This is a genomic window from Bradyrhizobium sp. LTSP857 (assembly GCF_000938285.1).
Lineage (GTDB): Bacteria > Pseudomonadota > Alphaproteobacteria > Rhizobiales > Xanthobacteraceae > Bradyrhizobium.
In genome coordinates this window covers 115344-173014 of sequence record NZ_JYMS01000010.1, presented here as the reverse complement: position 1 = coordinate 173014, position 57671 = coordinate 115344, and the positions used below count along the sequence as shown (strand labels likewise).

48 protein-coding genes (2 of these 48 cut by a window edge) are annotated in these 57671 nt (G+C 63.7%); 34 read left to right on the top strand and 14 right to left on the bottom strand.

What is annotated here, in order from left to right:
- On the top strand, positions 1–85 hold the 3' end of the coding sequence (locus tag UP06_RS06510) for a hypothetical protein (RefSeq protein ID WP_156162811.1). The gene continues 989 nt to the left of window position 1, outside the view; the window shows 85 of its 1074 coding nt (coding positions 990–1074); its start codon lies beyond the left edge, outside the window; the stop codon is at positions 83–85.
- 102 nt (positions 86–187) lie between these two features.
- On the opposite strand, the gene UP06_RS06505 is transcribed toward UP06_RS06510, so the two are convergent.
- Both UP06_RS06505 and UP06_RS06500 read right to left on the bottom strand, forming a co-directional pair.
- Entirely contained in the window at positions 188–1645 is a 1458-nt protein-coding gene (locus UP06_RS06505) for a DUF6056 family protein (RefSeq protein WP_050031563.1), read from the bottom strand.
- 184 nt (positions 1646–1829) lie between these two features.
- Positions 1830–3470 (bottom strand): carbamoyltransferase family protein, encoded by a 1641-nt coding sequence (locus UP06_RS06500; RefSeq protein ID WP_045001468.1) that lies wholly within the window; start codon positions 3468–3470, stop codon positions 1830–1832.
- 256 nt (positions 3471–3726) lie between these two features.
- On the opposite strand from UP06_RS06500, the gene UP06_RS06495 reads away from it, so the two are divergent.
- Genes UP06_RS06495 through UP06_RS06465 form a run of 7 tightly spaced genes read left to right on the top strand, consistent with a single transcriptional unit; the run spans position 3727 to position 10948 of the window.
- Positions 3727–5103: a GHMP family kinase ATP-binding protein gene (locus UP06_RS06495; protein WP_050031566.1), complete on the top strand. Its 1377-nt coding sequence runs from the start codon at positions 3727–3729 to the stop codon at positions 5101–5103.
- A gap of 22 nt (positions 5104–5125) precedes the next feature.
- Positions 5126–7045 carry an N-acetylneuraminate synthase family protein gene (locus UP06_RS06490; RefSeq protein WP_245305422.1) on the top strand — a complete coding sequence of 640 codons (1920 nt, stop codon included), beginning with the start codon at positions 5126–5128 and terminating at the stop codon, positions 7043–7045.
- Positions 7045–7734 carry an acylneuraminate cytidylyltransferase family protein gene (locus UP06_RS06485; RefSeq protein ID WP_045001464.1) on the top strand — a complete coding sequence of 230 codons (690 nt, stop codon included), beginning with the start codon at positions 7045–7047 and terminating at the stop codon, positions 7732–7734. The genes UP06_RS06490 and UP06_RS06485 overlap by 1 nt, the downstream gene beginning before the upstream one ends.
- Complete coding sequence (locus UP06_RS06480; RefSeq protein WP_045001462.1) at positions 7727–8491, top strand: SDR family oxidoreductase; 765 nt, start codon at positions 7727–7729, stop codon at positions 8489–8491. The genes UP06_RS06485 and UP06_RS06480 overlap by 8 nt, the downstream gene beginning before the upstream one ends.
- Positions 8488–9336 (top strand): sugar phosphate isomerase/epimerase family protein, encoded by an 849-nt coding sequence (locus UP06_RS06475; protein ID WP_045001460.1) that lies wholly within the window; start codon positions 8488–8490, stop codon positions 9334–9336. Before UP06_RS06480 ends, UP06_RS06475 begins: the two co-directional genes overlap by 4 nt.
- Positions 9333–10094: an SDR family NAD(P)-dependent oxidoreductase gene (locus UP06_RS06470; RefSeq protein ID WP_045001458.1), complete on the top strand. Its 762-nt coding sequence runs from the start codon at positions 9333–9335 to the stop codon at positions 10092–10094. The genes UP06_RS06475 and UP06_RS06470 overlap by 4 nt, the downstream gene beginning before the upstream one ends.
- A gap of 14 nt (positions 10095–10108) precedes the next feature.
- Positions 10109–10948: an SDR family oxidoreductase gene (locus UP06_RS06465; protein ID WP_045001457.1), complete on the top strand. Its 840-nt coding sequence runs from the start codon at positions 10109–10111 to the stop codon at positions 10946–10948.
- Between the two features lie 22 nt (positions 10949–10970).
- Here UP06_RS06465 and UP06_RS06460 read toward each other — a convergent pair whose 3' ends face one another.
- The 4 genes from UP06_RS06460 to rfbF are packed head-to-tail and all read right to left on the bottom strand — an operon-like array spanning position 10971 to position 15032.
- A complete protein-coding gene (locus tag UP06_RS06460) occupies positions 10971–11918 on the bottom strand; it encodes a Gfo/Idh/MocA family oxidoreductase (protein WP_045001455.1) in 948 nt (315 codons plus the stop codon).
- Positions 11911–13161: a class I SAM-dependent methyltransferase gene (locus tag UP06_RS06455; protein ID WP_045001453.1), complete on the bottom strand. Its 1251-nt coding sequence runs from the start codon at positions 13159–13161 to the stop codon at positions 11911–11913. Before UP06_RS06455 ends, UP06_RS06460 begins: the two co-directional genes overlap by 8 nt.
- Before the next feature lie 42 nt (positions 13162–13203).
- The gene (rfbG, locus tag UP06_RS06450; RefSeq protein WP_045001452.1) at positions 13204–14265 is read right to left on the bottom strand and encodes a CDP-glucose 4,6-dehydratase; all 1062 of its coding nucleotides are present in this window, start codon (positions 14263–14265) and stop codon (positions 13204–13206) included.
- Complete coding sequence (gene rfbF, locus UP06_RS06445; RefSeq protein WP_045001450.1) at positions 14262–15032, bottom strand: glucose-1-phosphate cytidylyltransferase; 771 nt, start codon at positions 15030–15032, stop codon at positions 14262–14264. The genes rfbG and rfbF overlap by 4 nt, the downstream gene beginning before the upstream one ends.
- Positions 15033–15271: 239 nt before the next feature.
- Here rfbF and UP06_RS06440 point away from each other — a divergent pair, with 239 nt between their 5' ends.
- Together UP06_RS06440 and UP06_RS06430 are read left to right on the top strand one after the other, a co-directional pair.
- Positions 15272–16210 carry a glycosyltransferase family 2 protein gene (locus tag UP06_RS06440; protein ID WP_045001448.1) on the top strand — a complete coding sequence of 313 codons (939 nt, stop codon included), beginning with the start codon at positions 15272–15274 and terminating at the stop codon, positions 16208–16210.
- A gap of 33 nt (positions 16211–16243) precedes the next feature.
- Positions 16244–17938: a hypothetical protein gene (locus UP06_RS06430; RefSeq protein ID WP_156162809.1), complete on the top strand. Its 1695-nt coding sequence runs from the start codon at positions 16244–16246 to the stop codon at positions 17936–17938.
- A gap of 26 nt (positions 17939–17964) precedes the next feature.
- Here the strand turns inward: UP06_RS06430 and UP06_RS06425 are convergent, their stop codons facing one another.
- The 3 genes from UP06_RS06425 to UP06_RS06415 all read right to left on the bottom strand — a co-directional run bounded on the left by UP06_RS06425 (position 17965) and on the right by UP06_RS06415 (position 20868).
- Positions 17965–19110 carry a hypothetical protein gene (locus UP06_RS06425; RefSeq protein WP_197087129.1) on the bottom strand — a complete coding sequence of 382 codons (1146 nt, stop codon included), beginning with the start codon at positions 19108–19110 and terminating at the stop codon, positions 17965–17967.
- An 82-nt stretch (positions 19111–19192) separates the two neighbouring features.
- Positions 19193–20068, bottom strand: coding sequence for a hypothetical protein (locus tag UP06_RS06420; RefSeq protein ID WP_045001442.1), 876 nt, complete (start codon positions 20066–20068; stop codon positions 19193–19195).
- Between the two features lie 59 nt (positions 20069–20127).
- Positions 20128–20868, bottom strand: a complete 741-nt coding sequence (locus UP06_RS06415; protein WP_045001569.1) for a hypothetical protein — start codon at positions 20866–20868, stop codon at positions 20128–20130.
- Between the two features lie 288 nt (positions 20869–21156).
- Here UP06_RS06415 and UP06_RS06410 point away from each other — a divergent pair, with 288 nt between their 5' ends.
- The 6 genes from UP06_RS06410 to neuB all read left to right on the top strand — a co-directional run bounded on the left by UP06_RS06410 (position 21157) and on the right by neuB (position 29574).
- On the top strand, positions 21157–23652 hold the full coding sequence (locus tag UP06_RS06410) for a hypothetical protein (RefSeq protein ID WP_245305421.1): 2496 nt from the start codon (positions 21157–21159) through the stop codon (positions 23650–23652).
- Positions 23653–23775: 123 nt separating this feature from the next.
- Positions 23776–24978: an HAD-IIIA family hydrolase gene (locus tag UP06_RS06405; RefSeq protein WP_045001568.1), complete on the top strand. Its 1203-nt coding sequence runs from the start codon at positions 23776–23778 to the stop codon at positions 24976–24978.
- 134 nt (positions 24979–25112) lie between these two features.
- Positions 25113–26132, top strand: a complete 1020-nt coding sequence (locus UP06_RS06400; protein ID WP_045001438.1) for an NAD-dependent 4,6-dehydratase LegB — start codon at positions 25113–25115, stop codon at positions 26130–26132.
- Positions 26133–26151: 19 nt separating this feature from the next.
- Positions 26152–27336, top strand: coding sequence for a LegC family aminotransferase (locus tag UP06_RS06395; protein WP_245305420.1), 1185 nt, complete (start codon positions 26152–26154; stop codon positions 27334–27336).
- A complete protein-coding gene (neuC, locus tag UP06_RS06390; protein WP_045001435.1) occupies positions 27329–28507 on the top strand; it encodes a UDP-N-acetylglucosamine 2-epimerase in 1179 nt (392 codons plus the stop codon). The genes UP06_RS06395 and neuC overlap by 8 nt, the downstream gene beginning before the upstream one ends.
- Complete coding sequence (gene neuB / locus UP06_RS06385; RefSeq protein ID WP_045001433.1) at positions 28504–29574, top strand: N-acetylneuraminate synthase; 1071 nt, start codon at positions 28504–28506, stop codon at positions 29572–29574. The genes neuC and neuB overlap by 4 nt, the downstream gene beginning before the upstream one ends.
- Here neuB and UP06_RS06380 read toward each other — a convergent pair.
- Positions 29571–30182 carry an acetyltransferase gene (locus UP06_RS06380; protein ID WP_045001432.1) on the bottom strand — a complete coding sequence of 204 codons (612 nt, stop codon included), beginning with the start codon at positions 30180–30182 and terminating at the stop codon, positions 29571–29573. The two genes, neuB and UP06_RS06380, sit on opposite strands and share 4 nt — an antisense overlap.
- 163 nt (positions 30183–30345) lie before the next feature.
- Between UP06_RS06380 and UP06_RS06375 the strand changes: the two genes are divergently transcribed.
- From UP06_RS06375 to UP06_RS06285, 17 genes are all read left to right on the top strand, one after another.
- Positions 30346–31395 (top strand): nucleotidyltransferase family protein, encoded by a 1050-nt coding sequence (locus UP06_RS06375; RefSeq protein WP_045001431.1) that lies wholly within the window; start codon positions 30346–30348, stop codon positions 31393–31395.
- Positions 31392–32300 carry a Gfo/Idh/MocA family protein gene (locus UP06_RS06370; protein WP_045001430.1) on the top strand — a complete coding sequence of 303 codons (909 nt, stop codon included), beginning with the start codon at positions 31392–31394 and terminating at the stop codon, positions 32298–32300. Before UP06_RS06375 ends, UP06_RS06370 begins: the two co-directional genes overlap by 4 nt.
- The gene (locus UP06_RS06365) at positions 32297–32998 is read left to right on the top strand and encodes an acylneuraminate cytidylyltransferase family protein (RefSeq protein WP_045001429.1); all 702 of its coding nucleotides are present in this window, start codon (positions 32297–32299) and stop codon (positions 32996–32998) included. The genes UP06_RS06370 and UP06_RS06365 overlap by 4 nt, the downstream gene beginning before the upstream one ends.
- A 10-nt stretch (positions 32999–33008) precedes the next feature.
- The gene (locus tag UP06_RS06360) at positions 33009–33830 is read left to right on the top strand and encodes an SDR family oxidoreductase (RefSeq protein ID WP_045001428.1); all 822 of its coding nucleotides are present in this window, start codon (positions 33009–33011) and stop codon (positions 33828–33830) included.
- A gap of 10 nt (positions 33831–33840) precedes the next feature.
- Entirely contained in the window at positions 33841–35364 is a 1524-nt protein-coding gene (locus UP06_RS06355; RefSeq protein WP_045001427.1) for an oligosaccharide flippase family protein, read from the top strand.
- Positions 35365–36255, top strand: a complete 891-nt coding sequence (locus UP06_RS06350) for a class I SAM-dependent methyltransferase (protein ID WP_045001425.1) — start codon at positions 35365–35367, stop codon at positions 36253–36255.
- A gap of 959 nt (positions 36256–37214) precedes the next feature.
- Entirely contained in the window at positions 37215–38603 is a 1389-nt protein-coding gene (locus tag UP06_RS06335) for a surface carbohydrate biosynthesis protein (protein WP_082081275.1), read from the top strand.
- A gap of 4 nt (positions 38604–38607) precedes the next feature.
- Positions 38608–40011, top strand: coding sequence for a capsular polysaccharide export protein, LipB/KpsS family (locus UP06_RS06330; RefSeq protein WP_045001419.1), 1404 nt, complete (start codon positions 38608–38610; stop codon positions 40009–40011).
- Between the two features lie 12 nt (positions 40012–40023).
- The gene (locus UP06_RS06325; RefSeq protein WP_045001418.1) at positions 40024–40773 is read left to right on the top strand and encodes a glycosyltransferase family 2 protein; all 750 of its coding nucleotides are present in this window, start codon (positions 40024–40026) and stop codon (positions 40771–40773) included.
- A 163-nt stretch (positions 40774–40936) separates the two neighbouring features.
- Entirely contained in the window at positions 40937–41899 is a 963-nt protein-coding gene (locus UP06_RS06320; RefSeq protein ID WP_045001416.1) for a UDP-glucuronic acid decarboxylase family protein, read from the top strand.
- 39 nt (positions 41900–41938) lie between these two features.
- Complete coding sequence (locus UP06_RS06315) at positions 41939–43243, top strand: hypothetical protein (RefSeq protein WP_045001415.1); 1305 nt, start codon at positions 41939–41941, stop codon at positions 43241–43243.
- A gap of 4 nt (positions 43244–43247) precedes the next feature.
- Positions 43248–44426, top strand: coding sequence for a CgeB family protein (locus UP06_RS06310; RefSeq protein ID WP_045001414.1), 1179 nt, complete (start codon positions 43248–43250; stop codon positions 44424–44426).
- 126 nt (positions 44427–44552) lie between these two features.
- A complete protein-coding gene (locus tag UP06_RS06305) occupies positions 44553–44999 on the top strand; it encodes a cupin domain-containing protein (protein WP_045001413.1) in 447 nt (148 codons plus the stop codon).
- Entirely contained in the window at positions 44996–46129 is a 1134-nt protein-coding gene (locus UP06_RS06300; RefSeq protein ID WP_245305419.1) for a DegT/DnrJ/EryC1/StrS family aminotransferase, read from the top strand. Before UP06_RS06305 ends, UP06_RS06300 begins: the two co-directional genes overlap by 4 nt.
- Positions 46126–46893, top strand: a complete 768-nt coding sequence (locus tag UP06_RS06295; RefSeq protein ID WP_045001412.1) for a class I SAM-dependent DNA methyltransferase — start codon at positions 46126–46128, stop codon at positions 46891–46893. The genes UP06_RS06300 and UP06_RS06295 overlap by 4 nt, the downstream gene beginning before the upstream one ends.
- Entirely contained in the window at positions 46890–48098 is a 1209-nt protein-coding gene (locus UP06_RS06290) for a glycosyltransferase family 4 protein (RefSeq protein WP_045001410.1), read from the top strand. The genes UP06_RS06295 and UP06_RS06290 overlap by 4 nt, the downstream gene beginning before the upstream one ends.
- An 86-nt stretch (positions 48099–48184) precedes the next feature.
- Positions 48185–49819 (top strand): tetratricopeptide repeat-containing glycosyltransferase family protein, encoded by a 1635-nt coding sequence (locus tag UP06_RS06285; RefSeq protein WP_082081273.1) that lies wholly within the window; start codon positions 48185–48187, stop codon positions 49817–49819.
- Here the strand turns inward: UP06_RS06285 and UP06_RS06280 are convergent.
- Both UP06_RS06280 and UP06_RS06275 read right to left on the bottom strand, forming a co-directional pair.
- Entirely contained in the window at positions 49816–51396 is a 1581-nt protein-coding gene (locus UP06_RS06280; RefSeq protein ID WP_045001409.1) for a lipopolysaccharide biosynthesis protein, read from the bottom strand. The two genes, UP06_RS06285 and UP06_RS06280, sit on opposite strands and share 4 nt — an antisense overlap.
- A 176-nt stretch (positions 51397–51572) precedes the next feature.
- Positions 51573–52271 (bottom strand): hypothetical protein, encoded by a 699-nt coding sequence (locus UP06_RS06275; RefSeq protein WP_045001408.1) that lies wholly within the window; start codon positions 52269–52271, stop codon positions 51573–51575.
- A 276-nt stretch (positions 52272–52547) separates the two neighbouring features.
- Here UP06_RS06275 and UP06_RS06270 point away from each other — a divergent pair, with 276 nt between their 5' ends.
- Positions 52548–56153, top strand: a complete 3606-nt coding sequence (locus UP06_RS06270) for an autotransporter outer membrane beta-barrel domain-containing protein (RefSeq protein WP_156162805.1) — start codon at positions 52548–52550, stop codon at positions 56151–56153.
- A 16-nt stretch (positions 56154–56169) separates the two neighbouring features.
- Here the strand turns inward: UP06_RS06270 and gspM are convergent, their stop codons facing one another.
- Together gspM and UP06_RS06260 are read right to left on the bottom strand one after the other, a co-directional pair.
- Positions 56170–56763 carry a type II secretion system protein GspM gene (gene gspM, locus UP06_RS06265; protein ID WP_245305418.1) on the bottom strand — a complete coding sequence of 198 codons (594 nt, stop codon included), beginning with the start codon at positions 56761–56763 and terminating at the stop codon, positions 56170–56172.
- Positions 56760–57671, bottom strand: the 3' portion of a protein-coding gene (locus UP06_RS06260) for a PilN domain-containing protein (protein ID WP_045001406.1). It continues 126 nt past the right edge of the window; the window shows 912 of its 1038 coding nt (coding positions 127–1038); its start codon lies beyond the right edge, outside the window; its stop codon occupies positions 56760–56762. Before UP06_RS06260 ends, gspM begins: the two co-directional genes overlap by 4 nt.

Below are 57671 nucleotides of genomic sequence, written 5' to 3'. Positions count from 1 at the left end.
TTTGAACGCAGCGAGTGCCGAGCGATGGTCGGAAGCCTTTCTGCGCGCGGCAACGCCGACGCTCGATCGGTGCCTCGGAAAGTGACGTTCCGGCTGGCGCCAAATCGCCCGGCAAACTAATCGACTATGTTGAGGCTGGTGTAGTGTTACGAAGGGAAATCGAAAGATCACGGCCACTCCCGTGATTTCACGATCTGGGCGCCGGTACTTCAATTGCGGATTTACCGAAATACTTGGCGATACACTCCGTGTTCACCATCACGTCCGCGCTGAGAAGGATAGAGGGCTTCCACTTGTGCTCCGGCACCACAACGATCTGATTGGGTGATGTCAACAGCAGCTTGTGTCGAGCAACCGTTTCTCGCCAGTACGGATAGAGGCTTTTTGCCTCCGAATAAAGGACACGGGAAGTGTTGCTCACGGCAAGACATGCTAGCGCCAGCCCGCCCAATACGAGCGGCAGAGCGCTCGAAGTGAATGACAATAACGCACGATCCGGCAACAGCTGACAAATGTTCTGCCGATACGCGCGAACCAGCAGCGAAACCGCAAGCCCCGAGGTGAAGAGAAGCAGAATGAGGGCTTGGTTCTGTGCTCGCTCAACCAAGCGAATACCGGTCGAGAATTCATGCGCGAAGTATTCGAAATAGCAACAGCCAAGCGAGAAAATGGCGAGCGCAGGCGCCAAGCCAGTCATACGCGAGTGAGCGGGCCTTTGCGATTCAGGAACTGCCAAGGTCACCGCGGCGATCGTGATGAGCCATCCGATGACAGTCGGCTCGCCAAGAAATTGGCCGAGGCCGACCAGAGCGAAACGGAAGGCCTCCAACAGAGAATGAAACAGGTTTCCACTGCTGTGAAACTGCGACATGCGAACAGTATTGCCAGGTGCTTTGATCACCACGATCCACCCGATGAGAACGACGACCGCGATCGTCACATGATGGCCGATTTGCAGATCCTGATCGAGCACGCGACGCGCCAGCACGGAGCCCGCCAGAAGGGCGACAAGCCAGACCGCAGTAAATTCATTGCACGTGGCAGAGATGAAGCCGCCAACCGCCATGTTGAATGTTGCTAGCCCCGAAAACCGGCCGCCGGTGTCCAACGCGCGGAAACACTCCCCAACGATGACGACCGTAACAACGGCAGCTGGGACGTAGCACGCGGCACCCGGCAGCCAATAAAGAAGGTCTCGGACGCTCGTCGAGGTGCCGATGACGGCTGCGCAGAACGTTACGATGACGAAGATCAAAGGAACCCCGCGAAGAGCCGGCCAGGCGCGAACGATCGCTAGAGCAGACCCCATGACGAATGCCACAAAACCGGCTGCCATGGTGAGGGCGTATGCTGTTAGTAGGTCGAGACCCGTCGCCTGGGCGATCGCAGCGGGCAGCTCGATCAAGAGGTACGGCACGATACGGCCGCCCAATCCTCCGTAGAACGCGTCGGTCGCTCCGATGAATCCTTGTTCCGCGTATTGATAGGAGAAACAGAAATCGTCGTGTTGAGGATCCGAGAAGGCAGTGAGGGCAAAAAAGAACAGCAGAAACAGGACAGGACATATGCAGGAAATGACCCACCACCCGCGATTTTGTCGGCCACGAAGGCTCGCCCCGACGAATGGCATTGTCTGGTCATTCATGCACGAAAGCTCCGGATCGAGATAAGATATCGCATTGCCTCGCGAGCCCAACGGGAAGTGAATGGCGGATTGAAACTGCGGTCAAGGCCGGTCGCACCGCGCACCAAGGAAATTGTCAAAGACGATCGTGACAGCAAAACCGCAGCGAGGCCAGATGGACATTGTCTGCCTAGGTCAGCCCTTGTTAGCCGCCCGCTTTCGACAGCCGATAGTTGCCGAGATACAACACGTCCAGACCCGAGCAGAAGTACGTATGCAGTGCCTCCAGCGGCGCATTCACCGTCGGCTGCTCATTGATGTTCAGGCTGGTATTGATCAGAACCGGCAACGAGGTCGCTTCCGCGAACTCGCCGATCAGGCGGCTATATAGCGGATTGCTGTCCGCGTGGACGCTCTGGATGCGCGCGGTGTTGTCGACATGGACCACCGCAGGCATCGTCTCGGCGACTTTCTGGTTGACCGGGAACGTCACCACCATGAAGGGCGCGTCGAACGTGTCCTCGAAATACTCGGCCTGGCGCTCGTACAGCACCGACGGGCAAAACGGGCGGAACTCCTCACGATATTTGATCGTGAGGTTGATGCGATCCTTCATGCTGGCGTGGCTTGGATCGGCCAGGATCGAGCGGTTGCCGAGCGCGCGCGGACCATACTCCATCCGCCCCTGGAACCAGCCCACGGTCTTCTGCTCCGCGAGATCAGTGACGCAGCGCGACACGGGATCATCTAGCAGCTCGAACCGCGCGCCGATCTTGTCCAGTGTCTCCCGGATCGTGTCGTTGGAATATTCCGGACCCCAATAGGCGTGCGTCAGCGGCGCGATCGCATGGCCCGCCTCCGCGCATTTCATCATCGCGGCGCCCAGCGCCACACCGGCATCGTGCGGCACCGGCGGAACGTAGAGACGCTTCACGGACGGCTCGGCTGCGATCTCCATGTTCATCTTGCAGTTCAGCCCGACGCCGCCGGCGATGCAGACATCGCCGCAGCCGGTCTCCCGGATCGCGGACCGGATCACCTCGGTGGTGACGATCTCGAGTTGCTTCTGGCCGCTTGCGGCGATGTTGGTCAGGCGCTGGTCGAGCGGCTCGCCGCGCAGCCGGCGCGGCCCCAAAATCTCCTCCATCTTCTCGGTGAAGATGCGTTCCTGCCGCGTCGAGAAATCGCTGGTGTAGATGTCCGCGTCGCGCCGGCGCTTGTCGAGCTCGGGATCGAGCTCGTAGCTGATGCCGTTGGGACGCAGCAGCTTGGCGAACTTATCGAGATAATCGGGACTGCCATAGGACGACAGGCCCATGACCTTGTATTCGTCGTTGGTCATCTGATAGCCAAGATACTGCGTCAGCATCCCGTAATACAGCCCGAGACTGTTGTGGCGGCCAAACCGCGTCAGCACGCGGAAGTCGTTGCCGCGCGCATGCGCGACGAAGCCGGAGCTGGAATCGCCCGAGAAGTCGAAGCAGGCAACCGTCGCCTCCGAGAAGCCGGATCCGTAAAACGAGCTCGCGGCGTGACAAAGATGATGGTCGTAGAGCTCGATCTTCGGGCTGTGCCCGAACTGGTACTTGAAATACTCGGTGAGGCGTTGCGTGTAATTCGTGTAGGTCTTCAGCGGCGAGCAGATCCAATCAACGTCGCGCATGGTGATGCCGGCCTGCTTCAGGCAGAAACCGATCGCGCCGCGTGGAAGTTCGCCGCGCGCGTGCTTGGCCAGCGTGAAACGCTCCTCCTCGGCCGCAGCGATCAACTCACCGTCTCGAAGCAGGACGGCTGCGCCGTCATGATGACCGTGCTTGATACCGGAGCTGATCCCAATCACATACATTCGTGCATACCTCCGGGGAGGCCTTCTATAGGAACTGAAAGCAATGTAAATCGCGCTTCACCCGCTGTTTCGCCGCCAAACCGGCATCCCGGCCAGCCCGCTTTTCCGCCCGGACGCGACACCCCCGGGCCGACGCCTAAATCGGCGCCACCGGAACCTTGCATCGCCCCAACGCCTCCCGTATTACCGGACGGTCAGCGAACCGGGCATGCGCCTTCTGTGGCCGGGAGAATTCGGCCTTCCCTGGACCAAAAACGTGCTTGAGCGAACCCTCGTCACCATCGCCGAGACTGAGACGATTGAGGAAGCCTTCCGGCGCCTCAACGCCAACAAGCTCGGCATCCTCTTTGCGCAGGATACCAGCGGGCGAATCGTCGGCGCTGTGACCGATGGCGATATCCGCCGCCGGATGCTGACGGGCATCACCATCCACGACCAGGTCGCAGCCTGCGTCAACCGCAGCTTCGTCTGGGCGCATGCCGGCGGACCGCGAGAGCAGATCCTCAAGCTGCTCGACCAGCGCGTTCACGTCGTACCGATCCTCGATGGCGACGGCCGGCTGGTCGACGTGTTCAGCCGCGAGCTGTTCAACCTGTCGGAAGAGAGCGAGGTGTTCGCGCGCGCCCGCTCGCCGGTGCGGATTAGCTTCTCGGGCGGCGGCACCGACCTGACACATTACTTCGTGGCGAATGACGGCGGCGCGGTGATCAACGCGACGATCAAGATGTATGCTCATGCTACGTTACGGCGCCGGAGCGATGCCCGAATCCGGATCTATTCGCACGATTTCCGCTGCACGATCGAGGCCGACAATCTCGCCGGACTCGGCACCGGCGGCGATCTCGCGCTGATCAAGTCGGTGGTGCGCCTGATCAAGCCGACCTACGGCTTCGAGCTCGAGGTCTCCGCCGACTTTCCGGTCGGCTCCGGCCTCGGCGGCTCGGCGGTCGTCTCATCGGCCATCATCGGCTGCTTCAACGAATTCCGTTCAGACCAGTGGGATCGCCACGAGATCGCCGAGATGGCATTCCAGGCTGAACGGCTGATGCTGAACATTCCCGGCGGCTGGCAGGACCAATACGCCACCGTGTTCGGCGGCTTCAATCACATGGAGTTCTCCTCCGACCAGAACACCATCGTGCCGCTGCGCCTCGACGCCAACATCATCGCCGAGCTCGAGGAGAGCCTGGTGCTCTGCTACACCGGTTCGGGTCATGATTCCGGCGCGATCCATCGCGATCAGAAGGCGCAGCATGAGACGACCGACGCAGTGGCCGCCGCTGCCAAGCAGAAGGAAGTGACGCGCGAGATCCGCAGGCATCTCCTGCGCGGCCGGCTGCTGGAATGCGGACGTCTCATCGACGAAGCCTGGCACGCCAAGCGCAAACTAAGCTCCAAAATTTCCTCCGACGATCTCGACGCCATCTACGATTTCGCCAAATCGCACGGCGCGGTCGGCGGCAAGCTGCTCGGCGCCGGCGGCGGCGGCTATTTCATGTTCTTCGTGCGTCCGTTCGAGCGCTACCCGCTGATCTCTGCGCTGGAGCAGCGAGGACATAGCTGCGCGCGCATCATGTTCGAGGAGAATGGATTGCGGACGTGGAAATCGCGCTTCCCCGCGCGCGCCGGCTGACGCATTTGAGACGAGAGTGTTGATGATATCCCCCAAACAACCAGCGTCAGTCCGCATCGGCAACCGCCTTCTGGGAGACGGCCAGCCCTGCTACGTCATCGCCGAGATCGGCAACAACCACAATGGCGATTTCGATCGCGCCATCGCGCTGGTCGATGCGGCGGTCGCGGCCGGCGCGGATTGTGCCAAATTCCAGATGCGCAAGCTCGACGAGGTCTACCGCGCTTCCTCGCTCTCCGGAAAGGACGACGACCTCGCTGTCGAGTATACGCTCGACCTGCTGCGCCGCTTCGAGCTCACGACGGAGCAGCAGAAGAAGATCGCCGACTATTGTGCCTCGAAGGGCATTCAATATCTCTGCACGCCCTGGGACGCGAAGAGCGTCGCGGTGCTCGAAGGCTTCGGCGTTGCCGCCTACAAAGTCGCCTCCGCCGACCTCACCAACCTTCCCCTGCTCGCAAAACTCGCCGCGACCGGCAAGACGCTGATCGTCTCGACCGGCATGAGCACGACCGCCGAGATCAGAACCGCGGCCAAATTCCTCGACGAGCGCAATTCGAGCTATGTGATCCTGCACTGCCAGAGCACCTATCCCGCCGCGCTTCACAATATCCATCTGCGCTTCATGGAGACGCTGCGGGAGATCCACCCGCTGGTCGGCTATTCCGGCCATGAGCGCGGCACCGCGGTGTCCACGGCCGCCGTAGCGCTCGGCGCCGTCGTCATCGAGCGACACATCACGCTCGACCGCGAGATGGAAGGCCCCGACCATGCTGCGAGCCTGGAGCCGGAAGAGTTCAAGGCGCTCGTCTCGGGCATCCGCGAGGTCGAAGCGGCGCGCGGCGAGAAGCTCGCCGAGCGCGCACTTAGCCAGGGCGAGCTGATCAACCGCGAGAATCTCGCGAAAAGCCTCGTCGCCGCGCGCGACATCGAAGCCGGCACTGTCATCTCCGACGACGACATCGCCGTGAAGAGCCCGGGCCAGGGCCTGTCGCCCCTGAAGATGCCGGCGCTGATCGGCAAGACTCTCAAGCGCAGGATGGCGGCGGACGATTACTTCTTCCAGAGCGACCTCGACGAGGGCGCCGCCAAAGCTCGGCGCTACCGCTTCGACCGGCCCTGGGGCGTCCCGGTGCGCTATCACGACACCGCACGCTTTCTCGAAATCTGCGAGCCCGACATCATCGAGTTCCATCTCAGCTACAGCGACATGGAGCGCGACCCGGCGGCTTATCTGTCCGGCACCTACGATCTCGGCTTCGTCGTGCACGCGCCGGAGTTGTTTGCCGGCTCCAAGCTGATGGATCTCGCCACGCCCGACGAGGCGCTGCGGCGCTACTCGCTGGAGCAGACCCAGGCGGTGATCGACATCACCCGCGGCCTGAAGAAGTTCTTCCCCAAGACGAAGCGCCCGCCGATCGTCGCCAATATCGGCGGCTTCACCATGGACGAGCCGTTGCCGGCGGACGAGAAGGCCGAACGCTATCGCATCTTCGCGCAGAGCCTGAAGGAGCTCGACATGGACGGCGTCGAGCTGACGCCGCAGACCATGGCGCCGTTCCCCTGGCACTTTGGCGGGCAGCGCCACCAGAACATCTTCATCTTCCCAGAAGAGTCGGCCGCGTTCTGCGCCAAGCATGATCTGCGCATGTGCGTCGACATCTCTCACACAAAACTGGCTGCCAACCATTTCGGCTTCGATTTCGCGCAAGGCCTCGCCCAGCTCGGACCGCACACTGCGCATCTGCATTTCGGCGACGCCAAGGGGCTCGATGGCGAAGGCCTCCAGGTCGGCGAAGGCGAGATCGATTTCGACGAGATCGGGAAGGTGCTGCGCAAGCATGCGCCGACCGCATCCTTCATTCCGGAGATATGGCAGGGCCACAAGAACATGGGCGAAGGCTTCTGGACCGCGCTCGAACGTCTCGAGGGGCACATCTAATGCCGCGCAAGACGCTCGCCGTAATCGCCGCACGTGGCGGCTCGAAGGGAATTCCGCAAAAGAACCTGCTCGATCTCTGCGGCAAGCCGCTGATCGCGTGGACGGTCGAACAGGCGCGCGCAGCGCGTGGCGTCGATGTGGTGGCCGTGTCCTCCGACAGCGACCAGATCCTCGCCGCGGCCGAAGCCGCCGGCGCGGTGGGCGTGCGGCGCCCCGACGACATTTCCGGTGACCTCGCCTCCTCCGAATCCGCCTGGCTGCACGCGCTCGACGCCATCGACGAGCGGATGGGACGGTTCGAGCGCATCGTCGCGCTCCAGGCGACCTCGCCGATCCGCGAGCCCGGCGATCTCGAACAGGCGCTCGACATCTTCGATCGCGAGCATCTCGACAGCCTGCTCTCGGTCTGCGAGGTCGAGGACTATTTCAACTGGCGCATCGGCGCGAGCGGGCCGGAGCCGATCAACTACGACTATCGCAATCGCCGCATGCGGCAGCAGATCGAGAAACGCTATCTGGAGAACGGCTCGTTCTACGTCCTGATCCCTTCACTCCTGCGCGAACAGAACAATCGTCTCGGCGGCAAGATCGGCTTTCACGTGATGGAGCGTCACAAGATGTTCCAGATCGACCGCCCGGAAGACGTCAAGCTCTGTGCCGCCATCATGCGCAGTTACGGTTATGCCTGACCTCAACGCCTTCTCTCTCGCAGGAAAAATCGCCGTCGTGACCGGCGCGTCGCGCGGTATCGGTGCTGCAATTGCGGCCGGCCTGAAGGAGGCCGGCGCCACGGTGTTCGGTCTCAGCCGTTCCGGCACCGCGCCGCAGGGCGTGACGGCCATTGCCTGCGATCTCTCGGAGGATGCGGCGATCGAGCGTGCTTTCGGCGCCATCGCCGCGCAAGGCGGACGCGTCGACGCTCTGGTGAACGCAGCCGGCATCAGCCTTCCGGTCCAGAGCGCTGAAAGCGAGCTGGCGCGCTTCCGCGCCACGGTCGCGACCGACCTCACCGGCGTCTACGCCACCATTCTTGCCGCCTACCCGCTTCTGAAGAACGCGGGCTCGGCTGCGATCATCAACGTCACGAGCATCAACTCGATCCGCGGCTTTCCCGGCAATCCCGGCTACGTCGCGGCGAAAGCGGGACTCGCCGGACTGACGCGGGCGCTTGCCGCCGACTATGGGCCCGACGGCATCCGCGTTAACGCGCTGGCGCCCGGCTATGTCGCGACCGAGATGACCGCAAAGAGTTTTGCCGATCCCGCGATGCATGAGGACCGGCGCCGCCACACCATGCTCGGCCGCTGGGGCCAGCCTGCCGACATGGTGGGAGCCGCCGTCTTCCTGGCGTCGGAAGCGTCGGCCTATGTGACCGGCCAGGAACTCTTTGTGGACGGCGGCTGGACCGCCAAGGGCCTCGCCATCAGCTCGGATAGCAAATCGTGACTGCAATACTGCAACGCATCGGCTTCATGCAGGGACGCCTGTCGGCCCTGGTCGACGGCAAGATCCAGGCGTTCCCCTGGACCGAGTGGCGCGACGAGTTTCCGCGCGCGAAAGCGCTCGGCCTGACGCGGATGGAATGGACCATCGACCAGGAGCGGCTACGGGAAAATCCGCTCACGACCGAAGCCGGCCAGAACGAGATCGCGACACTGGCGCGCGAGAATGGCCTGCGCATTCCAAGCCTGACCGGCGATTGCTTCATGCAGGCGCCGTTCTGGAAGGTCGACGCCGCCGCACATGACGCGCTCGTCGCCGACCTCGATCTCATGATTGCCGCCTGCAGCCGGATCGGCATCGAATTCGTCGTAATCCCGCTTGTCGACAACGGCAAGATCGAGCGCGAGAGCGAAAGCGATACATTGAAGCGGGTGCTGATCGCGCGCCGCGAGCAATTGGCAAGGCGGAACGTCAAGATCGTCTTCGAATCCGACCTGCCGCCGCATGGTCTTGCCCGGTTCATGGAAGCCTTTCCGGCCGATGTGTTCGGCATCAATTACGACAGCGGCAACAGCGCCTCGCTCGGCTACGACAGCACCGAGGAGATCGAGGCCTATGCGCCACGGATCCTCAACGTGCACATCAAGGACCGCATTCTCGGCGGCACCACGGTGCCGCTCGGCACCGGCAACGCAGATCTCGCCAAGACGATCCGGCTGATCGAGCGATCCGGCTACAAGGGACAATACATCCTGCAAACCGCGCGCGCCACGGACGGTGACCACGCGGGCGCGCTGGCAAAGTATCGTGACATGACGGTCAGCTGGATCGAGGACGCGGCGCGATGAAGCTCGAGCTTGACGATCGTGTCGCCCTCATCACCGGCGCGAGCCGTGGCATTGGCCTTGCCATTGCCACCACGCTCGCCGCGGAGGGTGCCAAGGTCGCGCTCGCGGCACGCGGCGCCGATGCTCTGAACGCAGCGCGCGCGGCGGTCGGCGCACTCAGCTCGGTTCACATGGCCGACGTCACCGATCCGGCCGCCGCAGCGGCACTGGCGTCTGACGTCGAAAAGCAGTGGGGCCGGCTCGACATCCTCGTCTGCAATGTCGGCAGCGGGGCGTCCGTGCCGCCGGGCCAGGAAACTGCGGCAGAATGGTCTCGGATGATGGACCTGAACTTCCTCGCCACGACCAACATGATCGGGTCTGCCCGCCCGCTGATGGCGCGCGGCAGCGGCGACCGCTCCATCATCTGCATCTCCTCGATCGCAGGCATGGCAGCGCTCGGCGCGCCCGTCACTTACTACGCCGCGAAGGCGGCCCTGAACGCGACCGTGCGCGGACTGGCGCGGCCGCTGGCGCTCGAGGGTATCCGCATCAACGCGGTCGCGCCGGGCAATATTCTGGCCACCGATGGCACCTGGGCACGCAAGCTCGCCGAGAACCCGACTGCGGTCGAGGAGATGCTTGTGCGCGAGGTGGCGCTGCGCCGGCTGGGCAAGCCGGAAGAGGTCGCCGACCTCGTCGCGTTCCTCGCCTCGCCCCGTGCGGCATTCATCACCGGCTGCGTCATGGTTGCCGACGGCGGCCAGTTGCGCAGCTGAACAGGAGCCTTCCGATGGCAAGCCCGTCCTCCCGCTACGACCTGACTGGACGCACCGCGCTCGTGACCGGCGCCGGCGGCCTGCTCGGGCGTCAGCATGTCGCAGCGCTTTCCGAGGCAGGCGCGCGCGTCGTCGTCACCGACGTCAGCCTTGCGCAGGCCGAAGCGGCTGTCGCCGCGCTGAGGCAGAACGCGCCCTCCGCCGATCTGGTCGCACTCGCGATCGACGTTACCTCGCAGGAATCGGTGCGCGCCGCGAACGAGCAGCTCGCGGGCCGCGGCATCAGCATCGATATCCTCGTCAACAACGCCGCCATCGATCCAAAGGTGACCTCGACCCCCGGCGTCATGCACTCCTCGCGCTTCGAAGCGTTCCCGGTGCCGCAATGGCAGACCGAGATCGCCGTCGGCCTGACCGGCGCGATGCTGTGCGCGCAGGAGTTCGGCGGCCAGATGGCCAGGCGCGGCCGCGGCGTGGTCCTCAACATCGCGTCCGATCTCGGCGTGATCGCGCCGGACCAGCGGCTCTACCGGCAGCCGCATGTGACACGCGAAGAGGAACAGCCGGTCAAGCCCGTGACCTACTCGGTGATCAAGCACGGACTGATCGGGCTGACGAAATATCTGGCGACCTACTGGGCCGACCACGGCGTGCGCGTCAACGCGATCTCGCCGGGCGGCGTCTTCAACAACCAGGATCCCGCCTTCGTCGAACGGCTGACGCGCCTGATCCCGATGGGGCGCATGGCCGAGGTCGACGAATATCGCGCCGCAGTCCAGTTCCTGTGCTCCGATGCATCGAGCTACATGACGGGCCAGAACCTGGTGATGGATGGTGGTAGAAGCGTTTGGTGACGCGTCACGGCGCCGGCACTACTCATGACGATGAGGCCGAGCTCCGGCGGGACGTGGCTTCGATCCGTGCCCAGAGCGCGATGATGTCACGCTGACGTTGCGCATGGCCTGCGTCGGCGTCATCGAGCGAGCGGCAAAGCTGCGCCAGGACGTCGACCCGGGAATCGCGGACGTTCACCGAGGCCTGCGACACCGATGAAAAGGGATCGAGCTGATCGGCGATGACGGGATCGCTCTCGCGGCGCTGGGCCGCCGTTATCCTGAAGCAGGTCTGCGCCGCGTGGCTGTCGACGCGCAGCGCAAACGGCGGCAGCGCTTCTGCGGTGAACACCGCCTCCCATGACGCCGCCTCCGCATCCGACGGACCACAGATGACCGACGACGACACATCGTCGTAGCCAAGCTCCGCAAGCAGCGCAACGAGGTGAATGCCGTAGAAGCGGAGTGCGCCGCCGCCGCTGGCGTCGAATCTCTTCCAGTTAGCGAGATTGGCGCGGTAGTGATGCGCCATGAAGCTCCAGTCCAGCGACAGGGCGTCGGCGCCCTTACCGAGCACCGCGCGGAGCCGTTCCGCCCACGGCATGAAGCGAAAGGTGTAGCCGACGCGATAGCGCTTGCCGGTGCGCTCGAAAGCCTCCAGGAGCTGCATCGCAACCTCCGGCGTGGGCGCGACCGGCTTCTCCAGGATCAGCTGGCGAATCTCGGGCATCTCGGCCAGCCGCGCCATCCAGTCGGCTTGATCGGCCGGACGAAGCGCAACCACAGCGCCGTTCGACCGCGCCAGTGCATCGTCCCGGTCGGCGCACCAGATCACCTCGGGCACATATTCGACGAGTTCGCTACGTCCACCGACCACCGCACGATAGCGCTCCGGCAGCGCCACTTTCATCCCGCACTCAATCAGCGCGGGCAGATATCCATACATCCCGAAGCCCGATCCGAGGATCGTGAAGACGGGTGCTTCAGGCATGGAAATCGCCGGCGCCAAGCACGTCGATCACCGGGCCCTTGTATCCGTTATCGGAAAGGTACTGGCGGATCTCGGGCGAAATGTGCCAGGCGAGATTGAGCAGCGGCTTGCCCTGGTCGCCACGCGCGAACAACTCGTCGTCGGACACGATCGGAATGCGGGTGCCCGGCACGTAATGTCCGATCTTGATCGAGCCCGGCTTTTCGTGGACCGCGACGATTTCCTTTTCAGTCAGACCGAGCAGCTTGACCAAGATGGCAGCGCGTCCCGGAAACGCCTTGGCGCGAATGGGGCCGTGGGCCGCGATTATCGTCTTCAGCTCTTCGCCTTTGCGCGCCTTCCAGAGATCGACGTCGCGCGCCAGCTGGGCAAACTCGGTCTGGAAATTGTTTTCGCGCGCGACAACGTCAGCCGCGACGGCATCACCCGCCTTCGATGCCGCCCCACCCAGGATGACCCGGATGTTGCCACCATAGCGCGCGGGAAACTCGACATTGGCGATGTCGAGGCCGAGCGACCTGGCGATGAAGCTGAACGATTTGTACGAATAGGTGCGAGGATGCTCGTGATAGAAGGTGTCGAACTGGTGCCGGTCCAGCACCGCGCCGAGATAGTGGTTCTCGATCACGATCACCGTGTCGTGCCCGAGCAGTGCCTTCAGCGCCGCCAGCACACCCTTGAGGTCCTCGATGTGCGCGAACACGTTGGTGAAGGTGATGATGTCGGGCGTACCCACGCCGCGACGGATCTCAGCCGCAGTTTCGGTGCTGAGATAGTTCTGCACCACGAAATGGCCCTTGGCGGCAGCGTCCTGCGCCGCGCCTGTCGGCTCGATACCCGCCGTCTTTGCGCCGGCCTCGCGAAAGAAATCGAGCAGGCTGCCGTCGTTGCAGCCGATGTCGAGCACGACCTTGCCGGTCAGTGACCCCATCCGCTCGGCGCATGTGGCGACGAGACTCTTCATCCCCGACAGCACGTCGGCGGTGAAGCGCGAGCGATAGTGATAATCCCTCGGGAAGAGATCTTCTTTCGGAACCTGGAAGCGCTGGTGGCCAGTGGCGCAGGTCGGACAGAAATCGATCAGAATCGGATATTCGCGGCATTGGCGCGAATCGCCGACCGTCACCAGATCGTCGCACAACGGGTGCAGGCCGAGGTCGAGCACCGGCACGAGCTTGTCGTTGCCGCAGACTTCGCAGCCCTTGATCTCGGTGAGCGGTCTCGTCGACGTGGTCGCCATCATATTGGATCCGGTTTGCGGCCCGCTGGGGCCGGAGAAATTGAGCTAGTCGCGTTTTGTGTTCATGAAAGCGTCGATCTGGTCAACCATCACCGGCCTGACCGCGGCGCCCTGCTCGAACGCCTTGTACCATTCCACGACGGCGCATGCGGCACGATCGAGATCCCAGCGCGGCGCCCAGCCGAGCCGGGTCCGCGCCTTGGAGCTGTCCAGCGACAACAGCCGCGCCTCGTGCGGATGCTGCCCCGGCTGCGGCATCTGCTGCGGCGGAACACCCCACAGCACAGCCAAGCGGTCGACCAGCCAGCGCACGGTGCGCACACTGTCGGCATCGGGACCGAAATTCCATTCGCTGGAGAAGGCGGCCGGGTCCCGCCACAGATGCTCGGCAAGGAGAATATAGCCCGACAACGGCTCGAGCACATGCTGCCATGGCCGCACCGCCTCGGGATTCCGGACCGGCACCGGCTGGCGGTTGCGAATGGCCGCGATCACGTCGGGGACCAGGCGGTCCTGTGCCCAGTCGCCGCCGCCGATCACATTCCCGGCTCGGGCGCTGGCGAGCCCGATTCGGCTGGCTCCCCTGAAAAACGACGACCTGTACGCCGAGGTGACGAGTTCCGCGCAGGCCTTGCTATTGGAATAGGGATCCTTGCCGCCAAGCGGATCGATCTCGCGGTAGCCCCAGTCCCATTCCTTGTTGTCATAGCATTTGTCGCTGGTGATGTTGACCAGCACGCGCACGCCCGACGTCCGCACCGCCTCGAACACATGCACGGTGCCCATCACGTTGGTCGCGTAGGTACCGACAGGGTCCTCATAGGACGCGCGCACGATGGCCTGCGCCGCCATGTGAAACACGATCTCGGGCTGGAACCGGTCGAACGCCGTCTTGACGGCAGCGGGATCGCGGATGTCGGCGAAGACCGACACCATGTCCTGCCCGGTCTGCGCCAGATCGAACAAACTGGGGGTGGTCGCTGGCGGCAGCGCAAGGCCCGCGACCTCGGCGCCGAGATGGCGGAGCCAGGCGACCAACCAGCCGCCCTTGAAGCCGGTGTGGCCGGTGACAAGAACGCGCTTTCCTGTCCAGAAACTGGCGTTCATGTCCAACGCTTCCAGGGCGCCCGCCCGCTGTCCCAGAGCTGCTCCAGATGCAGCTTGTCGCGCAGCGTGTCCATCGCCTCCCAGAAGCCGGCGTGACGGTAGGCCGCCAGCTGGCCGTCCTGCGACAAGCGCTTGAGCGGCTCCTGCTCCCAGATCGTGGCGTCGTCGCCGAGATAGTCGAAGATCGCGGGCTCCAGCACGAAGAAGCCGCCGTTGATCCAGCGGCCGTCGCCGCGCGGCTTCTCCTCGAAATGCTGGACGACATCGTCGTCGATGTCGAGCGCGCCGAAACGGGCCGGCGGCTGGATGGCGGTGACCGTAGCATGACGCCCATGGGCGTGATGAAAAGCCTGAAGCGCCCCGATATCGACGTCCGCAAGGCCGTCGCCATAGGTCATGCAAAAGGTCTCATTGCCGACGTAATCCTTGACGCGCTTGAGCCGGCCGCCGGTCATGGTGTTGAGGCCGGTGTCGACCAGCGTCACCTTCCAGTGCTCGGCGAACTTGTGGTGCACTTCCATCGTATTGTTGGCAAGATCGAAGGTCACGTCGGCCATGTGCAGGAAGTAGTTCGCGAAGTATTCCTTGATGACATAGGATTTGTAGCCGCAGCAGATGATGAACTCGTCAATGCCATGCGACGAGAAGATCTTCATGATGTGCCACAGGATCGGCTTGCCACCGATCTCGATCATGGGTTTCGGCTTGACGTGGCTCTCTTCGGTGATGCGAGTGCCGAACCCACCCGCCAAAATCACGGCCTTCATGCTCACACCCGTCCAGCAGAAAACATCACATCAGAACGATTAGCCCAGTCTTGTCAACAAGATCGGACATCTGTTACCCCGCTTCGGGAGCGGTTGAAGTTGTCGGCTTACCTGCTAAAGAAACGATTGAAAGATGGCAACCCCACCACCGGTGCGCCAACCGCCCCCGGGCGGCTGCCATCCGCCTGATTCCGACCCGCGGGTGACTGATCTCCCTCGATGGACGTCCTGGAGGATTGATGCCGAAGAAGATCAGCCTTGTGACCCCCTGCTACAACGAGGAGGCGGGGATCCGTGAGTGCTACGCAGCGGTCAAGGACATCTTCGATCGGGAGCTGCCGGGCTATGAGCGCGAACACATCTTCTGCGACAACGCCTCGACTGACCGGACTGCGGAGATCCTGAAGGAGCTCGCGGCCCAGGACCCGTCGGTCAAGGTCATCGTGAACGCCCGGAATTTCGGCGTGCTGAGGAATACCTATAACGGCGTGCTCGCCTCGACCGGCGACGCCACAGTGCTGTTCATGCCGGCCGATCTGCAGGACCCGCCGGCCCTGATCCCGACCTTCGTCAAGCATTGGGAGCAAGGCTACGAGATCGTGTTCGGCATCCGGGCGCGGCGGGAGGAACCTTTCCTGAACCGCACGGCGCGGCATCTGTACTACAAGATGATCAGCCGCATGTCCTATGTCGACTATCCCGCCGATGTCGGTGACTACCAGCTGGTCGACCGCAAGGTGCTCGACGCCATGAAGCAATTCGAGGACGTCCAGCCGTTCATGCGGATGATGCCGTTCGAATGCGGCTTCCGCTCCATCGGCGTGCCCTACACCTGGCTCGCGCGAAAGCACGGCATATCGCGCAACCGGTTGTCGAGCCTGATCGACCAGGGGTTGCTGGGCGCCATCAGCTTCTCGACCGTACCGCTGCGGACCGCGTTCTTCTTCGGGCTAATCATCTCATCGCTGAGCTTTGCCTATGCGTTCATCGTGTTCCTGCTCAAAATCGCGGGCTTCGATATCGGCCCGCGGGGCATTCCCACGATCGTCATCGGCCTGTTCTTCTTCGGCGGCGTGCAGCTCTTCTTCCTCGGCGTTCTCGGCGAATATATCGTTGCGATCTTCAACCAAGTCCGGCGACGGCCGATCGTCGTCGAGCGCGAACGGATCAATTTTTGACTGAGCAGATGTTTGGCGGCGTCCGGATTTTCGATGTCGGTCGATCAGCGATTCACTAAGCCTTCATCGAATGTGCTTGGCGCGGCCGGCCATGACACCTCTCGCGTTGCCGCCATACTCGTAGTATGCGCGCTCCTGGTCGTCCATGCGCCGTTGACCGTCAATGACGGTCTTTACGGCGAGGACTGGCTGCTTTTCGAAATCAAGCCAGGTTTCCCGGTGCAAATGGACTTCCTGCTCCACGGCGCCGGTCATCCGTTTCTCTGGCTCTACGGCACGTTGGCCAATCTGTCGGGCCATCCGATCGGCGTCATGAAATTGCTGGCGCTGGCGGGTATCGCGGTCGGCGCAATCAGCCTGCTCGGCTTCACGCTCCGGCTGCGGATATTCTCCACCTTCGAAGCGGCCGTATTTACGTTCCTGGTCTGGAGCTACGCCGAATTCCACAATTGGGCGACCAAGCTGACGGCCACCTATCTCTTCAGCCTCGCCTTGCTCTGCCTGGGTCTCAACCTGCTCGCGATCGTCCTGAGCTCTGACAAACCCCGCCTGGAGCTGCGCATCGCCAGCCTGCTGGCGATCTTCTGCAGCTTCTCGCTCAACTCGCTGATCGTCGCCTACTATGTTGGCCTCGGCGTCGCCCTGCTGCTGATTTCCGGGGCCAGCGGCGACGCAGACGGCTGGAAGGCCTGGCTCCGACGGTCGAGAATCGGTCGCGTCGCCGACTTCATTGCCATCCCGGTCGTCTACTGGTTCTCAACCAACTACTTCTTCCCGAAGATTGGGCCATACACGGGCTACTATCACATCAGACTGCCTCGCCTCGAAGACATGATTGCGGGCCTGACCAGCTTCTGGCGCCTCGGATTTGCGCGTATTCCGGGCGAGGCCAGAATTTTTGCCAAGGAAGCGATGTGGCCGGCTCTTCTCGCGCTCGTCATTGCAGCGGCGCTTGTGGCGGTCCTCGCGAGACAGGACCGTGACAATGCGGCTCCCCCTTCCGCGCGCACAATAATATGGCCGTTCCTTGCAGCAGCCGTCGCCTTCGCGGGTTTCGCGTCCCCCTATCTCGTATCGGGGATCAGCCCGACCGATCATTTTTACGAGTGTCGGCATCTGGTTTTGTTCGGCATTCCACTCGGCCTCGGCGCAATCGGAGTCTGTCGCGCCTCCCGCGCGATCTTTCACACCGACAGGGCCGCCTGGCTCGCAGCCGCGCTGATCCTCGCAGTGAACCTGTGCTCGCTATGGAGCGGCTATTTCCTTCAGCAGGCGCGCTGGCTGCGGCAGGAGGCGATGATCGACGAGCTGCAAGTCGCCTATCAAGAGCCCCCGGCGGCTGTCTTCAATCTTGCCGACGGTTTTCTTGGAACAACGGACCATACCTATTATGGCATGACCGAGATGACGGGCGCCCTTCATGCGGCCTGGGATGCGCGGCCACTCTTCGCCTTCACCGGCCAACACGAAGGCCCGACCATTCTCCAGGACATCGACGCCGCGCTGAAGACCGAGGGCAGTGCATTCCGCAACATGGATCCAAGAGGGGTGCAGGCAACGATAGCGCTGGTGCCCAAGCCGCCAATCCTGAGCAGCACGCGCCTCGCCATGAGCTACTACTACCATTGCCTCATCTCGTCTTGCGACAGGCAGGCAATGCTTCGCTCGCTGGCAGATACGACGGTGATGGTCGGCCCGATCCCGCATCTGTCGACGAAATGGCAATAGGTGCGATGCAGCCGGAGTGAGGCGTCCTATGCAGCCGTCTCGTTCCGCTCAGCCTCGCCCGTTTCCAACAGCTTTCCAAGCGCTTCGCTCGCGACGAAACCAAGCGCCGCCAGCGCAGGTACAATCAGCCGCGTCTCGGAAAAATCAGCAATCACAAACACGATCCCCACATGGACGAGAGCGGCCGGAACGACGACGGCGATCGTCCGTGTCAACGCAAACGTCCTCACGATCACGATTGCGAGGACGGGACTGGCGATGGCCACGGCGAGCTTCATGGTCAGAAGATTGACGACGAGCTTGGAGAAGTAATCGCCATGCGTGATCAGGAATGACTTGAAATCCGTTCCGGGGTGCATCCAGATCAACATCTTCGGCACAGCTACTGAAATGCCGACCAGCACGCCGAACAAGCCCCATTCCTTCGGCGTTGGCCATCGCCGCTCGAAGGCCGCGAGGCTCAGAAGCGCGAACGCCGAAGCGAACACGACGTCGGTGCGCCCGAAACTGATGATCAGCCCGGAAATGATCGCGGCTGGATACTGACGCGATACCAGCAGAAAGAGCTGCCAGAACAATCCGCCCGCGATAAAGACAGGGCCCATGCGCCCCGGATAGATTGCGATCTGCGTGTAGAACGCAAAGGTCAGCAGGCACAGCCATGCCGAGGTGGGCGAAAGCAGCAGCGTCGCCAGCGCGAAGACTGCAAGGAACGACAGCGAGTCGAACATGTAGTTGACGACGATGTGGGTGTGGAACGTGGAGCCGCCCCGGGTGTGGTCGTCGCCAAGGATCTGGACGTAAGCCTCGGTGATCCTGGCGATCAACGGCCGCATGACGCCTTCGACCGCATCGATATGGGCAAACTCGCGCTCGTGATCGAGACTGAATTGCAGCCGCTCGCGCAGCAGATTGGCTTCGTGGGCGGTGATGGACAGCGCAAGACAACAACTGACGAGCAGCCCCAGCACGACCGGATTGAAGAAACTCCTTCGGACCTTGAACAGGAGCACGAGCGGAACGAGCGCGGCGCCCACGAAGAAGGCTATTCCGGCATATCGCAGCACGCCAGGCAGAAACCTGTCGGATATGTCGGCCCACCACCATGCGACGACCAGAACGTTCGAAATGACCCAGAACCCCAGCACGAGGCCGAGGGATGGGGTCTTCATACGCTCGTCGAAGTTCAGCAATCGGCCGGGACCGCCGAGCGATGATAGCATTAACCCACGCTCTGACAATCGATTGTCCAAATCAGTGTTGCAAAATACCGGCGAGATTCATGTGCGCGGGGCGCGAGTGCTCGATGCCCAACAGCGTCCGCCGGTTATCATTCGTGCGCTGCAAATGCAGGCTCGCGAGCGTGACCCCGGTGCAGGTGGTGACCGTGCTTCCGCGACCGCCGAACGGCCTGAGGAAGTCGAACACACGACTGCCAAACATATCCACGACCGACATCTCGCGTGCCCCGAGCGGCGGAATTTCGCCGAAGTCCGCCTCGAGTTCCTCGCCATCCTCCCGGATCAGCCTCGTCGTCGGACGCGCTGCATGGGAATAAGCGGGGTCAGAGGAGTGATTGATCAGCATCAGGCTGCTAACGATGTCGCTGGACGCAATGATCTTCGGATTGATCCCGGTGAATCCGACATGCGCCTTCAGCCTGCCTTCATTCAGCGGCCGGGCAAATGCGCCGGTGCGGTAGATCGCGACGTTGTCCTGATCGATATAGGTCATCGAAAAGCTGGCAGGCGAGGATCGAAATCCGTCCATGCGTCCGCGCGACATGACGGCGATGACCAGATAGTCGTCTTGGGGCAGCTTGAGCGACGCGAAAAGGCGCGACAGCTCGACCTCGACGGTGGCCCCCGGCGCATAGTTCTCCGGGAACTCGTAGGTCGCCCGGTAGTCGCCCTGGCGCGACAGGATGTGCAGTTTGAATCTGAGCTTCTTGCTGAAGCCCGAGGCGACCAGGCTGGCGAGCTCGGGAACGAGGTCCTTGACCGTCTCGCGAAAGTTCTTGCGCAGGCTGCCGGCGATGAGACTGCGGAGATACCGGATGTCGACCGGACGATACCAAGCGGGAATCGAGAACCCCATGCGCGACTCGATCCCCGCAAAAGTCGGGAACATGAACCTGGGCTCATGAGGCTTCCAAGGACTGGACGAGAAACGTGTCACGGAGGCGGCCTCTAAAAATGATGCAAGCTGAACTTGCCGTTGGCAAATTCATAATAGCTGAACGGGCTGGCGATGTTGGTACCCTTGAATTCCAGGGCAAACCCCTCGTTCGCACCCACCAATTTCCCTGCCTCTGGGAACAGATCCAGCGTGCTGATGCGGACCGCACCCATCGGCGCGATTTCCGGAAGTGCACGCTCGCCCAAAGCGGTGCCGTCCAGAGCCATGAGCCGGGCCGTCCCCACCGACGCGCCTTCGGGCGCCATGCAGGAGTTCACGAGCACCACGCCGGATTCCTTCAGGAAGCGGGTGAGATAGGACTGCATCCAGGCGGAGGTCGGAAACGGCGCTGCCGCGACGGGCTCGCGCTCGTGCGACAACGTTATCGCACCGTGCTGCGAGAAATATTGTGCGTAATAGCCGGTGGTCACCTTTCGTCCAGGACGAAGCTTGGTCTCGTGTTTCGGTACCAGCGCCATCGCCACCGTTCCCGAAACGCGTGGGCACAGCTGCGATGTCTGCAACTGCAATTGCCCGTTGATGCCGAGTTCCCTGTGGCAATATCCAGCCTGCTTGCCCGCCCCGTCGAAGCACCAGACATGGGCATCCACTTCCGGATTATCCTTCAAGAAGATCGAGAAGTAGTTGAATGCGCAGACTTCCGTCGTAACGATCTCGTCGTTGCGCAGGTAGAGCACGGCGGGCGGATAGCCCCTTGCGACGGCTTCGCTAATCTGCAATTCACCGGGCATGCGGCGAAACTCGGCGGGAAGCAACGATCAGGCCGGATTGGCCGGCGGACAGCGAAGATTGCGCCCGGATATTCTCGCCCGCATGCTAAAAATCCTGCACAATTCGACGGATGTTTACGCTTAGCCGTATGTGGAATCAACTATGAATGGAGCTGCGCCGCGCCTTCGGAAAAGCCGGCACAATGCCGCGCCCCGAAATGACCGGCGGCCATTCGCCGCGGCGAGGCCGGCCTGTCTCACGCGTCTGCCTGGCTCAGCTGGACGAACTTTAGAGATGTTGCGATGTGGATGAATACATTGCTCTTGACGTTCGTATTCTTCCTGATTCAACTCGGCACCGGCCTCTCCATTCTGGCGATTGTGCCGCTGGAGTTGATCAGGACGAGCCGGCTGACGAAGATCCAGTTCGTCGTACTGGGATATGCGATCGGCGCCTCCGCCGTGGGGATTATTCTCGGGCTCTGCTCTGTTCTGGTTGGCGACATCCGGCTTCATCTGGCGATCATGATTGCGCTGTCCGCCTTCGGACTGGCATGGACCTGGCCGGCCTGGCGCCCGCGCACCGGCGACGCCGGACAGATCGTGCTGTGGTGTCTGTTGTCTCTACCGATCGCGCTCGCGACGTGGTGGTGGACGTTCGGCGCGTTTTCCCATTTCCCTTACTCGGACCTCGGCGCTGACGTTCACTGGATGAAGACGGCGCAGGAATACGCCGATAGCGGCGTCATCAATCCCTACGCGTCGCAATCCTACATCGACCTTCGCTCGGCATTGGCGGGCGTGCTGTCGGGAACCTTCGGCCTCGATCTCCTGCAATTTGGCTGGATCTACCGCTACGTCTCGATCCTGTTCTTCCTTGTGGCCTTCTATGCCTTCGCGCAGGGCCTCTACGCGGAACCGATGCGGAAATGGATCACCTTCTTCTTCGCCGCGGCGGGTAATAGCGTCGGGCTGCTGACGAATGGCAGCCTGGCGCTTGCCGGAAGCGTGGTCTTTCTGGGTGTCCTGCTCGGCAATGCCGGGCGGAATGTGAAGGAGGATATCCCCACGGGCGCGATCGTGTTGTTGATCCTGAGTGCAGCGACCTCGCTTCTCATTGCCTTCATGCTCAACAACAACGCGCTGGTGCTTGTGCTCCTGGCAGCCGGGCTGTTGCTGCTCAGAATTCTGGGCAAGGCCAATCGGCGCGAAAGCATCCTTTTCGTGGGTTGCGTATGGCCCGCGACGTTGCTGCTCGCGCACCGTGGGTCGTATCTGTTCATCCCGGCTGTCTTTGCCGCCTGGCTGGGCTATCTGCTCATCCTGTACGAGACGTCACGCCGGCCGGCGCGGAGCCTCGGGATTCTACGCTCCCTGTCCATCGCGCTGCCCCTGATCATATGCGGAATCGTCGCCTCTATCGTGGCGATGCGCCTCGGCTACTTACCGTCGGCGAACGCCAACTTCGTATTTTCTCACATCACAGAGCTGGTGCTGGGGAAAAAGATCGAAAGTGGCGAGGAGCTGTTCCTTGGCACCGGCCCGGAGGTCGCAGTGATCGAACTAGGCCGGGCCATGGGCCCGCTGTTTGCTGTTTGCATCGCAATGGCGATGGCCTGGTGGTGGATCGATCGCTCGACCACTGCATCGGAGACGGCCTCCAGCCCTGTCCAAACCGTACGCGTGTCGAGACTACTGTGGTCGTGGACGATCGGCTGTAGTCTCACGATTGCCGTGCTGTCAGGTTTTCCGTTCCTGTATCGCGCCACCATGATCGTCCTGGCTCTGCTCACGGTCACCGCGACCGAAGCGTTTTGCCAGTTGCTCGTTGACTCCTCTCGCGCCTCCTTCCGTCGGCGGGCTTCCGCGGCAATCACGGTTACTCTGCTCGCTGTCGGCCTTGTACTGGCGGTCTATGCTTTCACCTGGCGGCCCGACCTTCCCTCCGCGCGGTACCAGGATTTCCTCCGGCCGACCGAGATCGCGGGAGCGGTTCTCCTCATGGCGCTCGTGCCGGTGACGCTCATCCGGTCGAGATGGATTCATGTCTGCGCGCTTGCGACCCTCGTGGGATTGGGCATTGCCCTCGACCGCGCCGGCGTCGCCGGCATGTCCAAGAGCTACAGCTACGGGGCCATTCCGAGCGGCGCCACATCCATCACGCATTACAATGCCAGCGACCTCGACGCCGCCCTTTGGCTGCATGGCAATCTGAATAAGGGCATCCTGCTGTCCGATCCCTACACGCTCGGCCTGATTCAGTCCCTGACGGGTGCGCCTGCCGCCTATGTCTTCTCGAATCTGGATACCGTGAACGAAACCGTCGCCAGGCCGGTGCGCACGATTATTTCCGCGATCGTCGAACCGAACGGCGGAGCTCCGCGGCTTGTCGAAGCCTGCACCAACGTCCGGTCGCTCCTGCAGGAAATCAATCAGGAGACGTATTTTCAGATGGGCAGGGCCGACGCCCTGGGTGGAATCTTGCGGCCTGTCCGCCCCACGAAGGCGCCGGAGACGACCGAGCCACCGGCAACGGCTTCGCAAACTCCGGATGGGACGGAAGAAGCGGATCGGAACGTGATCCAGAATGTGCTGGGGACCGGCCAGGATTCCTGGCAGCTCGTCGCCGTGATCAATCCGCGTACCATCGGATGGATTCGTCTCGAGGCAGGTCAGCGGCTCAGCTATTTTCCGCCAACGGAGCCGCTCGATTCCGGGTTCGTCAAATCGCTCCGCGCAGGCCCGTTTCAAACATTGTTTGTGAACAAGCAGACCGCAATCGTTCGCATTCCATGCGAGCGCTGACCTGCGGCGTTCTCCGTCACGACGAAAGCGCATCTGGCGCAGAGATCAGTGACGCGGTAAGGACACTGGTATGACACTTGCCCTTCACCCGCAGCTCGATCGATGTCGCAAAACACCTCGCCCATGTTGAGACAGGCCGTCATCCTCATTGGCGGCCTCGGCACCCGGCTCGGCGAGCGCACCAGACTGATTCCGAAGCCGATGCTCGACATCGGCGGGCGGCCGTTTCTCGACACGCTGATCGACGAACTCGTCCGCTATGACGTCTTCGAGGAAATTCTCCTGCTTGCCGGCCACAAGGCCGAGATCGTCGAGACACATTATGCCGGCGCTAGCCGGGGCCGCGCCCGCATCGTCGTATCGCGCGAAGCCGAGCCGCTCGGCACTGCCGGCGCGCTGGTACACGCAAGCGGCCTTCTGCACGACCGCTTCCTGCTGCTCAACGGCGACTCCCTGTTCGACTTCAACCTGCTCGACCTGATCGCAGGCGCGACGTCCGGCCGCGTCCACATGGCGTTGCGCGCCGGCGTCGAAGGCGACCGCTACGGGCGCGTCGTCATGGACGGCGATATGGTGCGCGCATTCGTCGCGCCCGGCGCGGGCTCGACCGGACCGGTGAACGCCGGCGTATACGTGGTCGACAAATCTATCGTCGCCGGCATCGCAAAGCTTCCCGCCTCGCTCGAACAAGACGCATTCCCCGGCCTCGCGGCGTGCGGCGAGCTGCGCGGTACGGCCTATTGCGGCTATTTCATCGATATCGGCGTGCCCGATGATTTCGCACGCGCCGACCGCGAGCTGCGCGAGAAGCTGCGGCGTCCTGCCGTGTTCTTCGATCGCGACGGCGTGCTCAACCACGATTCAGGCTACACGTTCGAGGCACACAAGCTCGAATGGATCGAAGGCGCGCACGCAGCGGTGAAGGCGGTGAACGACGCCGGCTACTTCGCTTTCGTCATCACCAATCAATCCGGCGTCGCACGCGGCTACTACGAGGAGCACCACGTCGTCGCCCTGCACCGCTGGATGGCGGACCGGATGGCGGAGGTCGGCGCACATATCGACGCCTTCGAATATTGCCCCGATCATCCCGATGGCACCGTGGCGCGCTATTGCCGCACCAGTGACCGTCGCAAGCCCTCGCCCGGTATGATCACCGACCTCGCCGAGCGCTTCCCAGTCGACCTGACGCGCAGCATGGTGATCGGGGACAAGCCCAGCGATATCGAGGCGGCGCAGGCCGCCGGCCTCCCCGGCCATTTGTTCGAAGGCGGCAACCTGGAGGCATTCCTGAAGCAGCGCCTAAACCCGGCCGACAAGGTCTAGGCGCACGTCACAAAAACTGCTGCATCCGCGGGCATTTGGCGGGTATTCAACGCCGCTCTGTTGCGCGCAACCGCCAATGTGCTATAGCGCCATCCTGTTGCGAATACTGGCTTAATCGCCTTTTGGGGTCCGGCATGGCAGATCTGAAGGACGCCCGCGTCCTCGTTACCGGCAGCGACGGCTTTATCGGTTCGCATGTCGTCGAGGAGCTGGTGAAAGCCGGGGCCAAGGTCAAGGCGATCGTCTACTACAATTCCTTCAATTCCTGGGGCTGGCTGGACACGGTTCCCGCCGACATCCTGAAATCCGTGGAGGTGGTGGCCGGCGACATTCGCGATCCGCATTTCATGATCGCAGCCGCCAGCGGCTGCACCGACGTGCTGCATTTGGCGGCGCTGATCGCGATTCCCTTCTCCTATGCCGCGCCCGATTCCTACGTTGAGACCAATGTGCGCGGCACGGTCAACGTGCTCCAGGCCGCGCGCCTGGCCGGCGTGCGGCGCTTCGTGCAGACCTCGACCAGCGAGGTCTACGGCACAGCGCAGACCGTGCCGATCAAGGAGAACCATCCGCTGGTCGGACAATCACCCTACTCCGCCTCGAAGATCGCCTCCGACCAGATGGCGCTGTCGTTCCAGGCCTCCTTCGACATGCCGGTCGTCGTCATCAGGCCGTTCAACACCTACGGGCCGCGGCAATCGGCGCGCGCGGTGATCCCGACCATCATCAGCCAGATCGCGACCGGCAAGCGGAATATCCGCCTCGGCGCCGTCAGCCCGACGCGCGATTTTTCATTCGTCACCGACACCGCACGCGGCCTGATCGCGGGCCTGACCGCGCCGGCCGAGCAGAGCGTCGGTCAGACCATCAATCTCGGCAGCGGCTTCGAGATATCTGTCGGCGCGACCGCCGAAATGATTGCCGACGTGATGGGGGTCAAGCTCGAGATCGAGACCGACGAGGCACGCCTGCGTCCTGCCAACAGCGAGGTCGAGCGGCTCTGGGCCGACAATTCCAAGGCACGCCAGCAGCTCGGCTGGGCGCCGGAGTTCGGCGGGCTCGAAGGTATGCGTCGCGGCATCGAAAAAACGGTAAGCTGGTTCACCAAGCCCGCAAATCTGAGCCGCTACAAGGCCGACGTCTACAATGTCTGAGGAGAGCGTGCACAGTCCCGTGACCAGGCCAGATTTCGAGCCAAAGGCGATCGTCGACGCCGTCAGGCGCGCCGCGGGCACGCCCAACGGCATCCTCGGCCTGCATGAGCCCGTCTTCGCCGGCAACGAGGTCGCGTATCTCGAGGAGTGCATCAAGAGCACCTTCGTCTCCTCGGTCGGCCCGTTCGTCGACCGCTTCGAGCGCATGCTCGAGGAGGTGACGGGTGCGAAGCGCGCCATCGCCGTCGTCAACGGCACTGCCGCGCTGCATGCCTGCTTCAGGCTAGCCGGCGTCGAGCCCGGCGAAGAGGTCATGTCGCCGGCGCTGACATTCATCGCCACCACGAACGCGATCGCCTATTGCGGCGCGAGCCCGCATTTCATCGACAGCTCGCTCGTCACGCTCGGCATGGACCCGCGCGCCCTCGCCGCACGGCTCGATGCGATCGCGCAGCGGACCGCCAAGGGTGTGATCAATCGCGAGACCGGACGCCGCATCGCCGCGATCTCGCCGATGCACACGTTCGGTCATCCCGTCGAGCTCGACGAAATCGCCGCAATCGCACGCGACTGGGGCGTTGCGCTGGTCGAGGACGCCGCGGAATCGCTCGGCTCCACCTACAAGGGCCACGCCGTCGGATCGCAGGCGCGGCTTGCCGCGCTGAGCTTCAACGGCAACAAGATCGTCACCACCGGTGGCGGCGGCGCCATCCTCACCAATGATGAGGAACTGGGACGCCGCGCCAAGCATCTCACCACCACCGCGAAGCTGCCGCACAAATGGGCCTTCGTGCATGACGAGATCGGATTCAACTACCGCCTGCCCAACCTAAACGCCGCGCTCGGCTGCGCGCAGCTCGAGCAGCTCGACGGCTTCCTGGCGAGCAAGCGCCGGCTCGCGGCGGCCTATGAGCGCGTGTTCGCGGATGTCGCCGGCGTGCGCTTCTCGCGCGAGCCGGACGGCACCACGAGCAATTACTGGTTGAACGCAATCCTGCTCGACGAAGCGCATGCGGAGCGGCGCGACGACGTGCTCACGGCGCTGAACGAAGCCGGTTTCGGCGCGCGTCCGGCCTGGACCTTGATGCACCGCCTGCCGATGTTCGCGCAAAGCCCGCGCGACGATCTCGACACGGCCGAATCGATCGAGCGCCGGCTGATCAACCTGCCCTCCAGCGCCAGCATCAGGGCCCGCGATGAGTAGTACCCCGCGCAAGATCTGCTTCGTGACCGGCAGCCGTGCCGATTTCGGGCTGCTGATCTGGCCGATGCGGGCGATCCGCCAGACGCCCGGCCTGACACTTCAGCTCGTCGCCACCGGCATGCATCTGTCACCGGAGTTCGGGAATACCATCGATAATATCCGCGAAGAAGGGTTTGATGTCGACGAACACGTCGAGACGCTGCTGAGCAGCGACACTGGCGTCGGCATCGCGAAATCGGTCGGACTCGGCGTGATCGGCTTTGCCGACGCTTTCACGCGGCTCCAGCCGGATCTCGTTGTCGTGCTCGGCGACCGTTTCGAGACGTTCGCGGCAGCCCAGGCCGCAATGTTCATGCGGCTGCCGATGGCGCATCTGTTCGGCGGCGACGTCACCGAGGGAGCCGTCGACGAATCCATCCGCCACGCCATCAGCAAGATGTCGCACCTGCATTTCACCAGCAATCAGGACTCGACGCAGCGGCTGATTCAGCTCGGCGAGCATCCGTCCCGCATTCACACTATCGGCTCGGTCGGCATCGACGCCATCAAGCATCTCGATCTGATGGGCCGCGACGACATCGGCCACGCGATCGGGATGCCGCTCGGCGACCGCAATGCGCTCGTGACTTTCCACCCGGTCACGGTCGAGGCCGGTCGATCAGTAGCCGAGCTGGGCGAACTGTTCGCGGCGCTGTCGACGCTCGACCCTGCCTTCCGTCTCGTCTTCACGCTTGCCAATGCCGACGCGGAGGGACGTGCACTGAACGGCCGGATTGAGGCCTTCGCGGCAGGCCGGCCGAACTCGATTGCGGTCGCCTCGCTCGGGCAGCTCCGCTATCTCAGCCTCATGAGTCAAGTGGACGTGGTGATCGGCAATTCCTCGAGCGGTATCCTCGAGGCCCCCTCGTTTGACGTTCCCACGGTCGACATCGGCGACCGCCAGAAGGGACGCGAGCGTGCGGCTTCGGTGTTTCACGCCGCGCCCGAACGCGGTGCGATTGCCTCCGCAATCGCACAAGCATTGCAGCGCGGACACCAAGCCACCGTCAATCCCTACGGCGACGGCGAATCCAGCCGACGCTTTAGCGATATCATCGCCGGTATCCCCGATTTCAGACCACTTCTGAAGAAGGGCTTTTACGAGCTTCCCGCGAATGGAGCACGGCCATGACGACGCGCACGCTGATCATCGCGGAAGCGGGCGTCAATCATGACGGTAGCCTGGAGAAGGCGCTGGCCCTGGTCGATGCGGCAGCCGATGCCGGTGCCGATATCGTCAAGTTCCAGACCTTCAACGCCAAGGCGCTCGCGGGCGGCGCGGCAAAGAAGGCCGACTATCAGCAGCGCACGACGGATGCCGCCGAAAGCCAGCTCGCCATGCTGGAACGGCTCGAGCTGCCGCAAGCCGCACATCACGCGCTGATGGCGCGCGCCGCCGAACGCCGCATCGAGTTCCTGTCGACGCCGTTCGACGGCGCTTCGCTCGGCTTCCTGCTGTCGCTGAAGCTGCCGCGAATCAAGATCGGATCGGGCGACCTCACCAATGCGCCGCTGTTGCATGCGGTGGCGAAGGCTGGCGCGACACTGATCCTGTCGACGGGCATGGCGACGCTCAGCGAGGTCGAGGAAGCGCTGGGCGTATTGGCGCACGGCTACGCGCAGCGTAACGATCCTGCCGGCGTTGCCTCATTCCGCGCAGCCTGGCGCGATCCGGCGGCACGCGCCACGCTCGCGCGGCACGTCAGCCTGCTCCATTGCACGACCGAATATCCCTGCCCCATCGAGGATGTGAACCTCGCCGCGATGGCGACGATGCGATCGGCGTTCCAGCTTCCGGTCGGCTATTCCGATCACACCGACGGTTTCGAGATTTCGGTGGCCGCGGTAGCGCTCGGCGCCACCATCATCGAAAAGCACATGACGCTGGATCGCCATGCGCCCGGTCCCGACCACGCAGCGTCGCTCGAGCCGGATGATTTCAAGCGGATGGTGAGCGCCATTCGGAACGTCGAAGCCGCGCTCGGCGACGGCGTGAAGGCACCAAAGGAGTCCGAGGTCAGGAACGTGCCGGTGGCGCGGAAGAGCATCGTGGCGGCCCGCGCATTGAGGGCCGGCGAGATCATTGGGCCGGCCGATATCGCCGCCAAGCGGCCAGGCGCGGGGCGGCCGCCGATCGACTATTGGTCCTTGATAGGAACGGCGGCGCCGCGGGCGCTCGAACCCGACGATCCGCTCTAGCTCCGAGGCTTTGCGGGAACCCCGCGCAACACGGCCCCTTGCGGCCATGAGCCCGTGACGACCGAGCCCATCGCAACCAGCGTATCGTTGCCGATGGAAATGTGATCGCGGACACGGCTGCCGAGACCCACGAAGCAGTTGTCGCCGATCTCTGCGCCTCCGCCGACGACGGTTCCGGGAGAAAGATGCGTGCAGTGCCCGACGCGCACGTCGTGCTCGACCACTGCGCCGGAGTTGATAATGCAGTGATTGCCGATCATGCTTCGCGCATTGACGATCGCGCCCGGCATGATGACGGTGCCGGCACCGATGCTGGCGGACGGCGAGACGAATGCGCGGGGATGAACCACCGACGCCCAGCGCTTGACCTGCATGCGGCCAATCAACTGGCGGCGCGCAGGCCCTGCCTGCATCGTTCCGATTCCCACCACGAAGGCCGCTTCCGGATAGTTCGGCGCTGTGTCATCGGTTCCGAGATAGCTGATATCGCCAAGCGTTCCCGGCTGGCGATCCAGGAATCCGAGCACCCTGAACTGGCCCGACAACAGCGCCGCCTCGTAGACCATGAAGGCATGCTCGCCGCCGCCGATGATGATGAGATCGTCCATCGCGATTCCCCTGCGCACATCGATCTTAGCGCCCGGCCGCGGGTCTTCAAACCACTGATTCGGCCCACGAAACGCCGGGGTTGACGCCGCCTCTCGCAGCCGCGATATAGCAGTCTTAGCCGTGGGCCACCCCCAATATCTGGCGTATACGAGGCAGATTGCCATGAAATCCTGGCGTAAGGCCGTCGTTGGAATGCAGGCGACCGTGGGCGAGGCCATTGCCGCGATCGAGAGCGGAAGCATCCAGATAGCGCTCGTGCTCGACGACCAGAATCGCCTGCTCGGCGTGGTCACCGACGGCGACGTCAGGCGCGGGCTCCTGCGTGGCATCCCGCTCACCGGGCTTGCGACCGACATCATGAACCGCGCGCCGGTGTCGGCTCCTGCGACGCTGCCGCGCGAAGACCGCCTGCATGTGATGCGGCAGAAGTCGATCAAGCAGCTCCCGCTTGTCGACGACGGCGGCCACCTGATCGTGGTCGAGACGCTCGATGAGTTGCTCGAGCCGCGCCATTATGCGAATCCGGTCCTGATCATGGCGGGTGGGCTCGGCGAGCGCTTGGGCGCGCTGACGCGCGACTTACCCAAGCCCATGCTCAATGTCGGCGGCCGACCCCTACTCGAGACGATCGTCCGCAACGTCGTGCAGCAGGGCTTCGGCAACATCTTCATCTCAGTCAACTACAAGGCCGACATCATCAAGGACTACTTTGCCGATGGCGCAGCCTTCGGCGCCAATATTGAGTACGTGCACGAAACGGAGCGCCTGGGAACTGCCGGCGCGCTCGGACTCTTTCCGACACTGCCGGACTTGCCGATGATCGTCACCAACGGCGACATCCTCACCACGATCAACTACGGCTCGCTTCTCGACTTCCACAACGGAACCCCGGTGGAAGCGACGATGGCCGTGCGCGAGCACAAGGTCCACGTACCGTATGGCGTGGTTTCCACGTCGGACGGCTTCCTCCAAACCATTCGTGAAAAGCCGACCGAGAGCTGGTTCGTGAGTGCCGGCATCTATGTGATCGGCAGCTCCGTCTTCCGCCATGTCGCGCCCGGCGTCAGCATCGATATGCCGACCGTGCTGGAGCGCGTGATCGCCGGCCAGGGGCGCGTCGCGGTCTACCCAATCCGCGAATATTGGCTCGACATCGGCCGTCTGGAGGATTTCGAGCAAGCCCATGCGGAGTTTCACGAGGTCTTCCTGTGACCTCGGCAACCGCCGTCGTGATTGGCCTCGGCTCGATCGGAACAAGGCATGCGCGGGTCCTGCGCGAACTTGGGCTCCAGGTCGCGACCGTCAGCCGTCGCGACGGCGGCGACTACGGGTCAATCACGCAGGCTGTTGCCAGCGCGCATCCGGACTACGTGGTGATTGCCACCGAAACTGCGCGCCATGCAGACAATCTGCAAGAGCTCGCGCAGGCTGGCTTCCGCGGCAAGGTTCTGGTCGAGAAGCCGCTGTTTGCGACACCGACGCCGCCGCCGAAATATCCGTTCGCCCATGTCAGCGTCGGATACAATCTGCGCTTCCACCCGGTGATGACGGCACTTGTCGAGAGATTGAGCGGGCGCGAAGTGATCACGGTCGCCGCCTATGTCGGCCAAGACATCAGGGACTGGCGACCGGGCCGCGATCATCGCGCAACCGCATCCGCCACAGTTGACGCCGGCGGCGGCGTGCTGAGGGATCTCAGCCACGAGCTGGATTATCTCTTATGGCTGTTCGGGCCGTGGCATCGCGTTGCGGCGCTCGGTGGCGCGTCAGGTGCACGCGACATCGACGTCGATGATCACCTCGACCTGCTGCTCGATATGCAGCGGGCGCCATCCGTCCACGTGCACATGGACTATCTCGACCGACAGGGCATCCGCCGCATTCGCATCAACGTCGACGATGACACCATCGAGGCCGATCTCGTCGGAAGCCGCCTCACGGTCAACGGCAAGGCGACGGACATCGCCAGCGAGCGCGACCAGAGCTATCGCGACATGCATATCGCGGCCATTCATGGTGCGAGTCCGGCCTGCTCGCTGCCCGAGGCGCTCGCCGTCGTGCATCTGATCGACGCCAGCGAGCGTGCGTTGCGCACCAAGACCTGGATATCGCCATGAGTCTCCTCTGCACCATCTGCGCACGGGGCGGCTCAAAGGGGGTCGTCGGCAAGAATGCACGCGATCTCCTCGGCAAGCCGGTGCTCGCATGGAGCATCGAACAGGCGCGCGAAACCGGCCTGTTCCACGCGATCGCCTTCAGCAGCGACTCGGACGCTCTGCTCGAGGCGGCGCTGAGGGCCGGCGCCGACATCGCGGTCAAGCGCCCGGACGAGATGGCCACCGACACCGCGCCAAAACTGCCGGCGATCCGCCATTGTCTCGAACAGGCCGTCGTGCAAACGGGCATGACGCCGGAGATCTTCGTCGATCTCGACGTCACCTCGCCGCTCAGACTCGCTTCCGACATTCGCGGCGCGGTGGATCTGCTGCGAGAGAGCGGCGCTGGCAATGTCATCACCGGCGCGCTGGCGCGCCGCTCGCCCTATTTCAACCTGGTCGAGCAGCGAAGCGACGGCAGCGTTGGGCTCTCCAAATCTGCGGATCCTCCAATCACGCGCCGACAGGATGCGCCGCGCTGCTTCGACATGAACGCGTCGATCTATGTCTGGCGCGTCGCGCCATTCCTCGACCAACCTGCCGTCTTCTATCCGGACACCCGCCTGTTCGAGATGCCTGAAGAGCGCTCGATCGACATCGATTCCGATATCGACTTTACCCTCGTGGAGCTCTTGCTCCGCGAGCGGCTCAAGATTTGAGGACAGAGCAATGACTACGAGTTTCAAGGCCCTGTTCGACCTCACCGGACGCACCGCCGTCGTCACCGGCGGCTGCGGCATTCTGGGGAGGCGCTTTGCCGATGGACTGGCCGAGTTCGGCGCCAGCGTCGCGATCGTCGACCTCGACCAGGCCGCGAGCGAGGTGGCCGCCACCGAGGTCGCCTCGCGCCATTCCGTTCGCGCCAAGGGTTTTGGCTGCGACATCACGCAACCCGACGCGGTGCGCGCCACCGCAGGCACCATCGAGGCCGAACTCGGACCGGTCTCGATCCTGCTCAACAACGCGGCGAGCAAGACGCGCGACGTCGACGCCTTCTTCGCGCCGGTCGAGCAGTTTTCGCTAGAAACCTGGCGCGAGATCATGGCCGTCAATCTCGACGGTATGTTCAACGTCGCGCAGGTATTCGGCGGCTTGATGGCCGGCCGCGGCTATGGCGCGATCGTGCAGACCGCCTCGATCTACGGCCTGATGGCGCCCGACCAGCGCATCTACGAAGGCTCCGAATATCTGGGACGCGCCATCAACACGCCTGCGGTGTACACGGCGTCCAAAGCCGGCGTCATCGGCCTGACCAAGCACCTTGCGACCTACTGGGCATTGAAAGGCGTTCGCGTCAATACTCTCACCCCGGGCGGGGTGGAGAGCGGGCAGAACGAGACCTTCAAGGCGCGCTATGGTGCCCGCATTCCGCTCGGCCGCATGGCCCGCGCGGACGAAATGGTCGGGACGATGCTGTTCCTGGTGTCTGATGCTGCGTCCTACGTGACCGGCCAGAACATCGCTGTCGATGGCGGTCTGAGCGCCTGGTAGAAAAATACCAATGATCAAGCGCCTGATCCAAAATACGGTAATTTCGGCGTTTGCCTTCGGCGTGGCCGCCTTGCTGGGCCTGCTGGTCATTCCGCTGATCATTCGAACCTGGGGGGTGACCGAGTTCGGCCTCATCGTCATCTCGCGGCTGCTGCTGCCCAGCGGCATGATGGCGGTGCTGGATCTCGGCCTGTCCGAGGTCGCCACCCAAATCGTCGCGCGCGCGCGAGAGCACCGCAATTGGACGCAGGCGAGCCGCCAGATCGCTTTTTTGGGGGTGGTCTCCATCGCGCTCACCTTGATCCTGAGCGCCGCCATTTGGCTCGCGACCCCGCTGCTCGTCATCGTGATGAGGATTGACGCCGCACATCTGGAGACGTTCAGCCGGATCATGCACTACACAGCACTCGCGAATCTGATCTTCGTTCCGGCGCTGGTGTGGGAAGGTATTGTCAAAGGCTTCGAGCGCTACAACCTGCTCCGCTTCGCGGAGGTCACGTCAACGGCTGCCTATGTCGGCCTGACATTCGCGGCCTCGAGGGCGACGACAGGCTTTGAAGTGGTGGCTTACATCTATCTCGCCACGCTGGTGGCCCGCGCCGTCGTCATCGGAATTGCCGCGTTCGCCGCCCTTCGGCACAAGCATGTGCGACTGCTGCTGTGGACCCCGGACATTCGGCAGGATATTCTGCATCGCTGCCTGCTGCTCCTGCAAGGCAAACTGTTGGGCGGCATTTCCGGGCCGCTTCAGCCGTTCCTGATCGGATTGCTGTTCGGGCCCAAAGCCGTCGGCATCTACGACGCGCTGGTGCGATTGTCGCGGGTCTCCAAAGTCGTTGTCAGCCTTCTGACATCCGCATTGCTTCCCGTTGCCAGCCGTCTCGACGAGCGCGGCAGCGCAACGTCGTTCCAGCGCCTCGGCGACCTCGGCCTCGTCATGATGCCGATGTTCGTCGTGCCGCCGCTTGCCGCGACCGCGATCCTCTCGCCCGAGATCATGAACATCTGGATCGGTCCTCTTCTTGCCCCCTATGGGTTCTGGATGGGCCTGAGCTTCCTGGTACCGATCTGCGCCCAATACGTAGCGATCGGCAGCCTGATCTTCCTGACGCGTCCCGAGGTGCAGGCCCGGCTCAACCGGCTGATGGCCGTCCAGCTTCTGATTTGGGCGGTAGTCTCCGCCGCGACATTGCATCTGTTCGCGGAACGCGCCCTGATTCTTGGCCAGGTCATCGGCAGCATCGCTATCCTGCCCTGGCAGATTGGGGAGTTGCGCAGTGCACTCGAACTCGACCGCAATCGCTTCACGAAGGTGGTCGGAACCCAGTTCGCAATTCTTGTCCTGGCGAGCATTTCTCTAGCAATAATTGCAGGTTACATTCAGTTCGACAGCGTGCTAAAGCTCGCGCTCGGTTCCATGGTTTTCTGTCTGATCACCTGGGCGCTCCAATACTTCCTGGTCCTCGAAAAGCGGCACCGGACTGTATTTCCCGCGGTCGGACAACTGATGGGACTGACATCCAAAAGCAGTTGAATGAACATCCACGCGACAGACACGAAAGCCGTCATCACAGGTTTCGCTCCGGCGTCGTTGTCGGACAAGGCGGCGACCTATGCGCTCGATGCGGTCAGGAGCATTGGCCGTCTCGCAATGCGCCGTGTGAAGCGCACTGCCGACGTCGTTGATTCCGAGTACAATTTGACGCACTGGCAGCGGACGCTGTCGGAAAAGGCCTGGACGAGGGCTGCAAGCATCGACGAATTCCTGATCCCGAACAATCCCGCGCGGGATCTTCGCAAGGTCGACAATCAGATCTGCAGGGTCGCGGCCGACGACTATTACCGCTATCGCGCCAGAGCTCTCGGCGAACTGCTCGCGCGGCACACGGGCGGCGCCACGGAGATCGTCGAGCTCGGCGCGGGCTGCGGCGTCAATCTGCTGTCGCTTCACGTCAATCATCCTGACTGGAAGCTGCGCGGCTTCGACATCGCACCGAACGGCATCGCCGCCGGCCGCGAGATCGCAGCGCATTATGGCCTGTCGGACCGGATATCGCTCGACAGGATTGATCTGACCGACGGCAACGACGCAAACTATTCCGCCATCAGGGATCAGGTCGTCTTCACCTATTTCTGCGTCGAGCAGATTCCTTATGACGTGCGCAAGGTGGTGGACAACATCATCGCGGCGAGGCCCAAGCGCATCATCAACATCGAGCCGACGACGGAGCTGCTGAATCTGTCGAGTCCGCGCGATATCGTCAGCTTCCTCTACATCCGCTCGGTAGACTACCAGACGCAGCTGTTCTCGACGCTCGACGATTACGAGCGGCAGGGTCGGGTCCGCATCTTGGCACGTGAACGGATGCCGTTCGCGCCGACGATCCACAATGATGGCTTTTTGTATTGCTGGGAGCCCACATGACAACCATCAACACGACGGCTGATCGGCCTGCGCTGAAGAAGGCGAAGATCAGCCAGTTCCGCCGCCTGTTGTGGCACGTCAACCGCACCGATCTCGGATGGGTGCTCAAGGCGGCCCTGACCAGCCTGCAATTGCCGGCTCGCGCCAAGCGCGTCGCGCTCCTGAAGCGGCTTCCGAACAAGCCCGAATGGGCCGAGGCGNGGCGAGCCGCAAGCTCGCCGAGGACGGTTACGTCGACGTGTCCGCGCTGGTCGATCGCAGCCTGGCGGAAGCCGTCGCGTCGTTCGCCGACGGCAAGGTGAACCGCCTCAACGAGCTCGTCGGTCAGCAGAAGGAACGGCACAAATCGTTCTGGGTCAGCCTGCTGGACGAGGACCTCGTCAACGGCGCCTTTGCGACCGACCATCCCTTCGTGCGCAACGCCCTGCAGCCGGCTGCGCTGCGCATCATCGGCGATTTCATGCACGACCTGCCGCAACTGTCGGACGTGGTGCTGACGTTGTCGCAACCGAGTCCGAACCAGGCGTTGAGCTTCTCCCAGTTGTGGCATCTCGATCACGACGACAAGCGCGTCTGCAAGCTCTTCATCTACCTGACTGATGTGCGGGACACCGCCGACGGCCCGTTCACTTTCATTCCTGCCGGACCGTCGAAGCCATTCCGCAACACGCTCAAGAGCCACATGAGCGACGCGCAGGTGTTCGCCAAGACCGGTCCCGACGCGGTCAAGGAAATGATCGCGCCCCGCCTGTCGTGCTTCATCGTCAACACTGCCCGCTGCCTGCACATGGGAAGCCGGATCCAGTCAGATCACTGCCGCCTGCTGTACACGGCAACCTACATTCAGCAGCCGCGCATCTATCCCGAGCCGCCGGCGCGCTTCCGCGCGGCGGGCGCCCTGACGGACCTCGAGCGCAGCGTGATGCGGCTCTGACGCGGACCTGCCGGGAGCTCACATCTTGCGCATAGGCCTGGTGGTCGATCACCCCAAGCGTGACCTGCCGGGCGCAGTCATGCTCAGTTATCAACTCGCGCGGCGCGGCGTTTCCGTCGTGCTGGTACCGATGTACGAGCAGGCGGTCGATGTGCCACGGCTCGGGCTGGATGCGCTGGTGGTCAACTACGCACGTCCCGTCAATCTCGACCTGATGCGCAGCTTCGCCAAGGCCGGCCTAGCACTGTACGTGCTCGATACCGAAGGCGGCGTGCTCGCTGAAAAGGGCGGCAACTCGCCGCCGGCGATGGCCGCGCACATCAAGGACAGCGGCTACGCAGACATCCTGGCGGGCTATTTCTTCTGGGGCAGCCGGCCGCACGATGCCTTTCTGACGGCCGGGACCATGCAGCCGGAGCGGCTTCACCTCACCGGTTGCCCGCGCTTCGATTTTGCGGCGCCGCGCTGGCGCGCGCTGCTCGACGGCGAACCGCGCGGCTATCTGCTCGTCAACGCCAACTTCCCGCTGGTCAATTCGCGCTTCACCGGCAAGCCGGGCGGGGAGCGCGAGGCGATGGTGCGGGCCGGTTGGGACGGCGCCTATGTCGAGCGCTTCATTGCGGACCTGAAGCAGGTCTTCACGAACTATCTCGCCGAGATCGAGCGGCTCGCCGCAGCGCGGCCCGACCGCCACATTCTCGTCCGTCCGCATCCCTTCGAGAGCGAAAAAGTCTATCGCGACGCGCTCTCGCGCCATGCCAACGTCGTGGTCGACGGCACCGGCAGCGTGCTCGACCGCATCCGCAACGCGGCCGCGATCGTTCATCTCAACTGCGGTACGGCTGTCGAATCGGTATTGCTCGGCAAGCTGCCGCTCCAGCTCGACTATTTGAACACGCCGACGACCGCCGGACATGCCGGGCTGCCCGCGCGCGTGAGCCGGTCGGTCGCATCGTTCGACGAGTTGCTCGGCGCAATCGATCACATCGACAGCGAGACCGAGACATTCGATTTCGCAGGCGTTCACGCCGCCGATATCGAGGCCTTCTTCCATCTCAATGACGGACAAGCCGCCGAACGAGTCGCCGACATCCTGACCCGCACGACAGGTTCGCGCCGGCCTTACGTCTCGCTGCTTGCGACCGTGAAGGGCACGCGCGACAAGCCGAGCATCGGCCAGGTCGTCAAGGGCGCCGCGAGCGCCGTGCTCGGATCGGCCGTCACAGAGCGGCTGCGCAGCCAGCTCAATTCAGCCCGGCGCGACAAGCAGATCGAACCGATCTTCGTCAAGACCCTGCTTCAGCGTATCGCAATTCATGATCACGCGAGCCCGTCGCAATTTACGGCAAAACGTGCGCAGTGCGCGTCGACAGGCTTGCCACTCGCGAGCATTGCGATCGAACACGTTCAATAGACCCATGGCCATACCTGCAAAAACCATCCTGATCACGACGCTCGCGGAGTACCAGACCCGGTTCTGGATTCCGGTGGCGCAACGCTTGCGCGCGACAGGCTGCGAGGTCGAACTGCTCGCCTTCGACGATCGCAGCGCCGAGATGTCGGAGGCCGCCGGCATCCCGGTCACGAACATGTACCGCGAAGGCCTCAAGACCGGTCCCTCGCCCGAGGAGCCACAGGCGTTCGATACGCGGATCGAAGCCTATGGCCTCGACGGCTCCAACTTCCTGTTCAGCCACGAGCGCTTCACCTTCGGCATCCGCGACACGGCTGCGTTGCGCCGGCGTTTCATGATCTACGCCAACGCCATGGAGGCGCTGCTCGACCGGTTCGATGCGCAAGGCAAGCCCGCCGTGCTGGTGCAGGAGCTCGGCGGTTTCCTCTCGGTGATCGCGAGCTTCTACGCCGCAAAACGCCGCGGCGTCCGCAGCTGGTTCATCGAGCCGTCGTTCTTCCGCGGACGGATGTACTTCACGCCGGACAATCTTGCTGCGCCGCAGGTCATGGCCAAGCCCGCCGACGCGGTCTCGCCCGAGGTGCGCGCTTATCTCGACGACACCCTCAAGCAGCAGGCCATCGTCATCCCAAAGAAGGACCAGCATCACTATTCGGCGGCCTTCAAGAAGGTGATCAACTTGCGCAACTCGCGCCGCCTCGCCGAAAAGCTCTGGGACCAGTTCGCGCTCGGCAAACACCAGGAGTTCGGGCACAATCTGCGCCACGCCCGCGTGCACGCAGCGATGGCCGTCAACGCGACGCGGCTGAAGACGTTGTATCGTCCAATTCCCGACACGCGCTTCGTCTACTACCCCTTCCACGTGCCGGCCGACATGGCGCTGACGCTGCGCTCGCCGGACTACCTCGATCAGGTCGCGACCGTCGATTTCCTGCTGCGCACGATTCCGGATTCGCATGTGCTGGTGGTGAAGGAGCATCCCGCCCAGATCGGCGCAATTTCGGCCGACCGCCTGCTCGAGCTGGCGCGACGCTTCGACAATTTCGTGCTGCTGCCGCCGCAGACCAACAATTACACCGTGCTGAACCGCGCCGACGCGATCATCTCCGTCAACAGCAAGTCTGGCGCCGAGGCGCTGCTGCTCGGCAAGCCGGTCGTAGTGATGGGCGACGCCTTCTACAGCTCCTGCCCGCTGATCACCACAGCCGACCGCCTGCGCGACGTGCCGGCGCGCCTGCGCGAGGCACTGCGGGCCGGCCCGTTCGAGCCGGCCAAGGCAACGCCCTATTTCGAAGCCGCATGGCGACGATCGTTTCCCGGCGAGCTCTACATCAGCGATCCCAGGCAGCTCGACACCTTCGCAGCCTCGTTGCGCGCGGCGGTCGTCGAGACCGTCAATGCGGATTGAACGGATCACGCGATGCCCCTCGTCTCCATCATCACCCCGTCCTGGAATGTCGAGCGCTTCATCGAGGAAACCATCGATTCGGTGCAGGCCCAGACCTTCGGCGACTGGGAGCTCCTGATTGCGGACGATTGCTCGACCGACAGGACGCCGGAGATCATCGCGGCCATCGGCGTGCGCGACCCCCGGGTCAAGCTGATCCGGCAGGCCAAGAACGGCGGCCCGGCGCTGGCGCGCCAGGCCGCGATCGACCAAGCCCAGGGCCGCTATCTCGCCTTCCTCGACAGCGACGATCTGTGGCTGCCGACCAAGCTCGAGCGGCAACTCGCCTTCGCCGGCGAGACGCGCGCCGCGCTGAGCTACACCGCGTTCCGCCGTATCGACGAAGCCAACACCATCTCCGGCCGGCTGATCGAGGTGCCGGCAAAGCTGAGCTACGATCAACTCCTGAAGAACACCTCGATCGCCACGCTGACGGCGCTGGTCGACCGCGAGATCTCCGGGCCCGTCGCCATGACCAACGAGGGCTATGACGATTTCTGCCTGTGGCTCTCCATCCTCAGGCGCGGCCACATCGCCCATGGCCTCAACGAGGATCTGGCGCGCTACCGCGTCAGAGGCACGTCCGTCTCCAGCCGCCCGGCGCGCTCCGCCAAATGGGTCTGGAACATCTACCGCAACGTCGAGCAGCTGCCGCTGCTCAAATCGGTCTGGTGCTTCGGCCATTGGGGCGCGCGCGCCTGGCTGAAGCGGCGGGAATTTTAGCGGCATGCACGCCGCAGCATGATCGAAGACCACCTCCCACAATGTAGAATTAAGGTATTATAATACCGCAATCTCGGGCGGCCATTTGACTATTGGCGAGCCAAGCTGTTGTCGATACCACTCGTTAGGCTGCTCCGCCCTGCCGGGTAATCTGGAAACGATCATGCCGTTTGAAAGCTACAAGACCAGCCGCATCCTCGTGACCGGAGGCGCCGGTTTCATCGGATCGCACCTCTGCGAGCGACTGCTCGATACCGGGGCCGAGGTGGTGTCTGTGGACAATTATTTCACCGGCAGCCGGCGCAACATCGCCCATCTGATCGCAAATCCGCTGTTCGAGGCGGTCAGGCACGACGTCACCTTCCCGCTCTACATCGAGGTCGACGCAATCTTCAACCTGGCCTGCCCGGCCTCGCCGATCCACTACCAGCGCGATCCCGTGCAGACCACCAAGACCTCCGTGCATGGCGCCATCAACATGCTGGGCCTCGCCAAGCGGCTCAAGGCACGCATCTTCCAGGCCTCGACCAGCGAGGTCTATGGCGATCCGCTGATCCATCCCCAGACCGAGGATTATTGGGGCAACGTCAACCCGATCGGCATCCGCTCCTGCTACGACGAGGGCAAGCGCTGCGCCGAGACGCTGTTCTTCGACTACTGGCGCCAGCACAGCCTGCCGATCAAGGTCGCGCGCATCTTCAACACCTACGGCCCGCGCATGCAGCCCAATGACGGCCGCGTGGTGTCGTCCTTCATCGTCCAGGCGCTCAAGGGCGAGCCTATCACCGTGTTCGGCGATGGCGGCCAGACCCGCTCGTTCTGCTATGTCGACGACCTCGTCGAGGCCATCATGCGGCTGATGGCGACGTCCGAAGACGTCACCGGCCCGATCAACCTCGGCAACAATTCCGAGTTCACGATCCGGGAACTGGCCGAGAAGGTCATCAAGCTCACGGGCTCGCGCTCCAAGCTGATCTTCAAGCCGCTGCCGCAGGACGATCCGCGGCAACGCCAGCCCGACCTCGCCAAGGCGAAAGCGGTCCTGAACTGGGAGCCGAAGGTCGCGCTCGAGGACGGCCTGAAAGAGACGATCGCCTATTTCAAGCACACGCTTGAACTTGCCTGATCCCGCTCGCAACTCTTGTCCGCAGCGAGCCTGTCCGCAATGAGCGCACCACCCGGCATCATCAGGAATTTGCAAATCCGGCTGGACTCGAAGGCGGCGCTGACGATCCTGGTGCTGCTGCACAGCGCCGTCACCTGCCTGTCGCTGATCGAGGTCGCGACCTTCCAGTCCTACATCCACTTCAGCGGTGAGCGCGCCTGGCTCGCGGTCGCCGTCGCGGCTGCCTTCTCCATCGTATCGCTGCTGTTCGTCGCCGCCCGCTTCAGTTTCGGCTATTTCGTCGGATTCTATTGCTACACGATGGTCCTGGGCTTCCTGTGGATCGACGTCTTTTCGCGATACGAATACCCGCGGCTCTACGCTGGCATCTCCGCAGCACTCTCCCTCGTGCTCTTCTTGTTGCCCGTGCTGTTCGTCAGGGCGCCGTTCCGGTCGCGCGTCGTGCTGTCGAAGGCCGATTTCGAGCACCTGCTCACGGCGATCCTGGTGCTCTCGGCAGCGACGATCGCCGTGGCCTCGACCTACAATTTCCGGCTAATCTCGATCGCGCACATCTACGACTATCGCGACACGCTCGAATTTCCGGGCACGGTGCGATATCTCACGGGTTGGGTCTCCAGCACGCTGCTGCCATTCGCCTTCGCCTGTTACTGGCTGCTCGGCTATCGCTGGCGCGCCGTTCTGGTCCTGGTCCTGCTGCTGTTCTTCTACCCGATCACGCTGACGAAGTTCGCGTTCTTCACGCCGGCCTGGCTGATCGCGCTGGCCGTCCTGTCGCGCTTTCTGGAGGCGAGGACCTCGGTCATCGCATCGATCTTTGTCCCGATGCTTATCGGCCTCGTAACGATCACCCTGACCGGCGCCGACCTCGGCACCCTCCCCGGCAAATATTTCGACCTCGTCAACATCCGGATGATGGCGACGGCGTCGAGCGCGCTCGACATCTACAACCATTTCTTCGCCCACAATCCGCTGACCTGGTTCTGCCAGATCTCCGTCCTCAAGCCGCTGACGCACTGTCCCTATCAGGAGCCGCTGGCGGTCGTGATGCAGAACACCTACGGCTTCGGCAATTTGAATGCGTCGCTGTTTGCGACCGAAGGCATCGCCTCTGTCGGTCTTTATCTTGCGCCTTTCATCGCGCTCGCAGCGGGCCTCGTGCTCGCGGTCGGCAACCGCGCCTCGGCGGGACTTCCGCCCCGCTTCGTCCTGATGTCCGCCGGCGTGCTGCCGCACGTCCTGCTCAACGTGCCGCTTTCGGTCGCCCTGCTCACCCATGGCACCGCCATCCTGTTCCTGCTCTGGTATGTGATGCCGCGCAGCCTGTTCGACCAGGAGCCGTGACGCCGTGCGCATCCTGATCCTCAACGCCGACTATCCGCGCTTCCTCGCGTGGCTCTACCGGCGTCAGCCGGGGCTCGAGAACCAGCCGTACGCGGCGCAGATGGCGGCACGAAACGCCAGCCTGTTCGGCGTCGCCGATTTCTACTCGCGCAATTTCGCCGGCCTCGGGCACGTCGCCGCCGACATCCATGTCAACAATCCCTGGATGCGGGCGGCCTGGGCACGCGAGCACGGCCTTGCCGTCACCGAACCGCAGCCGCCCGGTACGCCGGCCGCGCGCGACGCCATTCCTGGCTGGCTGCAACGCAGTGTCGCGCCGTTCAAGCCGATGCTGCGGCCACTCGCGCGCAAGGTTGGCCTCAGCCCGCGCCTCGACGCGGAGGCGGAGAAAATCCTGCTGGCGCAGATCGAGGACTTCAAGCCGGACCTCGTCCTCAACCAGGATCTGTTTCACGTCGACACGCGCCTGGCACGCCGGATCAAAGGGATCGGCCGGCCGATCCTGATCGGCCAGGTCGGCATCTCGCCCTCGCGCGGCCAGGACTGGTCGGTCTACGACCTCATGATCTCGCAGATGGCGGCCGTGGTGGATTTCTTCCGCGCCCACGACGCGCGCGCCGAGGTGGTCCACCTCGCCTTCGAGCCTGACATCCTCGACATGCTGCCTCCGCCACCGTCGCAGAGCTTCGACGTCACCTTCGTCGGCGCGGTGTCGGCGGATCATCAATTGCGCGTCGCGCAGCTCGAGGCGGTGGCGCGGCGCTACGATCTGAAGCTGTTCGGCAGCGGCCTGCACACGCTTCCGGCCTCCTCGCCGCTGCACCGCTGCTACCAGGGCGAGGTGTGGGGCGTGGAGATGTACCAGGCGCTTCGTGCCTCGCGGGTCACACTCAACTCGCACATCGACATGGCCGGCCGCGAAGCCGGCAATGCACGGCTGTTCGAGGCGACCGGCGTCGGCGCCTTCCTGCTCACCGATTTCAAGGACAATCTCCACACGCTGTTTTCCCCCGAGACCGAAGTTGCGGCATGGCGCACGGTCGAGGACTGCCTCACGATGATCGACCGGTATCTCACTGAGGACGCGGCGCGCCTGTCCATTGCAAAGGCGGGACAGGCCAGGACATTTGCCGCCCACACCTTCCGCCGTCGCGTCGAAGAGATCCTCGCTTTCGTCGGCTAAATCCTGCTGACGGACGCACCGATCGTTATGTCCCGGCCACCCTTGACGGTCCCGGCCAAAATGGCCAAAGTGCCGAGCTTGGACGCTATGTCACTCTAATTGCAGCGCTTTTTATCGAGGCCCAAGATGGAACACGTCGAACATGTTCGATTCGGCGACCAGCTTTACGCGATCATCGTGCGCGCCTCGTTTCGCGAGCCGGGGATCCACTTCTTTTCGACTCCGGAACTGTCGCAGCAGCTCGCCTTCATGAGTCATCCGAAAGGCAAGAGCATCGAGCCGCATCGTCACAACAAGGTGACGCGGGAGGTGCACTACACCCAGGAAGTTCTCCTGATCCAGAAGGGCAAGCTTCAGGTCGACTTCTACACGGTCGAGGAAAAATATCTCGAAAGCCGCGTGCTCGGTGCCGGCGACATCATCCTGTTGTGCAGCGGTGCGCACGGCTTCCACGTGCTCGAGCCGCTCGAGATGGTCGAGATCAAGCAAGGTCCGTATTCCGGCGAGAACGACAAGACCCGGTTTGCCGAAGTCTCATCGTCCGAAATCCGGATCAAGGGTCCAAACCTGTGACGACGCCTGTGACCGCGCCGTTCATTCCCGTCAACACGCCGCTGCTCGACGGCAACGAGGCCGACTATCTCGCCGAATGCATCCGCACCGGCTGGATCTCGTCGGAAGGACCGTTCATCAAGCGCTTCGAGCAGGCAATGGCCGAAGTCGCCGGACGGCGCCACGGCATCGCCGTGACCAACGGCTCGGTCGCGCTGGACATCGCCGTCCATGCGCTCGGGCTCGAGGAAGGCTCCGAGGTCATCATCCCGACCTTCACGATCATCAGTTGCGCCGCTGCCTTGGTGCGCGCCGGCCTCGTCCCCGTCGGGGTCGACTGCGATCCCGCGACCTGGAACATGACGGTCGAAGGCGTTGAGGCCGCAATCACGCCGCGCACCCGCGCGATCATGCTGGTCCACATCTACGGCCTGCCGGTCGATCTCGAACCGATCCTGGCGCTTGCCCGCAGGCATGATTTGAAGGTGATCGAGGACGCCGCGGAGATGCACGGCCAGACCTATCGCGGAGCGCCCTGCGGCAGCTTCGGCGACGTCTCGACCTTCAGCTTCTATCCCAACAAGCACGTCACGACGGGTGAAGGCGGCATGATCCTCACCGACGACGACGCACTCGCCGATCGCCTGCAAAGCCTGCGCAATCTCTGCTTTCAGCCGCAGCAGCGCTTCGTCCACGAGGAGCTCGGCTGGAACGCGCGCATGACCAACCTCCAGGCCGCGCTCGGCGTCGCCCAGGTCGAACGCCTGCCGCGCACGGTCGAGATCAAGCGCCGGATCGGCCGGCTCTATGACGAGCATCTCGCCGGCGTCGACCGCATTCGCCGCCCGGTCGCCCGCACCAACTACGCCGACAACATCTACTGGGTCTACGGCCTCGTGCTGAACGACGACGTGCCGTTCGACGCCAAGGAGGCGATGCGCCGCCTCGGCGAAAAGGGCATCGGCACGCGGCCGTTCTTCTGGTGCATGCACGAGCAGCCGGTGCTGCGCCGGATGGGCCTGATGCTCGATGAATCCCATCCGAACGCGGAATACATCGCCCGCCGCGGTTTTTACCTGCCGAGCGGACTTGCTCTGACCGACGACGAGATCGCACGCTCCGCACAGGCGCTGAAGGAGATTTTGGCGTGACGGTGTTCGCCGACTACGCGCCCTGGTACGACCTCCTGTATCAGGACAAGGATTACGCGGCGGAGACGGCGTTCGTCGAAGCTCGCCTGCGCGACCACGGCGCCGCCCCCGGCAAGCTGCTCGATCTCGGCTGCGGCACCGGCCTGCACGCGATCGCTTTCGCCAGCAAGGGATGGCGCGTTGCCGGCATCGACCTCAGCCATGAGATGATCGCAAGTGCCAAGACGCGCGCCGAGCAGGCCGGGCTTGCGATTCTATTCCGGCAGGGCGACGCCTGCGAGGCAGGCCCCGAACGCGATTTCGATGCGGTCGTGTCGCTGTTTCACGTCGCGAGCTACCAGACCAGCCGCGACCGGCTCGAAAGGATGTTTTGCACCGCGCATGCGGCGCTGAAGCCGGGCGGACTGTTCTTCTTCGACTACTGGTATGGCGGCGCGGTGCTGGCGCAGGGCGTCGAGACCCGGGTCAAGGTGATCAAGCAGAAGCCGCTGCGCCTCACCCGTATCGCGCAATCCGACCATGACGAGCAGGCCGCGACCGTCACAGTGAACTACACGCTGTTCTGCGAGGACACGGATCGCGCCACGATCCGGCGCGTCGACGAGGCGCACCACATGCGCTACTGGTTTCCGTTCGAGATCGACGCTGCCTTGCAGGCGAGCGGCTTACAGCCTGCCGGTCACGCCGCGTGGTTGACGCAGGATGCGCCGAGCACGAAGAGCTGGGCGGCCTACGCGGTCGCCAGAAAGAGCGTCAAGCCGTGAGACCGCTGCGACTCGCCGTCATGCTTGAACAGGCGCTCGAAGTCGGCGGCGGCTTCCAGCAGCCACTCAACGATTTGCTCTGGCTGCGCGACTGGGCGACGCAATCCGGCAACGAGATCGTGGTGTACTCGCCCTACCCCAAGACGCTCGAAATCCTGAAGGAGTTCGGCATCGAGGGGCGGCTGCGCAGGTTCGGCGTTCTCGACTATGTCTTCCTGTTCCTCAAATATTGTGGTTCCTTCGATCTCGTCCAGATCGCGCTGAAGCTCAGATCGCCGTTCGAGCGCGCCCTGATCCGTGACGGCATCGACGTCGTGCATTTCACCTCGACATCGAAGCGGCATTTGCTGCTTTACGAGCTGCCCTTCATCATCACGATCTTCGACGGCTGCCATCGCGATGCGCCGGAGTTTCCGGAGGTCCGGACGTTTGGCGAATTCGAGCGTCGCGAGATCCTGTTCCGCCTCGCAAGCACGAAGGCGGTCGCGGTGATCGTCAATGCGCCCGAGCTCATCGACGATCTCTGCCGTCGTTACGCCATGGAACGGGAGCGCGCGATCTGCATCCCGTTCTCACCCTCGACCTATGTCAGCCAATCGACACCGGAGGCTGCTGCGGAAGCGGCGGTGCTGGCAAAGTACCGGCTCGAGCCGGGCTATCTGTTCTATCCGGCGCAGTTCTGGCCGCACAAGAACCACATGACGCTGCTCGCTGCGCTCGCAAATTTGCGCGAGCAGGGCATCACCGAACGGTTGGTGCTGTGCGGCTCGGATCGCGGCGGCCGCGACAAGATCAATGCGGCGATCCGCACCTACGGATTGTCGGACCAGATCTCCATCATCGGCTTCGTCGATTCCGCCGAGCTCGGCGCGCTCTACCGCGGCGCATCGGCGCTGGTGATGCCAAGCTATTTCGGCCCCACCAATTTGCCACCGCTAGAAGCCTGGGCCGTCGGCACTCCCGTGATCTATCCCGAGGCGTTCAAGGCGCAGGCCGGCGATGCCGCAATCCTGTTCGACTATGACGACCCGCACTCGCTTGCGGACGCGATCGTCGGTCTCGGCACCGACGGGACGCGCGAGCGGCTACGCACGGCCGGCCAGCTCCGGCTCGCGCAGTTCGCACAGGAAACCGAGGCCGGCCGCCTTCAGTTCGCGCGGCACCTCGAGCGGCTGAAGCATCGGCTGGCGCCGACCGCGCGCTGAGACGCTCATACAATTCCGCCGGAAATCCGCTCCTCGCTCGTTCAACAGACAGCACGGAACGAATCATCCAATCGGATGGGGCAGGAATGAAAGATCGAACTGGAGAAGCCGCGCTCGCCGGAGCAGTGGAAGCTGTTCTGGACCGCGGCAATCATATGATGGATCACGGCGAGGTCGCCAACGCCATTGAGGCCTACCGCGAACTCATCACCATCGCTCCCCAATTCGGCCCGGGATATCGCAATCTCGCATTAGCGCTCGAACAGGACGGAGAGCTTGCGGAAGCGCTGTCGGTCTGCCGCCACGCGGTAGAGCTCCAGCCCGATGATCTCGAAGCCTATCTGGTTATGGCCAGCCTTTTGCTCAAGCTTGAGCGGACAGACCAGGCAGTTTCGATGTACCAACTTGCAGCTTTGGCAGCGCCTGCGAGGTCCGATGTCCAGGCCAGCCTGGCGGCTGCTTTGCTGCGCCAGGGACGTCTGGATGAGGCAAGCGCGGCGTGCCAAAAGGCAATTGAGCTCTCTCCGCAAAACGTCGGCGCGCATCTCAATCTCGGGATCATTCACAGCAAGAGAGACGATTTCGAAGGCGCGGTCGAACAATACAGAAAAGCAATCCGGCTCGATCCGAATTCGCCGGAAGTCTCTACCAATCTGAGCATCGCGTTGAGCAATCTAGGCCAGAGCGAGGCGGCGATAGAGGCTTCTCGTCGCGCGGTCGATCTTAGGCCTGCCGATCCGACGCTTCACTACAATCACGCGATGCTTCTCTTGTTGGCTGGTGACCTCAAAGAGGGCTTCCGGGAGTTCGAGTGGAGGCATTCGCATCCAGCGCCGAGGTTCCGGCCCGGAACATTTGATGTGCCGCGCTGGAGCGGAGAGCGTCGCAACGGCCGAACCCTGTTGATTCATGCGGAGCAGGGACTTGGCGACACTTTGCACTTTGCGCGCTTCGTGCCCGCAGCAGCCGCCACCGAGGGCCCGGTCGTTCTCCAGGTTCAGCCCCCATTGGTTGAGTTGTTGAGAGACAGCCTTGACGTGACCGTGATCTCGCGCAACGAGCCAGAGCCGCCGTTCGACCTGCATGTGCCGCTAATGAGTCTTGCCTACGAGCTTGGTGCCACCATCGAGACGATTCCAGCAGCGCGACCGTATCTCGATGTTGCCCCGGCGAGGATTGCCGAATGGCAACGCAGGCTTGCCAAATACTCCGGCCTCAAAGTCGGAGTCGTTTGGGCAGGAAACCCCGGCCATCTGCACGACCGCAAGCGGTCTCTGCCGGCCGAAGCCCTTCTGCCATGCCTTCAGGTTCCCGGCGTCCAGCTCTTTAGCCTGCAAAAAGAGGTCCGCACGAGCGACCATCAGGTGCTCGAACGGCTGAAGGACAGCGTCGTTGATTTGACGCCTCTTCTGACGAACTTCGCGGAAACGGCGGCAGCTGCCAGCACGATGGATCTCGTCATCACTGTGGATACCGCCGTTGCACATCTGGCAGGCGCACTCGGCAAACCGACCTGGATTCTGCTGCCACATATTCTGGACTGGCGGTGGTTCTATGGGCGGGAAGACAGTCCCTGGTATCCGACCGTTCGCTTATTCCGCCAACCTCGACCCGGCGACTGGGAAAGCGTACTCAATCGACTGCCCGGAGAACTGGGACGGCTCGCGATGCGACCTGAGTTTCGCCAGGAGCACCTCTCACGCGACATTCCGCGCGACTAAGCCGGCACCAGCGCCCGCAGGCGTTCGCGCAGCGTCGCATTTAGAAGCGGGCTCGCGAGTGCGCCGACCGCGATCAGCCAGATCGCGCATTCCACGACGAAGTGCACGAGCCCGCTCCCCGGCACGAGCCCGATAATCGCCAGCCCGATCAGCCAACCCGACGCCACGAGGGCGACGGCCATGAGCGACAAGAACGCAACGTGCCTGAACGGCTGCCGCAAGGTCTGCCGCATGATCACGAGCCCGAGCAGGCCGAACTGAACGAGGATGTCGCTCGCGACCACGGCCAGCGCGGCGCCGAGCGGTCCAAGCCGCGGGATCAGGACGAAGGACAGCACCAGGAAGACGACGAGCTGGAGTCCCTTGGTCCGGATCAGAAGCTCGCCGCGATTGCTGTGATTGGCAAAGACCAGCGCCAGCAGCGAGGGCGCGACCACAGCCGAACCGAGCAGCAGCGTCACCGCAAGCGGCCCGTCATAGGGAATGCTGCCATGGGTCCACAGCGCGAAGAAGTCCGGCCAGAATGGCAGGAGTCCCGCGACGATCAGGCAGGCAAGCCCGGTCACGAACACCGAGCCCTGCGCGTAAAGCCGACGCAGCCGCTCCTTGTCGCCGATCGCATGATCGTGGCCGAGCTCGGCGCCGAGCGGCAGGGTAACCTGGAGACAGAGCCCGCGCACCAGGCTCGCGATCACGCGCGTCAACCCCCATTGCGCCACTGCAACGCGATCGGTGACGAGCGCGGAGACCAGCAAGACCGGAACGTTGACGAGCGCAAGCTCGGTGATATTGGCCACTGCAAACGGCAGCGCGCGGCCGAACTGCCCGATGCTCCAGCGCCAGGACGGCGGCACGAACGTCGACTGGCCGTTACGGCGCAGAAACGGAAACAGGCGCGGCGCATCAAACGCGACGATGAAGATCGTGAACAGGAGCTGCATCGACACGAAGGCGATCGCAACCGCAAGCAGGCTGCCGAAGGTCGCAAGCGCGGCGAGCTGGGCGATCTGGCCGAGCAGTAGTGCTGCGTTTTGCAGCCAGACCGTCCGGCCATATTGGCCGCGGACCCGGTAGAGGCCGGAGGCGAGGTTGGCGGGCAAGGTCAGCAGCATGCCGAGCGTCATCACCAGCATCGCGGAATCGATCGTCGGCGTCGCGTGAAAACCGAGCACGGCTGAGGGCGGTGCGAGATACACGGCCGCGCACAGCACGACGCCCAGCACCGCGACAATGGCGAGATAGATCCGCAGCATGGCGCGATAGAAGCTCGCGGTGCGCCCGTCGCAGTCAGCGCAGGACTTGAATGCGAGAAACCGGTTGATGGCGCGAAGCTGCAATCCCGAATCCGCCACGACGACGAGGCTGCCGGCGGCATAGATCGCGAGCCACGCCGCGAGCAAATCGCCGCTCCAGACGTGCAGGAAAGCCGGGATCAGCAGCAATTGCTGGGTCAGCCCCAGCACCATCTGGACCAGGTTCGCCGACCAGCCGTGAATGAGCCGGCGGGCGCGCCCGGCACCGCCGGGTCCGCTTCGACCATCGGCCTTGCCCGGCGCGTCAGTCTGCGTGTCGGTCAAGCCGCATCCTTCCCGGCGAGTGATCGGCCCGGCGCGCCCGATCGGCGATCGAATCCTGCAATGAAGACCGCCCGTCTGGCGCCATCGGATTGGGGCGTTGAAACCGCGTCTTAAGGCGGTTGGACAGCTTAGGCAATGGCGTCCGAATTCATCGCCTTCGCGCGCCCTGGTTCAGCTCAGAGCCCGTCCGACTCGCCGTTCTTCGGCGCCGACCGCGGCACGAAGGGCGCAAATGACGTATTGGCTGTGGTCGGCATTGTCAGCTTGCCGTCGGCATCTGCAGGCGCAGCCGCAACTGCGGGCGGGCCGGCAGGCGCAGTCGTTCCGTCCGGCCGCTGAAGCGCCAGCACCTCGCTGCGATCGCCCTGCTTGAACGTCACCTCGCGCGGCTGGACCGACGTCAGCGACCAGCCGCCCAGCGATTCACCTTGCCGCAGGCGGACCACCTTCTGATCGGTGCGGTTGACGAGGATCGCGATCGCATCGCCCTCGCCCACCACGGCCCCGACCAGCAACAGCGGCGGCGGCGCGTCGACCGGCTTCGGCGGCGCTACGTTGGCCTCTTCGACCGGGGACGCGGCAACCGCGCGCGGCGGTGGCCGGCGCATGGCCGAGAAGATCGGGCGCTCCTGGGTCACGGTCAGCGCCGAGAGCGGTACCGACCAAAGTGGATTGCCACGGGGAGCCGGCTTGCTCGCAGCCTGCGCGGGTCGGGTAATCGGCCTCACTGCGCCGACATCGACGCTCTCGGCGGGACCGCTGGCGGCATCGTCGGAGAGGATGTCCATGCGTGACGATGTGGCGGCCACGGTTTCGGCAATGCCGAGAACCGCGCACAGCACAGTCAACCCCGTCGGTCTCAGCCACCCGGACATCAAAATTCCCCTGCGACCGGCGGCCGCGCCAGCGCGCGGGCCAAGCCTTTCGCAGCAAACTAGGCCTGATGCGCCTCGCCTTCAACCCGCACCGGATCTGCTCAGACCCCGCCCTTTTTGTCCCACATGTTGCAACGCATGAAAATGTTGCCCAATGGCCACGATCACTGAAATTGCAAAGGAAACAGGCAGGAACCCTGCGCAAATGGACGTCCGTTCATTGCGGGTCGTCGCGACGCCGTGGGATCATGACGCGGAGCGATTTGAGAAGATCCGATGGCTGGACCGACAATGGCGCGTGAAACGATCGGATGCAGGCTACGCTCCGTCGTCCGCCATTCGCTGGCCACCCTGCTCGCGACCACGGCGCTCGGCGTCGTCGCCGCGCACGCCGTCGACGGCACCTGGACCGGCGCCTCTTCCAACGAGTGGACGGATGGCACCAATTGGACCTCGAATCCGAGCGTGCCGGACGGCACTGCCACCTTCACCAACACTGGCCTGAACAGCGTCACCAGCAGCGGCGTCGTCGATCTCGGCAGCGTGATCTTCACGGCCGCTCCGAACGCCCAAGCCTATACGATCACCACCAACGACATCTTCCTCGTCCACGGTGCCGGCATCTCGAACAATTCGACCAATACCCAGACGTTTACCGTCGGGGCAAGCATGATTTTCCAGAATTCGAGCACCGCGAGCGGAGGCACCAAGGCTGTCACGTACAATGTCGTCGGCGGGTCGATGACTTTCGGCGACACCAGCACCGCGGGCACGGCCATCATCACCAATGGCGGCGATGTCGAGTTCAACGGCAGCAGCAGCGCGGCAAGCGCTACCATCACCAACAACGCCACGCTCAACTTCAACGAGACGAGCTCGGCTGGTAGCGCCAGCATCACAAACAATGCGACGGGATTCCTGAGCTTCACCAGCACGACTTCGGCGTCCACCGCGTCGATCTCCAACGCCGGGACGCTGATCTTCAACGGTTCCGCCACCGCCGGCAATTCCACCATCACGACCACCAATGGCGGCACCACGAGCTTCACCGGTACGAGCAGCGGCGGCAGCGCGGTCTTCGTCACCAATGCCGGCGGCACCGTCGATATTTCCGGCCTGACCAACGGCGGCACGACCGCGGGCTCGATCGCAGGCGCTGGCGATTACGTTCTCGGCGCCAACATGCTGACCACCGGCAGCCTCAACACCTCGACCCAGGTCGACGGCGCGATCTCCGGCACCGGCGGCGGGCTGACCAAGGTCGGCACCGGCACGCTGACGCTGACCGGCACCAACACCTATACCGGCGCGACCACGATCTCGACCGGAACGTTGGCGCTGTCGGGAACCGGCAGCATCTCGTCCTCCAGCGTCGTCACGGTAAATGCGACGCTCGATACCACGGCGGCCACAACGCAAACGGCGATCACGACGCTGGCCGGCAGCTCCAGTGGTGTCGTCAACATGGGCAGCAATGGGCTGTTCATCATCAACGGTTCGACCGAGTTCGCCGGCGTGATCCAGGGCGCGGGCGGGCTGGAGGTCTTCGGCGGAACGCAGACGCTCTCGGGCGTGAACACCTACACCAACGCGACCCAGATCGACGCCGGCGCAACGCTGGCGCTCAAGGGCAGCGGCTCGATTGCGAGTTCGGCGAGCGTCACGTTCACGCCCGGCGCAGGCGGCACGTTCGACATATCGCAGACAACGTCCGGCACCTCGGTGGGCGCTCTGTTCTCGTTGACCGGTGGTGGCGTCGTCGCGCTGGGATCGAAGACGCTGACGATCACCAACGGCAGCTTTTTCGGCGGCGTGATCCAGGACGGCGGCATCGCAGGCGGCGTTGGCGGCAACCTCGCGATTGCCAACGGCGCCACGCAGCAACTCTACGGCACGAACACTTATACCGGCACCACGACCATCGCGAGCGGCGGCGAGCTCGATCTCATCAATTTCGGCGGCAGCGATGGCAGCATCGCGACCTCGAGCAACGTCGTCGCCAACGGCATCTTCGACATCTCGGCCCTGAGCACCGGCACCTCGATCAAATCGCTGTCGGGCTCGGGCGCGGTCAATCTCGGCACCAACACACTGACGATCACCAATGGCAACGGCACCTTCGCCGGCGTCATCGACGATGGCGGCGCCGGCGGCGGGCTGACGATGGCCGGCGGCACGCAGACCCTATCCGGCACCAACACCTATACCGGCGCGACCACCGTGAACGGCGGCAAGCTGGAGGTGGACGGCTCCATCGTCAGCGCAAGCACCGTCAACGCCGGCGGCACGCTTGCAGGCACCGGCACCGTCGGCAGCGTCGCGGTCACCGGCGGCACGCTGGCGCCGGGCAGCGCAGCGAACCCGACCGGGACGCTGGCGATCAACGGCCCCCTCAGCTTCACCGCCGCCTCGACCTATCTGGTGCAGGTCTCCTCCACCAGCGCCAGCCTGGCCAACGTCCTTGGCGCAGCCAACCTCGGCAGCGCGACGGTGAGTGCGAACTTCATCTCGGGCACGGTCCAGAAGCAGTACAAGATCCTGTCCGCGACCACCGGCTTCGGCGGCACCGCCTTCAATGCGGCCGTCGTCTCCAACATGCCGACGATCAACGCGACGTTGAGCTACGACCCCAACAACGTCTTCCTCAACATCGGCGTCAATTTCACGCCTAGCGGCGGCGGCCTCAACATTAACCAGCAGAACGTCGCCAACACGCTGACGAATTTCTTCAACACGACCGGCGGCATTCCTGCGGCCTTCGCCGCGCTGACGCCGGCGGGGCTGACCACCGCCTCGGGCGAGCTCGGCACCGGCATCATCCAGTCCGCGATCAACGCCGACGGCCAGTTCCTCAATTTGATGCTCGATCCGACGATCGCCGGCCGCAGCGGCGGCTTCGCCAAGGCGGGCCACGTCGCGCAATTCGCCGAGAGCGATGACGCATCCGCCTACACCGCCCCGATGCGTCCGGCCACGCCGCGCGAGCGCGAGGCCTATGCGATGGCGACCAAGGCGCCGCTGCTGTCGTCGCAGCCGAGCAGCCGGTGGAGCGTGTGGGCGGCCGGCTATGGCGGCTCGGCGCAGGTCGGCGGCAATGCCGCGGTCGGCTCGCAGGATTTGACTGCGCGGGTCTGGGGCGGCGCAGCCGGCGCCGACTACAGGATCTCGCTGGATACTCTGGTCGGTTTTGCGCTCGGCGGCGGCGGCCTGAACTACTCGCTTGCCAACGCGATGGGCGCGGGCTCGGCCGATTTGTTCCAGGCCGGCGTCTACGGCCGGCACAATTTCGGACCGGCCTACATCTCGGCCGCGCTCGCCTATGGCTGGCACGACGTCACCACCAACCGCACCGTGGCGCTTGCCGGCGCCGACCAGCTCCAGGGCCGCTACAAGGCCGACACCTTCTCGGCGCGCTTCGAGGGCGGCTATCGCTTCACGACGCCGATGGTCGGCATCACGCCTTACGCGGCGGCGCAGGTCACGAACTTCAACCTGCCGAACTATTCCGAAGTCAGCCTCAATGGCGGCGGCCTGTTCGCGCTGAATTATGCCGCGCAATCGGTGACCGACACCCGCTCCGAGCTCGGCCTGCGCACCGACAAATCCTACGCGATGCAGAACGGCGTGCTGACGCTGCGCGGCCGTGCCGCCTGGGCGCACGACTACGATCCGAACCGCGCCGTCACCGCGCTGTTCCAGACCCTGCCGGGCACCAGCTTCGTCGTGAACGGCGCCAAGGTCGATGCCGACTCCGCGCTGGTCAGCGCCAGCGCCGAGATGAAATGGCTGAGCGGCTTCTCGATCGCCGGCACCTTCGACGGCGAGTTCTCCGGCAACGTCACCAGCTATTCCGGCAAGGGCGTGTTCAAGTACAGCTGGTGAGCGCCGCGACGCGCTGCTATTTCCCCGCCTGCCACTGGCCGGAGACGCCCAAAATCACCCTGACGCGGCCGGTAGCGGCGTCGCCGAGCGCAGTGGCCTGCGGCACCTGGACGTCGAGCTGATCGATGAACAGAAACGGCATGCCGGCCTCGAGATCGTAGAGCACCTTCTGGAGCGCGGGCTGCTCCAGCTCGCAGCTCACGACGAGGCCGACGAAGCCGTCCTTGGTCTGCGCGCCGGAGACGTCGACCTGCGAGGACTGCACCGAGCCGCCGACATTGCTGACCGCGGCCGCAACCCGTTGCAATAAATTGGCACCCGCAACCGTCACGGTCGGCCCTTCCAGGAACGGCGTCCCGGGATGCTCGGCCAATGCGGCCGCGGCATTCTTGGCGGCGCCCTTGCGGCCGCGCAACTGGTCGAGCAGGTCGGAGGTCTGCGCCAGGGCCTGGCGGTGGGCGAAGACGTCGGCGATCGACAGGCCTGCCATCAGCAGCAGCCCGCCTGTCACCGCGAGATAGAGCGTGACCGCGATCGGCCGCGAGCCGGTCAGCGTCCGCACAACGGCATTTCCGCTTCCGATTCCTGCGCTGCTCATGATGTTGCTCATGGCGCATTCCTCGGTTCGATCTGCGCCTCGATGTGGAAGCGCTCACCGGGATCGGTGGAGCTACGCGTCGTCGGGGCGTAGAAGGTCGCGCGAGTGAAATGCTGCGACTGCTCGATCAGAGGGATCAGCGAGGGCGCATCGCGGGTGATGCCGGAGATCTGGACCTTGTTGCCGGCCAGATGCATCTCGGTGACGTAAGTGTGGTCCGGCAGAAGACGGCTCAGCGATTCCAGCACGATCACGCTCGCCGGCGTCTCGTATTTGCGCCGCTCCAGCAGCGCCAACGGCGAGCGCTCGCCGCCGTCGATGCCGCGGATCGCGGCGCGGCGCTGGGTGATCTGCTGCTGGAGCTCGTTCTCCTGCGCACTCAAACTGTCAGCCAGATAACCGGCGGCAATCGACCCGACAACCGCCGTGACGGCGGCAACGGCCAGCACCGCTTGCAGCGTCCGGCTCAGCCGCACCGGGTCGATCGCGCCGCGCGACTTCTGCTCGAACACCTTGATGCGCCCGCCCTCGGCCGCCTCCGTCACGATCGCAATCGCGGACGGATGATAGCCGGACACCGCCTCGACATAACCGATCACCAGCCTGCGCGGCGCGGCCGCGATCAGCGTGGTGATGCTCTCGCTGCCCTGGGCCACCGGCGCGCTGCAACCGAACACAGCGTCACCAGCACTCCACGGCGTCAACCGGTCGATCTGCGCCCGCACGATGCCGTCGAGGAAATCGGCCGCACGCGCCGGCAGCTCCAGCGGGCGGAACAGGAAACGCGAAGGCCGCAGCACGATCTCGACGCGGCTGCCACGAACGATCTGCGCGAGATTGGCGGCCGCGAACTTGCCGTCCTCGAACGCGATCTCCTTGAGGCTGTTCTCCGGCTTCGCAGCCTCCAGCGCGAACGTGCC

Excerpts from the sequence above, each read along its gene's own strand:
- UP06_RS06505 (WP_050031563.1), bottom strand. The coding sequence starts at position 1,645 with ATGAATGACCAGACAATGCCATTCGTCGGGGCGAGCCTTCGTGGCCGA.
- UP06_RS06500 (WP_045001468.1), bottom strand. The coding sequence starts at position 3,470 with ATGTATGTGATTGGGATCAGCTCCGGTATCAAGCACGGTCATCATGAC.
- UP06_RS06490 (WP_245305422.1), top strand. The coding sequence starts at position 5,126 with ATGATATCCCCCAAACAACCAGCGTCAGTCCGCATCGGCAACCGCCTT.
- UP06_RS06485 (WP_045001464.1), top strand. The coding sequence starts at position 7,045 with ATGCCGCGCAAGACGCTCGCCGTAATCGCCGCACGTGGCGGCTCGAAG.
- UP06_RS06480 (WP_045001462.1), top strand. The coding sequence starts at position 7,727 with ATGCCTGACCTCAACGCCTTCTCTCTCGCAGGAAAAATCGCCGTCGTG.
- UP06_RS06470 (WP_045001458.1), top strand. The coding sequence starts at position 9,333 with ATGAAGCTCGAGCTTGACGATCGTGTCGCCCTCATCACCGGCGCGAGC.
- UP06_RS06465 (WP_045001457.1), top strand. The coding sequence starts at position 10,109 with ATGGCAAGCCCGTCCTCCCGCTACGACCTGACTGGACGCACCGCGCTC.
- UP06_RS06460 (WP_045001455.1), bottom strand. The coding sequence starts at position 11,918 with ATGCCTGAAGCACCCGTCTTCACGATCCTCGGATCGGGCTTCGGGATG.
- UP06_RS06455 (WP_045001453.1), bottom strand. The coding sequence starts at position 13,161 with ATGATGGCGACCACGTCGACGAGACCGCTCACCGAGATCAAGGGCTGC.
- rfbG (WP_045001452.1), bottom strand. The coding sequence starts at position 14,265 with ATGAACGCCAGTTTCTGGACAGGAAAGCGCGTTCTTGTCACCGGCCAC.
- rfbF (WP_045001450.1), bottom strand. The coding sequence starts at position 15,032 with ATGAAGGCCGTGATTTTGGCGGGTGGGTTCGGCACTCGCATCACCGAA.
- UP06_RS06440 (WP_045001448.1), top strand. The coding sequence starts at position 15,272 with ATGCCGAAGAAGATCAGCCTTGTGACCCCCTGCTACAACGAGGAGGCG.
- UP06_RS06430 (WP_156162809.1), top strand. The coding sequence starts at position 16,244 with ATGTCGGTCGATCAGCGATTCACTAAGCCTTCATCGAATGTGCTTGGC.
- UP06_RS06425 (WP_197087129.1), bottom strand. The coding sequence starts at position 19,110 with ATGAAGACCCCATCCCTCGGCCTCGTGCTGGGGTTCTGGGTCATTTCG.
- UP06_RS06420 (WP_045001442.1), bottom strand. The coding sequence starts at position 20,068 with ATGTTCCCGACTTTTGCGGGGATCGAGTCGCGCATGGGGTTCTCGATT.
- UP06_RS06415 (WP_045001569.1), bottom strand. The coding sequence starts at position 20,868 with ATGCCCGGTGAATTGCAGATTAGCGAAGCCGTCGCAAGGGGCTATCCG.
- UP06_RS06410 (WP_245305421.1), top strand. The coding sequence starts at position 21,157 with ATGAATACATTGCTCTTGACGTTCGTATTCTTCCTGATTCAACTCGGC.
- UP06_RS06405 (WP_045001568.1), top strand. The coding sequence starts at position 23,776 with ATGTTGAGACAGGCCGTCATCCTCATTGGCGGCCTCGGCACCCGGCTC.
- UP06_RS06400 (WP_045001438.1), top strand. The coding sequence starts at position 25,113 with ATGGCAGATCTGAAGGACGCCCGCGTCCTCGTTACCGGCAGCGACGGC.
- neuC (WP_045001435.1), top strand. The coding sequence starts at position 27,329 with ATGAGTAGTACCCCGCGCAAGATCTGCTTCGTGACCGGCAGCCGTGCC.
- neuB (WP_045001433.1), top strand. The coding sequence starts at position 28,504 with ATGACGACGCGCACGCTGATCATCGCGGAAGCGGGCGTCAATCATGAC.
- UP06_RS06380 (WP_045001432.1), bottom strand. The coding sequence starts at position 30,182 with ATGGACGATCTCATCATCATCGGCGGCGGCGAGCATGCCTTCATGGTC.
- UP06_RS06375 (WP_045001431.1), top strand. The coding sequence starts at position 30,346 with ATGAAATCCTGGCGTAAGGCCGTCGTTGGAATGCAGGCGACCGTGGGC.
- UP06_RS06365 (WP_045001429.1), top strand. The coding sequence starts at position 32,297 with ATGAGTCTCCTCTGCACCATCTGCGCACGGGGCGGCTCAAAGGGGGTC.
- UP06_RS06360 (WP_045001428.1), top strand. The coding sequence starts at position 33,009 with ATGACTACGAGTTTCAAGGCCCTGTTCGACCTCACCGGACGCACCGCC.
- UP06_RS06355 (WP_045001427.1), top strand. The coding sequence starts at position 33,841 with ATGATCAAGCGCCTGATCCAAAATACGGTAATTTCGGCGTTTGCCTTC.
- UP06_RS06350 (WP_045001425.1), top strand. The coding sequence starts at position 35,365 with ATGAACATCCACGCGACAGACACGAAAGCCGTCATCACAGGTTTCGCT.
- UP06_RS06330 (WP_045001419.1), top strand. The coding sequence starts at position 38,608 with ATGGCCATACCTGCAAAAACCATCCTGATCACGACGCTCGCGGAGTAC.
- UP06_RS06325 (WP_045001418.1), top strand. The coding sequence starts at position 40,024 with ATGCCCCTCGTCTCCATCATCACCCCGTCCTGGAATGTCGAGCGCTTC.
- UP06_RS06320 (WP_045001416.1), top strand. The coding sequence starts at position 40,937 with ATGCCGTTTGAAAGCTACAAGACCAGCCGCATCCTCGTGACCGGAGGC.
- UP06_RS06315 (WP_045001415.1), top strand. The coding sequence starts at position 41,939 with ATGAGCGCACCACCCGGCATCATCAGGAATTTGCAAATCCGGCTGGAC.
- UP06_RS06305 (WP_045001413.1), top strand. The coding sequence starts at position 44,553 with ATGGAACACGTCGAACATGTTCGATTCGGCGACCAGCTTTACGCGATC.
- UP06_RS06285 (WP_082081273.1), top strand. The coding sequence starts at position 48,185 with ATGAAAGATCGAACTGGAGAAGCCGCGCTCGCCGGAGCAGTGGAAGCT.
- UP06_RS06275 (WP_045001408.1), bottom strand. The coding sequence starts at position 52,271 with ATGTCCGGGTGGCTGAGACCGACGGGGTTGACTGTGCTGTGCGCGGTT.
- UP06_RS06270 (WP_156162805.1), top strand. The coding sequence starts at position 52,548 with ATGGCTGGACCGACAATGGCGCGTGAAACGATCGGATGCAGGCTACGC.
- gspM (WP_245305418.1), bottom strand. The coding sequence starts at position 56,763 with ATGAGCAACATCATGAGCAGCGCAGGAATCGGAAGCGGAAATGCCGTT.